At 61.6% G+C, this 57671-nt stretch carries 50 protein-coding genes (1 of these 50 running past the window's edge); 19 read left to right on the top strand and 31 right to left on the bottom strand.

The annotated features are described in order from the left end of the window. Positions 1 to 271, top strand: partial view of an arginine deiminase family protein gene (locus tag BMW76_RS34460; protein WP_407669064.1) — the 3' portion only. 119 nt of this gene lie to the left of the window's left edge; 271 of the gene's 390 nt are visible here — the last part of the coding sequence; its start codon lies beyond the left edge, outside the window; its stop codon occupies positions 269 to 271. Between the two features lie 170 nt (positions 272 to 441). Here the strand turns inward: BMW76_RS34460 and BMW76_RS34455 are convergent, their stop codons facing one another. Then, positions 442 to 1119, bottom strand: a complete 678-nt coding sequence (locus BMW76_RS34455; RefSeq protein ID WP_177200573.1) for a hypothetical protein — start codon at positions 1117 to 1119, stop codon at positions 442 to 444. A 655-nt stretch (positions 1120 to 1774) separates the two neighbouring features. Here BMW76_RS34455 and BMW76_RS34450 point away from each other — a divergent pair. The 8 genes from BMW76_RS34450 to BMW76_RS34415 all read left to right on the top strand — a co-directional run bounded on the left by BMW76_RS34450 (position 1775) and on the right by BMW76_RS34415 (position 7584). After that, positions 1775 to 2110 (top strand): DUF4148 domain-containing protein, encoded by a 336-nt coding sequence (locus BMW76_RS34450; protein WP_407669063.1) that lies wholly within the window; start codon positions 1775 to 1777, stop codon positions 2108 to 2110. A gap of 106 nt (positions 2111 to 2216) precedes the next feature. Continuing rightward, positions 2217 to 3071, top strand: a complete 855-nt coding sequence (locus tag BMW76_RS34445; RefSeq protein ID WP_090873300.1) for a YkgJ family cysteine cluster protein — start codon at positions 2217 to 2219, stop codon at positions 3069 to 3071. Positions 3072 to 3125: 54 nt separating this feature from the next. Then, positions 3126 to 3845: a DUF1223 domain-containing protein gene (locus BMW76_RS34440; RefSeq protein ID WP_090873299.1), complete on the top strand. Its 720-nt coding sequence runs from the start codon at positions 3126 to 3128 to the stop codon at positions 3843 to 3845. 309 nt (positions 3846 to 4154) lie between these two features. After that, entirely contained in the window at positions 4155 to 4766 is a 612-nt protein-coding gene (locus tag BMW76_RS34435) for a sigma-70 family RNA polymerase sigma factor (protein WP_090873306.1), read from the top strand. After that, complete coding sequence (locus BMW76_RS34430) at positions 4756 to 5406, top strand: DUF1109 domain-containing protein (RefSeq protein ID WP_090873298.1); 651 nt, start codon at positions 4756 to 4758, stop codon at positions 5404 to 5406. Before BMW76_RS34435 ends, BMW76_RS34430 begins: the two co-directional genes overlap by 11 nt. Before the next feature lie 332 nt (positions 5407 to 5738). Then, positions 5739 to 6251, top strand: coding sequence for a DoxX family protein (locus tag BMW76_RS34425; protein WP_090873305.1), 513 nt, complete (start codon positions 5739 to 5741; stop codon positions 6249 to 6251). Positions 6252 to 6398: 147 nt separating this feature from the next. After that, on the top strand, positions 6399 to 6980 hold the full coding sequence (locus BMW76_RS34420; RefSeq protein WP_090873304.1) for a TMEM175 family protein: 582 nt from the start codon (positions 6399 to 6401) through the stop codon (positions 6978 to 6980). 187 nt (positions 6981 to 7167) lie between these two features. Continuing rightward, positions 7168 to 7584, top strand: coding sequence for a VOC family protein (locus tag BMW76_RS34415; RefSeq protein WP_090873297.1), 417 nt, complete (start codon positions 7168 to 7170; stop codon positions 7582 to 7584). A gap of 155 nt (positions 7585 to 7739) precedes the next feature. Here BMW76_RS34415 and BMW76_RS34410 read toward each other — a convergent pair whose 3' ends face one another. The 5 genes from BMW76_RS34410 to BMW76_RS40680 form a co-directional block, all read right to left on the bottom strand. Continuing rightward, complete coding sequence (locus tag BMW76_RS34410; protein ID WP_090873296.1) at positions 7740 to 9503, bottom strand: MOSC and FAD-binding oxidoreductase domain-containing protein; 1764 nt, start codon at positions 9501 to 9503, stop codon at positions 7740 to 7742. 46 nt (positions 9504 to 9549) lie between these two features. After that, positions 9550 to 10419: a DUF427 domain-containing protein gene (locus BMW76_RS34405; protein WP_090873295.1), complete on the bottom strand. Its 870-nt coding sequence runs from the start codon at positions 10417 to 10419 to the stop codon at positions 9550 to 9552. 480 nt (positions 10420 to 10899) lie between these two features. After that, positions 10900 to 11295, bottom strand: coding sequence for a c-type cytochrome (locus tag BMW76_RS34400; protein WP_245763501.1), 396 nt, complete (start codon positions 11293 to 11295; stop codon positions 10900 to 10902). 57 nt (positions 11296 to 11352) lie between these two features. Beyond that, positions 11353 to 11784 carry a hypothetical protein gene (locus BMW76_RS34395; RefSeq protein ID WP_090873293.1) on the bottom strand — a complete coding sequence of 144 codons (432 nt, stop codon included), beginning with the start codon at positions 11782 to 11784 and terminating at the stop codon, positions 11353 to 11355. Positions 11785 to 11844: 60 nt separating this feature from the next. Next, positions 11845 to 12024 (bottom strand): hypothetical protein, encoded by a 180-nt coding sequence (locus tag BMW76_RS40680; RefSeq protein ID WP_143062394.1) that lies wholly within the window; start codon positions 12022 to 12024, stop codon positions 11845 to 11847. 519 nt (positions 12025 to 12543) lie between these two features. Here BMW76_RS40680 and BMW76_RS34390 point away from each other — a divergent pair. Further along, positions 12544 to 13014, top strand: coding sequence for a MaoC family dehydratase (locus tag BMW76_RS34390; RefSeq protein ID WP_090873292.1), 471 nt, complete (start codon positions 12544 to 12546; stop codon positions 13012 to 13014). Positions 13015 to 13027: 13 nt separating this feature from the next. Then, entirely contained in the window at positions 13028 to 14764 is a 1737-nt protein-coding gene (locus tag BMW76_RS34385; RefSeq protein WP_090873291.1) for a PHA/PHB synthase family protein, read from the top strand. Between the two features lie 130 nt (positions 14765 to 14894). Here BMW76_RS34385 and BMW76_RS34380 read toward each other — a convergent pair whose 3' ends face one another. Continuing rightward, positions 14895 to 16073: a porin gene (locus BMW76_RS34380; RefSeq protein ID WP_090873290.1), complete on the bottom strand. Its 1179-nt coding sequence runs from the start codon at positions 16071 to 16073 to the stop codon at positions 14895 to 14897. A gap of 362 nt (positions 16074 to 16435) precedes the next feature. Here BMW76_RS34380 and BMW76_RS34375 point away from each other — a divergent pair, with 362 nt between their 5' ends. Together BMW76_RS34375 and BMW76_RS34370 are read left to right on the top strand one after the other, a co-directional pair. Beyond that, a complete protein-coding gene (locus BMW76_RS34375) occupies positions 16436 to 17956 on the top strand; it encodes an MltF family protein (RefSeq protein WP_090873289.1) in 1521 nt (506 codons plus the stop codon). A 191-nt stretch (positions 17957 to 18147) separates the two neighbouring features. Continuing rightward, positions 18148 to 18615: a nuclear transport factor 2 family protein gene (locus BMW76_RS34370; protein WP_090873288.1), complete on the top strand. Its 468-nt coding sequence runs from the start codon at positions 18148 to 18150 to the stop codon at positions 18613 to 18615. Between the two features lie 81 nt (positions 18616 to 18696). On the opposite strand, the gene BMW76_RS34365 is transcribed toward BMW76_RS34370, so the two are convergent. The 12 genes from BMW76_RS34365 to BMW76_RS34310 all read right to left on the bottom strand — a co-directional run bounded on the left by BMW76_RS34365 (position 18697) and on the right by BMW76_RS34310 (position 30946). Further along, positions 18697 to 20052 carry an epoxide hydrolase family protein gene (locus tag BMW76_RS34365; protein ID WP_090873287.1) on the bottom strand — a complete coding sequence of 452 codons (1356 nt, stop codon included), beginning with the start codon at positions 20050 to 20052 and terminating at the stop codon, positions 18697 to 18699. Positions 20053 to 20251: 199 nt separating this feature from the next. Further along, positions 20252 to 21265, bottom strand: a complete 1014-nt coding sequence (locus tag BMW76_RS34360; RefSeq protein WP_090873286.1) for a carbon-nitrogen hydrolase family protein — start codon at positions 21263 to 21265, stop codon at positions 20252 to 20254. A 74-nt stretch (positions 21266 to 21339) separates the two neighbouring features. Next, entirely contained in the window at positions 21340 to 21804 is a 465-nt protein-coding gene (locus BMW76_RS34355) for a MarR family winged helix-turn-helix transcriptional regulator (RefSeq protein WP_090873285.1), read from the bottom strand. 404 nt (positions 21805 to 22208) lie between these two features. Continuing rightward, entirely contained in the window at positions 22209 to 22598 is a 390-nt protein-coding gene (locus tag BMW76_RS34350; RefSeq protein ID WP_090873284.1) for a BON domain-containing protein, read from the bottom strand. 32 nt (positions 22599 to 22630) lie between these two features. After that, positions 22631 to 23776 carry a porin gene (locus BMW76_RS34345; protein ID WP_090873283.1) on the bottom strand — a complete coding sequence of 382 codons (1146 nt, stop codon included), beginning with the start codon at positions 23774 to 23776 and terminating at the stop codon, positions 22631 to 22633. Between the two features lie 83 nt (positions 23777 to 23859). Further along, the gene (locus tag BMW76_RS34340; protein ID WP_090873282.1) at positions 23860 to 25488 is read right to left on the bottom strand and encodes a 3-(methylthio)propionyl-CoA ligase; all 1629 of its coding nucleotides are present in this window, start codon (positions 25486 to 25488) and stop codon (positions 23860 to 23862) included. Continuing rightward, entirely contained in the window at positions 25476 to 25829 is a 354-nt protein-coding gene (locus BMW76_RS34335; RefSeq protein WP_090873281.1) for a Rieske (2Fe-2S) protein, read from the bottom strand. Before BMW76_RS34335 ends, BMW76_RS34340 begins: the two co-directional genes overlap by 13 nt. A gap of 36 nt (positions 25830 to 25865) precedes the next feature. Then, complete coding sequence (locus tag BMW76_RS34330) at positions 25866 to 26426, bottom strand: RBBP9/YdeN family alpha/beta hydrolase (protein WP_090873280.1); 561 nt, start codon at positions 26424 to 26426, stop codon at positions 25866 to 25868. 19 nt (positions 26427 to 26445) lie between these two features. Then, a complete protein-coding gene (locus BMW76_RS34325; protein ID WP_090873279.1) occupies positions 26446 to 27294 on the bottom strand; it encodes a TauD/TfdA dioxygenase family protein in 849 nt (282 codons plus the stop codon). Positions 27295 to 27304: 10 nt separating this feature from the next. Continuing rightward, positions 27305 to 28285, bottom strand: coding sequence for a quinone oxidoreductase family protein (locus BMW76_RS34320; RefSeq protein ID WP_090873278.1), 981 nt, complete (start codon positions 28283 to 28285; stop codon positions 27305 to 27307). Between the two features lie 118 nt (positions 28286 to 28403). Beyond that, positions 28404 to 29726, bottom strand: a complete 1323-nt coding sequence (locus tag BMW76_RS34315; protein ID WP_090873277.1) for an MFS transporter — start codon at positions 29724 to 29726, stop codon at positions 28404 to 28406. A 164-nt stretch (positions 29727 to 29890) separates the two neighbouring features. Continuing rightward, the gene (locus BMW76_RS34310) at positions 29891 to 30946 is read right to left on the bottom strand and encodes a BKACE family enzyme (RefSeq protein WP_090873276.1); all 1056 of its coding nucleotides are present in this window, start codon (positions 30944 to 30946) and stop codon (positions 29891 to 29893) included. 226 nt (positions 30947 to 31172) lie between these two features. Here BMW76_RS34310 and BMW76_RS34305 point away from each other — a divergent pair, with 226 nt between their 5' ends. Beyond that, positions 31173 to 32174 carry an AraC family transcriptional regulator gene (locus tag BMW76_RS34305; protein WP_090873275.1) on the top strand — a complete coding sequence of 334 codons (1002 nt, stop codon included), beginning with the start codon at positions 31173 to 31175 and terminating at the stop codon, positions 32172 to 32174. A 48-nt stretch (positions 32175 to 32222) separates the two neighbouring features. Here the strand turns inward: BMW76_RS34305 and arcC are convergent, their stop codons facing one another. From arcC to arcA, 3 genes are all read right to left on the bottom strand, one after another. Beyond that, positions 32223 to 33161: a carbamate kinase gene (gene arcC, locus BMW76_RS34300; protein WP_090873303.1), complete on the bottom strand. Its 939-nt coding sequence runs from the start codon at positions 33159 to 33161 to the stop codon at positions 32223 to 32225. 81 nt (positions 33162 to 33242) lie between these two features. After that, complete coding sequence (locus BMW76_RS34295; RefSeq protein ID WP_090873274.1) at positions 33243 to 34253, bottom strand: ornithine carbamoyltransferase; 1011 nt, start codon at positions 34251 to 34253, stop codon at positions 33243 to 33245. Between the two features lie 54 nt (positions 34254 to 34307). Next, positions 34308 to 35561: an arginine deiminase gene (gene arcA / locus BMW76_RS34290; RefSeq protein WP_090873273.1), complete on the bottom strand. Its 1254-nt coding sequence runs from the start codon at positions 35559 to 35561 to the stop codon at positions 34308 to 34310. Positions 35562 to 36439: 878 nt separating this feature from the next. Between arcA and speC the strand changes: the two genes are divergently transcribed. The 3 genes from speC to BMW76_RS34275 all read left to right on the top strand — a co-directional run bounded on the left by speC (position 36440) and on the right by BMW76_RS34275 (position 43483). Continuing rightward, on the top strand, positions 36440 to 38803 hold the full coding sequence (gene speC, locus BMW76_RS34285) for an ornithine decarboxylase (protein ID WP_090873272.1): 2364 nt from the start codon (positions 36440 to 36442) through the stop codon (positions 38801 to 38803). A gap of 32 nt (positions 38804 to 38835) precedes the next feature. Continuing rightward, positions 38836 to 41085, top strand: coding sequence for a putrescine-ornithine antiporter (gene potE, locus BMW76_RS34280; protein ID WP_090873271.1), 2250 nt, complete (start codon positions 38836 to 38838; stop codon positions 41083 to 41085). Positions 41086 to 41167: 82 nt separating this feature from the next. Beyond that, positions 41168 to 43483 (top strand): Orn/Lys/Arg family decarboxylase, encoded by a 2316-nt coding sequence (locus BMW76_RS34275; RefSeq protein ID WP_090873302.1) that lies wholly within the window; start codon positions 41168 to 41170, stop codon positions 43481 to 43483. 75 nt (positions 43484 to 43558) lie between these two features. On the opposite strand, the gene BMW76_RS34270 is transcribed toward BMW76_RS34275, so the two are convergent. The 3 genes from BMW76_RS34270 to BMW76_RS34260 form a co-directional block, all read right to left on the bottom strand. After that, on the bottom strand, positions 43559 to 44437 hold the full coding sequence (locus BMW76_RS34270) for a hypothetical protein (RefSeq protein ID WP_090873270.1): 879 nt from the start codon (positions 44435 to 44437) through the stop codon (positions 43559 to 43561). A gap of 69 nt (positions 44438 to 44506) precedes the next feature. Next, entirely contained in the window at positions 44507 to 45424 is a 918-nt protein-coding gene (locus tag BMW76_RS34265) for a DUF2950 domain-containing protein (RefSeq protein ID WP_090873269.1), read from the bottom strand. 12 nt (positions 45425 to 45436) lie between these two features. Next, positions 45437 to 46909 (bottom strand): DUF3300 domain-containing protein, encoded by a 1473-nt coding sequence (locus BMW76_RS34260; RefSeq protein ID WP_090873268.1) that lies wholly within the window; start codon positions 46907 to 46909, stop codon positions 45437 to 45439. Between the two features lie 821 nt (positions 46910 to 47730). On the opposite strand from BMW76_RS34260, the gene BMW76_RS34250 reads away from it, so the two are divergent. Then, positions 47731 to 50175 carry a mechanosensitive ion channel family protein gene (locus BMW76_RS34250; RefSeq protein WP_177200574.1) on the top strand — a complete coding sequence of 815 codons (2445 nt, stop codon included), beginning with the start codon at positions 47731 to 47733 and terminating at the stop codon, positions 50173 to 50175. Between the two features lie 65 nt (positions 50176 to 50240). On the opposite strand, the gene BMW76_RS34245 is transcribed toward BMW76_RS34250, so the two are convergent. From BMW76_RS34245 to BMW76_RS34220, 6 genes are all read right to left on the bottom strand, one after another. Continuing rightward, positions 50241 to 51611, bottom strand: a complete 1371-nt coding sequence (locus tag BMW76_RS34245) for an MFS transporter (protein WP_090873266.1) — start codon at positions 51609 to 51611, stop codon at positions 50241 to 50243. Between the two features lie 211 nt (positions 51612 to 51822). Further along, the gene (locus BMW76_RS34240) at positions 51823 to 53061 is read right to left on the bottom strand and encodes a Zn-dependent hydrolase (protein ID WP_090873265.1); all 1239 of its coding nucleotides are present in this window, start codon (positions 53059 to 53061) and stop codon (positions 51823 to 51825) included. A 73-nt stretch (positions 53062 to 53134) separates the two neighbouring features. After that, positions 53135 to 53884 carry an amino acid ABC transporter ATP-binding protein gene (locus BMW76_RS34235; protein WP_090873301.1) on the bottom strand — a complete coding sequence of 250 codons (750 nt, stop codon included), beginning with the start codon at positions 53882 to 53884 and terminating at the stop codon, positions 53135 to 53137. Between the two features lie 2 nt (positions 53885 to 53886). After that, on the bottom strand, positions 53887 to 54579 hold the full coding sequence (locus BMW76_RS34230) for an amino acid ABC transporter permease (protein ID WP_087736169.1): 693 nt from the start codon (positions 54577 to 54579) through the stop codon (positions 53887 to 53889). Positions 54580 to 54581: 2 nt separating this feature from the next. Further along, on the bottom strand, positions 54582 to 55277 hold the full coding sequence (locus tag BMW76_RS34225; protein ID WP_090873264.1) for an amino acid ABC transporter permease: 696 nt from the start codon (positions 55275 to 55277) through the stop codon (positions 54582 to 54584). 49 nt (positions 55278 to 55326) lie between these two features. After that, a complete protein-coding gene (locus tag BMW76_RS34220) occupies positions 55327 to 56172 on the bottom strand; it encodes an ABC transporter substrate-binding protein (protein ID WP_090873263.1) in 846 nt (281 codons plus the stop codon). A gap of 786 nt (positions 56173 to 56958) precedes the next feature. Here BMW76_RS34220 and BMW76_RS34215 point away from each other — a divergent pair. Beyond that, on the top strand, positions 56959 to 57671 hold a 713-nt coding region (locus tag BMW76_RS34215; protein WP_143062393.1), incomplete at its 3' end, for an MFS transporter.

Raw genomic sequence — 57671 nt, 5'->3', positions numbered from 1 at the left:
GGGCGAGGCGCTCGGACTCCCGAAGCTGCGCGTCGTGGAGACGGGCGGCAACAGCTTCGAGGCCGGGCGCGAACAGTGGGACGACGGCAACAACCTCGTCTGCATCGAGCCCGGCGTGGTAGTCGGCTACGACCGCAACACCTGCACCAACACGCTGCTGCGCAAGGCGGGCATGGAGGTGATCACGATCACCGCGAGCGAACTGGGCCGAGGCCGGGGAGGCGGGCATTGCATGACGTGCCCTATTGCTCGTGATCCCATCGACTATTGATTCATGCGTCCACGGTCGGCAATGCATCGACGTTGAGTAACTCACACGCCTGCATTCTTCGATCCGCTAATCAGAACTTCAAACGTCTCGTTTAATCATTCAAAGAGTCCCAAAGCGCTGCGTCAACGACCCAATTGCCAACTCGCTCACAGTGCCAGCAGCGTGTCCGATCACACCCCATCCGGGGACGTTTGACTGGTCGGCAGTGGGCTGGCGCTCACGGGCGTGCTCCGCGGCGCGGCGCGCTCCTGCATCAGCTTTAGCCGGTTTTCGCGCGCGGCGATGAGTTCGTCCAGCTCGCGCTCAAGATCCGCGTCGGCGGCGCCAGGATTCCACTGTGCGGCGCCATGCTTTCTTCGAGTCAGGCGCGCTAACCCGAGCGCCCGTTTTGCCAGCTTCGCGCACTCGAATGCCACGTCATCACAAACGTCAGGGACAGGCGCGTATTCCCCCATCGAGCCGACATACTCACACGCGTAGTGAACTGTCGCCGGGAAGTCGCGCAGCACGGACGTGATCCTGTGCTTCAACCATTTCCATTCGACCGTGGGATATGTGAATCCGGGCACATGCACGCCATTCACCGACAGAACGCTGTTCGTGCTGACCGCGTCTTTCAATGCCCAGTCCGCCCTGTGCATCATCGCGCGACACGTGCGCGCGTATTTCTCCAGCGAGAGCGCGACCTCCAGTGCAGCGTCCCGCCGTTCGCGACGATGATCGCGCCCGTCCCTGCATGCGTTCCAGCCGATCGCCACGATCGAGCTGATAACACTTGAGGGAAGGGCGATCCTGAGCGCACCCTGCCAGTCGAACTGCCTCACCACGTCAAACCATACCGGTGTCATGTCCTTTACTCTCCGACGCGTGCGCCATCTGCCTGGTTCGCATCCGTTTTGCCGAAGGATTGTAAGAGAAGCGCGGCCGGCAAAGGTTGTGAAAAAGCCGCACATGCGCGCACAGGGCGCTTGCCGAAAAGGCTCACCGCGCCTTGTTCCCTTCCTATGACCGCAACAGACGGCAATTCGGTTATGCACCGCCGCAGCACCTCTCTCCGCGCTGATACAAACGTCGATCGCGTGCCGTCAATTCCCGGCGCGCCCCAGAGCAGCGATGGGTGTTGTGCCGCGTCACGATCACGCCTGTGCTGGCCCCAGATCGGATTCCACTTGTCACTACGGGCGGCGAACCTTGTGCGCGGCGATCAGGCTTCAAATGTAGGTCACCATCGCCCGGTCCTTCGGCATGATGTAACCATCGCTTCGATCACCCCGATCTACTCTTTGCAACCGCAACGAAGCACGACGCAAACGGATGCGTCTGACGTTCGCCGGTACGCCGCGCTGCGCGTGCAGCGCATTGGGACATGCGCGCCTGATCGAACCAAAGGTCAACGCAACGCACCACAGGCGGGCGTTGATTCGTGACGCCGCGCATGTCGCTCCAACAATCATTTGCAAGGAGGACAGGACCATGCGAGTTCGCAAGTTCGTCGGTATCGTGATGCTTTCGTTTGCTTCAGCCGCTTACGTGGGCGCTGCGCATGCTCAGGGATTGACGCGCGAACAGGTGCGGCAACAGTTGATCGAGGCGCAGCAGAACGGCTTGTCGTTCGTGACTGACGCGTCGTATCCGGACGTGAGCCCCGTCTATCAGCAGCAGGTCGACCAGATGCGCGCGAAACATGCACACGACAGCGGCATTGGCGCGCAGGCGAGCGGCAGCGCGGAATCCGGCGCTTCGAAACGTGCCCCGGAGACGCCGATGCAGACTCCTCCCGCGTCGCATGACGACTGTGTGGGACCCGTCAGCTTCTGCGACATCTACTTCGGCAGCTGACCACGATGGCCTCCCATCACGGCCTATCGACTATTGAGTTGTAACCGTTGTCGTGCGGCCAGCGAATTAACTTGAACCATCACTCTGCCGCGCGCTAATCCGCGAAATGTCCGTTCACTTTTCATGCACGATGTGCGGCCGATGCTGCCATGACCTGCGCCTGCCACTCGCCGTCGATGAGGCGCTCGCCTGGATTGCGCGCGGCGGCGACCTGCAGCTGTTTTGCGATGCGATCGCCTGGCCGCAAGAACCGCCCAAAAGCGACGCGCTCGCGCAGCACCGGCGCCACCGCTCCTTCGCGGCGCATAGCGGCGTGCTGCCCGTGCGCGTGGCGGTGACGCTGGTCGCGGCATTCGCGGGACCGTGTCCCCATCTGCGCGCGGACATGGCCTGCGGCGCGTACGATCAGCGTCCGCGGGTCTGCCGGATCTACCCTGCGGAAATCAATCCTTTCGTGCCGCTCGATCCCGCTGTGAAGGCCTGCCCTTCCGATGCGTGGTCCAGCACGCATCCGTTGTTGATGCGCGCGGGCCAGCTCGTCGATCCCGACACCGCTGCACTGATCGCGCAATCGCGTGAAGTGGATCGGCGCGACCGCGTCGCCAAGGCGTACCTGTGCATGCTGCTCGGCTACGACACGGCTGCCCTCGCCAACGAAGGCTTCGCTGTCTATGCACCGCGGCGCATGCGCCTGCAGGCTGCGTTGCGGGCGGCGCAACAGGCAAGCGCGCACGTCGACGATCCCGAGCCGCGTTCACCGCATCCGTGGCGCGTCGTCACGAATCGTTCGACGACGCTTGCCACGCTGCGCTCGATCGGCGCGACGGCCAGTACGGCCAACACGGCCGCCGAAGCGCCACACGCCGCGCACGCACCGACGTACCTCGGCTTCTTCGCCGACGACACCGCCAACGGCGACGGGCGCGAACCACCTGACGCGCCGGGAACGGATCATCTGTAACCCGAACGCGCCGGCAATCGAACTAACGATACTGTCGTCATCAGGAGTCAGCACATGTCCGCCCGTTTTCTCGCCGTCATCTGCACCGGGGCCGCAGCGCTGCTCGCATCGCATGCCTTCGCCGCCGAGCCGCGTCCCGTCGTCGTCGAACTGTTCACGTCGCAGGGCTGTTCATCGTGCCCGCCCGCCGACCGCTTTCTGTCTGAACTGAGCGACACGCGCACCGACGTGTTGCCGCTGGCATTTCACGTCACCTACTGGAACCAGCTCGGCTGGAAAGATCCGTTTTCGTTCGAAGCCGTCGATGCGCGCCAGGCGCAGTACGTCAAGCGGTTCCGCGACTTTGCGTACACGCCGGAAATGGTGATCGACGGCAAGGCCGAAGTGGTCGGCTCGAATCGCAGCGCAGCCAGCTCTGCCATCGACGATGCGAAGTCGACGGGCGTCACAGTCGCGACAGTCAGCGCTGCTCGCGAAGGCGGCGGCGTATCGGTGACGATCGGCCCTGGGCGAGGACGCGCACGCGTACTGCTGGTCGGCTACGACGCGCGCCACGTCACGCCGATCGGACTCGGCGAGAACGCGGGCCGGACGCTCACTGAGTCGAACATCGTGCGCAGCTTCGCGCCGATCGGCCAGTGGTCCGGCGCGCCGCTCACGCTGCATGCGAACGCCGTTACGGGTGAACACATGGCGGTACTGCTCGAAGCGTCCGATGGCGCGATCGTCGGCGCGGCGCGCGTCGTCGATGGACAGCGAGCGCCTGCGCGTTGAGCGATCGGGTTCGGTCAGATCGACCGATTCCATAACGATCGCTGGCGACTTTTCCTGATCGCGCATTTATCAGGCGATGCGTGTAACCACGGCGCGCGTTAGGCCGATCTATTTATTAATCGTCCTCGCGCGAGGCGCAGTCCGAATCATCTCGGGGCCGCGCGTCATCCGATTTCACCACGTCACTACCATGCGCCGTCCAGCTTCGCTTTTCATTACCGTCCATGCGCCATCCGCGACATCGCGCTTTCATGCACTGACGCTGTTTTCCGCCCGTGCACGGCTCGCGCGATGACGACGCTCGCGACAATGGCATCCCTCCCGGACGACAGCAGCCGAACCGCGCGCGGCCGCGAAAGCGCCGCCGTGTCGGACGCCGAGCGCCAATTCACCGTACTCCTCGAAGCGTCGATTGCCGGCGACAAGCGCGCGTACTGCCGCTTTCTCCGCGAATTGGCAAGGCACCTGCGCATCCGTCTGCGCAAACATCTTTGGCAGCAGGATGCCGACGTCGAGGATCTGGTGCAGGAAGTACTCATCGCCGTGCACAAGGGGCTCGACACCTTCCGACCCGATGTGCCGCTCACCGCATGGATCAGCGCAATCGTGCGCTACAAGCTGGCAGATCACTTTCGCGCGACCGCGCGCCGTGGCGAGCTGTTCGAGCCGCTCGACGACGATGTCGACGCAATCGGTGCATCGCCGATCGACTCGTTCGAAGCACGCCGCGACCTCACACGCATGCTGGCGACGTTGCCCGCAGGTCAGAGAGAACCGATCGAGCAGACGAAGATATGGGGACATTCCGTCGCCGAAACAGCGGCCACGACAGGACTCACCGAATCAGCCGTGAAGGTGGGCGTGCATCGCGGGCTGAAAGCGCTCGCTGCGAAAATCAGGGGAAAAACCGATGAAGACTGAGGAGCTCATCGTCATGCTTGCGGATGGGCCGCGCGCGCCGTCGAGATCGGCGGTGGCGTGCAGGCTCGGCGGCGGCGTCGCGTTCAGCGTCGTTGCGGCGCTGCTGATGCTCGCGTTCGTGGTGCCTGGCGGCATACCCGTTCAAGCGCTGATCGCACGTCTCGCGTTGACCACGTTCTGGCTGAAGGTCGCACTTCCGCTGTCGATCACCATCGCCGCCGTATGCGTGGCGTCACGGCTTTCGCAGCCCGGCGTGCGCGTGGGGCGCGCATGGCACGCGCTGCTCGCGCCGTTCGTCGTCGTATGGCTCGTCGCGCTGGCGACGCTGCTCGCCGCGTCCGCCGATTCGCGCAGCGCGCTGATCCTCGGGCATACATGGCGCACGTGCTCGCTGAACATCGCGCTGCTGTCCATTCCTGCGCTTTTCACGCTGCTGCGAGCGATGCGCAGACTGGCGCCGACACGCCCCGCGCTCGCCGGCGCAGCGACGGGATTGCTGGCCGGCGCGATCGGCGCTCTCACGTACTGCCTGCGTTGTCCGGAAATGGAGGCGCCGTTCTGGGCGACGTGGTATCTGCTCGGTATGGCGGCACCGACACTGGCTGGCGCGTTGCTCGGCCGTCGGCTGATGCGGTGGTGAGCGATTGCGAGCACGCGTGAATCCTTGATCGAGAATCCGGAACAGTCGATTACGCCGACGCCACTACATCCGTGATCACCTGGCAGGCGTGTGATCGGCCAGGCACTCGCATTCCGTCAGCGGCGCGATGTGCGTGCGTCAGCTCATCGAGTCTGCAGCTGCGCTTTCCGGCTTGGTGCGCCGTTCGTCGTCGTTCATGGAAACGTCTGTCCCGCTGTAACCGCATTCGATATCGCGTCGATCTATTGAGTGGGCGTCGGAGATCGACGCCCACCCTACGCACAACCCACAGCGAAGTGCGCCGCTTTCCCCACAGCTATCCACGTCTGCTCATGAACAGCCTCCGCTCCCTTCTCATCGTTTTCGATCCGTCATGGCTTGCCGCACGCTTGACCCGCTATTCGCCGCTACCGATCCGCTTCATCGTCGGTTATGGCTTCATGGCGCATGGATACGCGAAAATCATCAAGCATCCTGAGAACTTCGCCGCCATCCTGCATGCGCTCGGCGTGCCCGCGCCGCATTTGATGGCATGGGTGACTATCGTCGTCGAACTGCTCGGCGGCTTTGCGATCCTGATCGGCGCATTTGTGCCGCTCGTCGTGGTGCCGATGATCGTGGTGCTGCTCGTCGCCACCTTCACGGTGCATCTGCAATACGGATTCACGTCGATCAAACTGATGTCCGTCCTGAATGGAGTTCCGCAGTTCGGGCCACCCGGATACGAGACCGACGCGCTGTATGTCGCCGGGCTAATCGCCCTGCTCTTTAGCGGCGCGGGACCGCTTGCGGTCGATGCAATACTCGAGTCGCTGTACGCCCGGGTCGCGACGCGTTCGCTCTAACAACATAATGGAAGTGGTGCTCAAAGGATCGTGTGGCCAAGCCGGAGAAAGTCGCCACAGACAATGTGGCGCTACTTCCGCAACGAGCCGGGCGAGCGCGATGATCCAGTGACGAAGGATGGAAGGCCACGAAAGAAGGAGCTCGCCATGGAAGAAAAAAAGCTGACCGCGGATCGACTGATTGCATTTTCAGACGCAGTCTTCGCGGTGATCGTGACGATCATGGTCCTGGAACTCAAGGCACCGGAGCAGCCGGAATTCTCCGCACTCTTGCCGCTGTGGCCCTGGGCTATCAGCTATGTGTTGAGCTATCTGTTTATCGCCATTATCTGGATCAACCACCATCACCTTATGCGGTTCGTCGGTCGTGCGACGCTGCGACTGATATGGATCAACTTCATTCATCTGTTCATGGTTTCGCTGCTGCCCTTTGCAACCGAATGGATTGCGCGCACCAGGCTCGCGTCGATTCCCGTCGTGTTTTACGCGGGGCTGTTCGTGTGCATCGATATTGCCTATAACCTCTTTGAGCGCGAAGTATTGGCCCGCACGGATGCCGCACTGGTATCCGCCCGCATGCGACGCATGGCGAGGCGCCGGTCAGTCGCTGTCCTTGCGGGCTTCACGATTGCCATGCTGGTTGCGCTCGTCGCGCCGCGCGTCAGTTTCGCGCTGATATGCGCGGCCCTGATCCTTCATCTGCGGCCAGATATCTCCAACAGTCGATGACGTCCGCCATGGATGCAGCGAAGTTGTGCAGTGAAACCCGGATATCTTCGAGATGTCCATGCTTGAGAAGGACGCCCGACGAACGTTCACGAGCGATACGCGGCTGTCGCTGAACGTCGCGCCAACTGTCGCGAGTGTTGCCGCAACCGATCATCGATGACGCTCGCAATACCCGGCTGGAGGTGTGATGCTTGCTCTCGAAGTAGTTCAGCTGCCCGTCGCCGACGTCGACCGCGCGCTCGCCTTTTACACCGGGCAGGTCGGCTTCGCGCTGGACGTCGACTACCATCCCGCTGCGGGGTTCAGGATCGTTCAGCTTACCCCGCCCGGGTCGGCATGTTCGGTGCAACTGGTCATCGCTGGCACGCCTGACCGGGTGCGCAACCTGTATCTCGTTACGACCGATCTCGAGGCCGAGCGTGAGAGATTGATCGGCCGCGGGGTCGCCGTCGGAGATGTCCGGCACAAGGACCCCGTCGAAAGCTGGACTGGGGGATGGAGCGCGGGGCTCGATCCGCAACGTCGCGACTATGCGAGCTTTGCCGACTTCGCCGACCCGGACGGCAACTCCTGGACTCTGCAAGAACGCGGTCACCGCGCGTGATGATTGGACGCATCAAAACGACGGGAATTCGCCAGCCTTAGCCGGTGACGTGGAACGAACGGATACAGAAGCGGCTCTTTCCGTGCCACATGCCAGGCGGCGGGGCTCAGAAGCGGGCTCAGAAGCGGGCTCAGAAGCGGGGCTCAGAAGCGGGCTCAGATATCGATCACCACGTCATCCCGTGGCCGCGCGCAGCAGATCAGGAGATTTCCCTTTGCAGCCGGGTCGAGCGGATCAGGCTCGTAAGAAACGGACCCTGAGATCAATCCGCTCTCGCAGTTGTGACAGACGCCAGTGCGACACGACCAGCGCACGGGCACATCGCACGCTTCGGCCAGTTCGAGAATGCTCTGGTAGGCCGATGCGTTCCAGTGTGCGGCAATGCCACTGCGCGCGAACGACACGAGCGGGCCCGTGTCGGCCTCGTCTTTCGGCAAATGCGGAGCGCGCGTCGGTGCACCGACAATACCTGGATTCAACGACTCACCGCCGTTGAAGATTTCGACGTGAACCCGTTCTGGCGCTATGCCCAAGGTCGCAAGCGCCTGTTTCATCTCTGCCATGAAGCCGGTCGGCCCGCAAAGATAGACATCCGCCCCCGAAGGGATGGCCGCTTGCTCCATGACGGGATATGACAGATGACCGACGGCATCGAAATCCGCGCCCATCCGGTCGCGCGAACCCGGCCTGCTGTAGCAGACATAGCTGCGGCCGTGTGCAAGCGCGAGCACGAGTCGGCGGGCTTCGGCGGCGAATGGATGGTGCTGTCCGTCGCGCGCCGCGTGGAGCCACAACACCTGACGCATCGAGCGCGCCGCCGACAACTCATGCAGCATCGCCAGAACGGGCGTCACGCCGATGCCCGCGCTGAGCAGCACCACCGGCCCGTCCCCCTGTTGCAGAACGAAGCTTCCACGCGGCGAGCTGACATCGAGAACGTCGCCCACATGGACATGCTCACGCAGGTAATGTCCCGCCGCCCCGTTCGGCTCGATCTTCACACTGATCCGATAGCTTTCCGTCGAGACGGCACCCGAAAGCGAGTAGCTACGGAAAAGTGCAGAACCGCCGACCGTCGGCTGAAGCCGCAGCACCACGTACTGACCGGGCAGCGCCCGTTGCAGCGGCTGACCATCCGCGCTTCGCAGCGTCAGCGAGAGGACGTCAGCGGACTCGGGCTCGATCGCCGTCACCGTAAGCGGTTGAAATCCCGCAGCAGCGGGATATGCAGCCGCTGCGGGCGCGAGCCCCGCATTTCCGCTTGCCTCGCCAGCCCCATGGCTCTGCAATAGCGCTTCGAATGACCAGCGCCAACCGGGCGAAAGCGCCTCGATCCGCAACGCGCGCTCCAGCTGATCGCGCGGATGAGCGGACGAATACAGGAGCGAATTGATCTCCGCAACGGTCATTCGCTCGCTTGCCTCACCCACTTTGACGATCTCGTCTCCGGCGCCAACCTCGCCTTCCTGCAGGACGCGAAGATAGAAACCCGGTCGTCCGCTCGATGTCAGCAGAGCCGGCATACGAGGCTCGTTCGTGCGGATGCCGACGCGATAGCAGGTGACGCGAGGCTGCGTGACCTCGAACAGCGCGTCGCCGATCCGATAGCGGTCGCCAATGCACACGACAGCGTCGGGCAGTCCTTCGATCGTGAAGTTCTCGCCGAACTGTCCGTAGACAAAGTCGGTCCTTTTCAGCTGCTCCTGCCAGTAGCGATGTGATTCGATCTGATAGACGAAGACGGCGCGCTGTTCCCCGCCGTGCCCGGCCAGATCGCCTTGGCCGTCGCCGTCAAGATTCAATCGCCTGGCCCAACAGCGGCCGCGCACCGGGTTCTTCCAGATTCCCGTGTGCACGGTGCGTCCTTTCCACTCGACGTCGCGTGGAAGCCCTACGTTCACCGAAAGCAGTCTAGGCATGTTTGTTCTCCGCAACGGCGCGAACTCGCCGCCGGATGTCGGCTTATCACCGCTTGCGGTCCGGGAGTACTTCTTCGACGGTGAGTTCGCGGTCGGGGCCGTGAGGGATCACGGACTGGCCCGGTTCGAGACGGAGTTGGGTGCCGTCGAGATAGACAGAGACGATGTCCGGCTCGAACGACACCATGTTGGAGATTCGCTCGACCTCAGGATAGGTCTCGGGATAGAACCAGGCCGCCATACGTGCGTCACCAATGTCGTAATAGCTGCAAATCCCCTTGTAGGGACAGAAGGTCTGGTTCTTCGCAAGCGTGAGCGCGGATTCGTTGATGTCGTCGCGAGGAACGTACCAGCGCGGCGCAAAGCCTGATTCATAGAGAACGAGTGGCCGCGTGGTATCGGCGACGACGCGATCGCCGTGGCTCACGACAAGCTTGCGGGACGTTTGACGAATGTCGATGCGATGGTAGGGATCGGCGGCATGACCGATGATCCGCTCGTCTTCCTCGTAGAACGCGTCCATCGCGCGCCACGCGAACGCAACGCGCGCGTGCAACTCGCTCGCGTATGCGGGCAGGTCTGTATGCTGCCAGGCCCCTCGTTGCGCAGCCTGCTCGCCCGAGTGAACGACATACCACGATGTAGTCCCGAGATCGGCGTGCCGGGTGGTGTGTTCGATGCGTTCGAGCGTACCTGGCACGATATCGCTCTCGGGAAAGTAGGCGACGGGATAGCGGCCCGGTTCGAAGAGGAGGATGACGTGCTCGCTATCCGCGATCCAGGCGCCACCGAAACGCACGCGCATTCGCCGGCGCAGCGGCTCCGCATATAGCAGTCTGCCGGGTAGCGATTCGGGTACGAGAAAGCGGCCGATTGCTCCCGAGGAAAGCGGACCCTGTTGCCACGACAATCCCATTTCAGTTCTCCTTGCTTCAGCGTCGACAAGCGTGCCGCGCGTCATGAACCTGACGGTTCCTACAGGGTTCAGGCCGATACCTCTATCCGCGCGATGACAGGAACTGGTCTGAGTATTCGCGGAAGCTGTTTCCTCCGCGAATAGCTGGTTATGACGCTCGCACGCTTTACTAAGCTAATGCTAGTTCAAACCCCGGCCGCCAAAAAATGGACTGACTCGTGCTATGAGCTTCGATAGCTAATTCGCCGAAACCTTCTGGAATCGCGTACTTCGCGCTCGTGAACACGTATCGCGTGAACCAAATATTTCACGCATCGCTTCGTGGCCACACGGATCGACGCTAACGCATTGAACGCGTACCCGATCTACCGCGAAGCTATTTGCCGCATAACGGGCGTCCCCCGACGAGATAACCGCGAATCGGGTTCTTGAACCGCACGTAACGTACTCCTGCATCGTCAGCAGCCGGCCCCGTTCTGACTAACGCTGCGCAGGCCGCGGGTCGGCGGAAATGGTGCCGTCGGCACGGCCGAGAAAGTATCGGTAAATGTCGTCGATGTGCCCAGCGATCGACGGGTTGTCGCGATATGCGGGCATTCCGCGAGATGGCTCACCGTCAAGGACCATCCGGACAAACATCTCACGGCTCTGCGTTCGCGCGTACTCGACAATCGAGGGTGCCGCCAGCCCCTGATAGTCCTTGCCATGACAGCGAGCGCAGTCGACGGCGCGCAGGGTACGCCAGGTGCTGACGATGGCATCATCGGTCAGCCGGGAACCGGTACGCCCGGTGTCCGCATCAGCCCGGATCGGCATTGCAACGGCAATCACGCCTACGACGGCAACCGCGCAGCACCTTCGCACGATCGCCGACAATGCCGACGCTCTTCGACAGTGCCGCGCGGCGAGCGTACGTTCGGAATGCGTACGCATTCAATGGAAAGTCGTCGTAGACGACTGCAGCTTCGTCAACACGCCGCCTTTGAACCGGAACCAGCCCTGCGAGCCTTGCATCACGACTTCATCGCCTTGCCAGAACACGCGCTTGACCGTCATGCGCTTACCCGAGCGCTGCACAAGTGGCGGATGGCGGCGAAAGTCGTATAGCACGGGGCCGGAATCAGTCTGCACAAGCATGCGCGTGACGGTGTGATTTCCGTTACCGACTTCATCGAAATGCGTGAGCGCGTTTGCGCCGAAGCGATCGAAAATTGCCTTGTCGAGCATCCCGACGAAATCGCGGTCGATGCGCACGAATTGCAGTTCGCCCGAGGGCGTGACGAGCGGGCCGGGCGCGTTGCTTTGCGCGCGAACGCAAGTCACGAAACACGTAGCTGCGAGCGCAGCGAGGAACAGTCGTCTCATGTTTTCCTTTAAATTGAGCCGCGTCCCCGATAACGCCCGTTGTTCAATCGACGCTGCGGTTCAGTCGAGGCCGGCGAATGGCCCGTGCGAATCCATCCAGTCATAGTGTTCCGTTGTACCCGTCCACGCCCAGTTTGCACGCGAATGTGTCGGCGCACCATTGTTGCCCGCTTCATCGACACGCTGTTGCTCGCTGCGCTCCAGTTCAGTGTTGTCCATCTTTCCAGGTTCGTGGTTCATCGATATCTCCCATTAGTGATCTGATGTCCGTTGCTGCCAATGCATGCGAATGCCATGTCAGCAATTACCGGGCCACTTCAATGAGAGCCCTGCTAGATAACTGATCTAAAAGGCTTTTCTCTGAAGCCGCGCATTTCCAGTCGTTTCAGAATTGCATCCATGAATTTCAGTTTTGACCGATCGTTCGATTGCACTGACTTCCTTTTTTGAATCTTCATATCCATGTGCCAAATCATCCGGATTCCGATGCATTGCGGCGACTCGCGACGCGCTGATCGTGCGATGCATACTCGCCATAACGCATGTGAAATGGCCCCTAACGCAAAGAGAGACCGTCTCTTGCCGCCAAGACCAGGATGGCATGTTTTGTCACTACATCGGCAGCTTTGGACATTGGAAGAAAGCCTTCCGGCAGTACGATTTAGCCCTGAGATACAGGCCGAATCAGCGGTCGCTGCATGACCACGGCGTAACACGACTTTGAAGCGGCTGTACGCCAACCCAGCAAACGGAAGAACCATGAACGAGCTTAACGGATACGACTTCGAAGACCTGCAACCGGGCATGAGCGCGACCTTCGCCAAGACCATCACGGAAGCGGACATTCTGATGTTCGCTGGCGCATCGGGCGACATCAACGCAATGCACATCAACGAGCAGTTCGCACAAACGACGCCCTTCAAAGGGCGCATTGCGCACGGCATGCTGACGGCGAGCATCATCTCCGCGACGATTGCGGGCCGCCTGCCCGGACCAGGCACGATCTACCTGGGACAAAACCTGCGCTTCAAGGCGCCCGTTCGCCCCGGCGATACGGTTCAGGCCGAGGTGACCATCAAGGAACTGCTGCACGAAAAGCGCCGCGTCGTATTGTCCACGGTTTGCACGGTTGGCAGTAAAGTCGTGATCGAAGGCGACGCGATCGTCATGCCGACTTCGCGCGGCGATCGGGTCAAAGATAGCGCGGTTTCCGCTGCAATCAACGCATGACAGCAGGTCTGATATGAGAATGCCATTCAGCATGCCGGACGAGTTCGCGATGGGCTGGCTCAAGGCGGGATTCAATTTCTGGCAGTCATTGCCCGTCACCAACGTACATGACATGACGGTGCTCGACGCCAACGGCAAGGACATCTACCCCGTTTCATCCGGTGCGCGCAACATCGTGATGCAGGCGAGCGCCAACTACTGGCAACGGCAGACGGAGTTATGGGGCAGCGCGTTTGCGGGCGTGATCGGCGCGCGGCCGAAGTCAGTGGCCGAGCCCGAGCGCGGCGACCGGCGTTTTCACGCGGAAGACTGGTCGAGCAATGCCTGGTACAACCTTCTGAAACAGAGCTACCTGCTCAACGCCAGAATGCTCGAAGAGCTGGTCGAGGCAAGCACACTCGATGAAAAAGAAAAGCACAAGCTGCGTTTCTTCGCGCGTCAGTTCATCGACCTCACCAGCCCCGCGAACTTCGCGGCAACGAACCCCGAGGTCATCCGGCAAGCGGTCGAATCGAAGGGATCGAGTCTGCTTTCGGGCTTCACACATCTGCTCGAAGATCTGAAGCAAGGCACGATTTCGATCACCGATCAGAGCGCGTTCGAAGTGGGCCGCAGCGTTGCCGTATCGGAAGGATCGGTGGTCTATGAAAACGATCTGTTCCAGTTGATCCAGTACGCGCCGCTCACGCCGACAGTCGCGCAACGTCCGCTGCTGATCGTGCCGCCGTGCATCAACAAGTTCTACATCCTCGACCTTCAGCCGGAAAACTCGTTCGTGCGCTTTGCGTGCGAACAGGGCCTCACGGTTTTTCTCGTGTCCTGGCGCAATCCGCAACAGGACATGGCGCAGACGGAGTGGGACACGTATCTCGAACAGGGTGTGATGAAGGCGATCGACGTCGCGCGCACGATCAGCCGCGCCGACAAGGTCAATGCATTGGGATGGTGTGTCGGCGGCACGATGCTGTCGTCGGCGCTTGCCGTGATGCGCGCGAACGGCGACGAGTCGGTGGCGAGCGTCACGCTGTTGACGGCGTTGCTCGACTTCAGCGAGCCGGGCGATCTGGGCGTGTTCATCGACGAGATGGGCGTGTCGATGCGCGAGCAGACGATCGGACGCGGCGGCCTCTACCCCGGCCGCGAGCTCGGCTTTGTCTTCCAGACGCTGCGCGCCAACGATCTGATCTGGCCGTACGTCGTGAACAACTACCTGAAGGGCAAAACGCCGGCTGCATTCGATCTGCTGTACTGGAACGCGGACACGACCAATCTGCCCGGGCCGATGTATAGCTGGTATCTGCGCAACATGTATCTGGAGAACAATCTGCGCGTGCCGAAGAAGCTCACGATGTGCGGCACGCCTGTCGACCTTGGGCGCATCGACATGCCGAGCTATCTGCTCGCGACGGAAGAAGATCACATCGTTCCATGGCAATCCGCGTATCGCTCGACGCAACTGCTGGGCGGCGAAACGGAGTTCGTGCTTGGCGCAAGCGGTCATATTGCGGGCGTGATCAATCCGGCGTCGAAGAACAAGCGCAGCTATTGGACGAACGATGAGTCCGGCAGCAATGCCGACGAGTGGCTCGCATCGGCGAAAAAGCAGCCGGGCAGCTGGTGGAATCACTGGATCGAGTGGGTCAAGCGGCATGCCGGCGAGCAGGTGAAAGCGCGTACGACACCCGGCAACGCAAAGTACAAGCCGATCGAGGCCGCACCTGGCCGGTATGTGAAAGTACGTGCCGACTAATCGCTGATTGACGACTGCTTAACGGCATCAACGAAGAAGAACGACAAAGCGGCTAGTGCCGCTTTGTCGTTTTTTATTCTGCGATCATCACACGCCTTAAAAGCGGCGAATCCGATCAGACCGCGTGCAATCAAAAGCGATGTCTCAAGCCGACGGTCGCCTCAACCTGATTGGTCGTGGAAGACGGCGCGCTCACGCCGTTAATCCATGCCACGCCCAATGGCGAAGTGCCGCTTGGGCTCACCCGTTGCCACGCGCCCTGAAAATAGACATCGGTGCGCCGCGAGAAGCGGTAGTCGGCCATCGCACTCAGCTGATTCCAATGGGGAATACCGCCGCCTCCGTTTCCGCCGGCACGCGAATAGGTGTACGCGCCCGACAGTTCGACGGCCGGCGTCAGCGCATAGCGAAAGTTGCCCTCGAAGTTCTGAAAAGTTCCACTCAGCCCGGTCTGAAAGAATTGGGCGAGCTTGCTGTGCGAGTACACGAAGCCCGCCACAGCCGGGCCGAACGTGTAGTTCACGCCAAGGCCGAAGGTCTTCTGACTGCTGGCCAGCACGCCTAAAGGCACGCCTGTCGGCGCGAGCGCGCCCTGCAGGGAAGCGCCCGTCGTATCGGTGACTGCGCCATTCGTATTCAGTTGTCCCGGCGTCCGGGCGGAGCTGTTGAGCTGGAGATAACCAACACCGAAGTTCAGCGCCTCCCACACATACGACATACCGAAACTGTAGGCGCGATTGTTCGTGAATGCGCCTGCCTGATTGGAAAAGCCATATAACGCACCGAATTTAAACCCGGCGAAATTCGGGCTCGTATACTTCACGGAGTTATTGATCTGAAACGAATCGTTCAGGTTGTCGTTGTCTAACGGGTGCGCGAAATGCGTGCCGCCGAATTCAGTGCCCGTCAACGAAAGCGGCGCAACAAAGTCGACCATGCTGTCGCTTTGGCGGCCCAGCGTGAGCGCGCCGTAATCGCGGCTCGACAAGCCGACATAGGCCCGGCGATTGAAGATCCGGTTGCTCGACGAAAGTTGTCCGTTGTTCAGGTTGAAGCCGTTTTCCAGCGTGAAGATGGCGCTCAATCCTGCGCCCAGATCTTCAGCCCCGCGAAGACCCCAGCGGCTGTACTGGACGGCACCGCTCGTCATCTGCCAGTTGCTGTGTCCACTGCCCGTCCCGGTGATCTGATTGTTCGTGTAGGTCAGACCGGCGTCGATCAGCCCGTAAAGCGTGACGCTGCTTTGCGCATGCGCTGCGCCGGCCAGTGCGATCATCGTTGTCGCACCCGTCATAACCAGCTTGTTCATTTGTCTGCTCCAGCCAGTTCAGAGAGCGCGAGAGATTGCTGTGCCCGTCAGCATTAAGGATAGTAGGCTTGCCGGGACGCCGGTATTGGTCCAAAGACCAATAGATCGCGCGGCACATACATCGGGCGAAATAATGGACACAACGGCGGACATAGCGCGGCTGACGCGGCCTGTCATACCGCGACAGGTCTTGAACCGTTTTCATGCGCAACTATGCTTTAAGAGTCGAGGCCCGGTACTCAAGAAGAAACCGAAAAGAACAAACGGAAAAGAAACGCCTCCAAAGCTCAGACCATTACGCGCGGCGGCTGTCCGGAACAGCCCGGCGCGTCAGGATGAAACCGAAAAAGTACGGTGTCGGTATGTTGCGTTCCACCCGCGCATGGCTGGTGCCATGTCTGTTCGGCGTTTCGCTCTGGTTATCGAGTGCCCTTTGCGCGGCGGCTCAGCAGGCGTCCGCACCATCATCGGCGTCATTGCCGCCGGCGGCTTCTGCGCCCGTCCCTGCGAGTGCGCCGCGCCGGATCGATCTGACCAACAAGCCCTGGCGCGGCGATTTCGACGCGATGGTCGAGCGTCGCCTGATTCGGGTTCTCGCGCCCTATAGCCGCACGCTGTACTTCAATGACCGTGGACACGAGCGCGGGGTGACTGCGGACACCGTGCGCGACTTTGAACGATTCGTCAACAAGACCTACGCCGACCGTCTCGGCAGGCGTCCGATCACCGTCGTCATGATCCCGGTGACGCGCGACCGGTTACTGCCGGGCCTCGCGGAAGGCATTGGCGATATCGCAGCGGGCAACCTGACCGTGACCGAGGATCGCCTGAAGCAGGCTGACTTCGTTAGCGCGCACGCGCTCAAGCCGACTCGCGAACTCGTTGTGACGGGCCCGAAGTCACCCGCGTTGTCCACAGTCGATGATCTGAGTGGCAAGACAGTCGACGTCCGCCGCCATAGCAGCTATTACGAGAGCCTGAACGCATTGAACGGCCGCTTCAAGCAAGCCGGCAAGCCGACGATGCGGATCGTGCTGCTGCCGGACGCGCTCGAGGATGAAGATGCGATGGAGATGTTGAACGTCGGCCTGCTCCAGATCCTGATCGTCGATGACTGGAAGGCGCGCATGTGGGCGCAGATGCTGCCGCAGATCAAGGTGCACGACAACATCGCGGTGCGCGAGGGCGGTGTGATCGGTTGGGCTATTCGCAAGAACAGCCCCCAGTTGCAGGCGGTGATCAGCAACTTCTATGAGAAGTTCATCAGGAAACAGAGCGTAGCGGAGGTTCGCCTCAAGCAGTATGTGCAGGGCGTCAAGCAGCTTCACAACAACACGGAGAGCGCGGAACTCAAGCGATTCAGGCAGACCGTCGCGTTCTTCGAGAAGTATGGCCAGCAATATGATTTCGATCCGCTGATGCTCGCGGCCCAGGGGTTTCAGGAATCGCAGCTCAATCAGGATGCGAAGAGCCGGGTGGGCGCGGTCGGCATCATGCAGCTGATGCCGACCACAGGAAAGGAGCTCAACGTCGGGGACATCAAGGTCGCGCAGTCGAACATTCATGCCGGCGCAAAGTACCTCGATCAGCTGATGACCCGTTACTTTCAGGATGCCCATTTTTCCGAGGTAGATCGACCGCTATTCGCTTTCGCCAGCTATAACGCCGGCCCGGGGAACATCGCAAAGATGCGCAAGGAGGCCGCGGCCCGCGGACTCAACCCCGACGTCTGGTTCAACAACGTCGAGATCGTGGTGGCCGAGAAGATCGGCATCGAAACGACCACCTATGTACGAAACATCTACAAGTACTACGCCTCCTATCAGCTCCTCAAGGAAGCGCAAGCGCAGCGCAGCCGCACGGTTCAGCAGCTGAGCCGCTGAACCGGTTTTTCCGTACCGCGCGTAACAGTTGTTCGGGATTTGCCAGCCGCCCCGGATGTGCCGAGGGCCATTAAACATTGGTAAAGGTGGCGCCGGGTCCATGCCCTCCCTTGCGCCAACCTGCCCGACCGCAATAGCCGATGACAGCTTCGCGTGCGGCGCGAACCTGTTCGATTCCAGCGAGGTGAATCATGAAAATCTGCGTATCGAAGCCGTGCGTACTGGCTGCGGTGCTTGTGGTGGTCGCCCATGGCAACGCATTTGCGAAGACCGAAACCTGCCATTCCACATCGAAGAAACAGATCGCCGCACTTTTCGATCGCTGGAACGATTCACTGAAGACGGGTAATCCCGATAAGGTCGTCGCGAACTACGCGCCGCACTCCATTCTGCTGCCGACCGTCTCCAACAAGCCACGTTTGACCGTCGAGGAAAAGGTCGACTATTTCAGGCATTTTCTTGAGAACAAACCCGTCGGCACGATTAACTTCCGCGAAATCATGATCGAATGCAACACGGCGATCGACGCGGGTCTCTACTCGTTCAAGTTCGGGGACGGCACAGTTGTCAAAGCTCGCTATACGTTCACCTACGAGTGGAATGGGACCAAATGGCTGATTACGAGCCATCATTCGTCGAAGATGCCAGAAGGCGAATAAGCGACACCGTGCGCAGCCAGCACTCACGCTCGCAGCGCGCGGCGAATGAAAACGCGCACGGGTCGTTGCGACAAGATCTGCTTATTTGCGCAACGGCCTCAAACCCGCGCGCACTTCTTCGGCGAACAGTTGCGGCTCTTCCCACGCCGCGAAGTGTCCGCCCTTGTCGAGCCGGTTGTACCAGATCAGGTTGTGATACGCGCGCTCCGTCCAGCTTCGCGGCGCCTGATAGTTCTCGCGCGGAAACACGCTCACGGCGGCAGGAACGGACACATCGGCGGCAGCGAGGAAGTTGAAGTGCGACTCCCAATAGAAGCGCGCCGAGGAAACGCCCGTATTCGTCAGCCAGTAGAGCGTGATGTCGTCGAGGACGTCGTCGCGGGTCATCGCGCCTGACGATTCCCCATTCACCGTGCGTCCGAACACGGCCGAAGTCAGTGCCGCCGCCGGCTGCGTGTAGCCGTCGCCGTGATCGAGAAGCCAGCCTGCGAGGCCGATCGGCGAGTCCGACAGCCCGTAGAGCGTTTGCGGGCGCGTGCCCATCTCCAGCGCATAGGCGCGGCGCTTTTTGGCCGCGCTGCTGAGCTGCTCGTATGCGTGCTTTTCTTCATCGTTGAGTCCCGCGGGCGGCGGATCGCCAGCCTGTAGCGCCTTGGCGATATCGGCGGGAATGGTTGCCGGGAAGTTGACGTGAATGCCGAGCAACTCGGGAGGCGCCTGCTTGCCCATCACGTTTGCGACCACACCGCCCAGATCGCCGCCTTGCGCCGCGAACTTGTCGTATCCGAGGCGCTTCATCAGCGTGACCCACGCGCGCGCAGTGCGCTCCGGGCCCCAGCCGGTACCCGTCGGCTTGCCGGAAAGCCCATAACCCGGCAAGGACGGAATGACGAGATGGAATGCGTCCGATGCGCTCGCGCCATACGCGGTGGGATTCGTCAGCGGATCGATGATCTTGAACTGCTCGATGACAGAACCGGGCCATCCGTGCGTGACGACAAGCGGCATCGCGTTTTCATGTTTCGAGCGAACGTGGATGAAGTGGATATCCAGCCCGTCGATCTCCGTCATGAAGTTCGGCAGTGCGTTCAGTTTCGCCTCGCACTTGCGCCAGTCGTAGTCCGTGGACCAATGACGGGCGAGTTCCTGCATCATCGCGAGCGGCACCCCTTGCGAGTCGTCGGTGACCGTCTCCTTGTCAGGCCATCGCGTCGTCTTGATGCGTCGGCGCAGATCGGTAAGCTGCGCTTCGGGTACATGTACGCGAAGCGGACGAATTGCCGTCTTGTCGCCGCCCGCCGGTTTCGAAACTGAAAAAATCAACTGATTCGTTTCGGCGAACGCAAGCTGGCTCAGCGAGCCGGCCGCGATAGTCGCTGCGGCTACGCCGACAAAACGGCGGCGAGACGGCGATGGGGGGAAGATGTCGTCTGACATGAGAACTCCTGATTGCGGTGAAGCCCAGTTTGCGTTCGTTCGGAGCATGAGTTCACGAATAGTCGAAAGCGATACGCGCGGCAACGTCCGGTGTGTGATGCGATTGGAACGCATCGATGTATCTCGCGTGTTTCCGGAAGCGCCGCTTTTGTACGCATACGTAGCGACGCGCCGAACAGCTATAAACGCACGAACTCCGTTAGCTACGTGCTGCGGATGCCGGGGCAAGCGCGGAGTCCGGAACTTCCACGTCATGTTCGCCGTTTGGCGCGGCATTCGCAGCACGTTCATGAACGTGCGAAGCAGGGGTGCGGTCGATCAGCAGGCTCAACAGTTCGGGCCGGTTGTAGTGGCCAGCCGAATCCACCAGCATCTTGCGCCGATCGATGAGCGTGAAGTCGAGATCGGCGATGACTTCGCCCTCACCCGACCGGAGGGGTTCGCCGAGCAGCATGCCATCCGGCGCCACGATCGCGGTGAAGCAGCCGCCCGAGATTGGACCGATCTCGCAGCCTGTGTCCCTCATGATCTGCGCCTGCTGGTCGGCGTCCAGCCAGGCCGTTGCATTCACGACGAACGCGCCGGACTCCAGCGCGTGCTGACGAATGTTGATTTCCGTCCTTTGGGCAAACCCGTCTCCGAAAGCGGAGCCCGGATACATCGCCGAATGGATCTGCTCGCCGTCGGCCATCATCGCGTAGCGCGCGAGCGGGTTGTTGTGCTCGAAGCACGCAAGCTGACCGATGCGGCCGATCTTGCTGTCGACGGCGCGCAGGCCCGAGCCGTCGCCCTGTCCCCAGATCATGCGCTCGAAATGCGTGGGCGTGATCTTGCGGCGGCGCTGGATCAGCGTGCCGTCGGCATCGAAGAGCAGTTGCGCGTTGTACAGGGTCCCGCCGTCACGCTCGTTGACGCCGATGGACACGACCATGCCCGTCGCTCTCGCCGCTTCGCCGATTGCGTCGGTGGCCGGTGACGGCACCGTCACCGCCTGGTCGAGCAGCCGTAGATGCTCGGTGCCGGAGATCAGCTTCAGGGGCGTCTGGACAAAAGCAAAGTAAGGGTAATAGGGCACGACGGTTTCCGGGAAGGTCGCGAACTGCACGCCCTTCTCGCCCAGTTCGTGAATCTTTCGCACGATCTTTTCGACGGTTGCCTCACGGCTGTACAGCACCGGGCTGATCTGGACTGCGGCGGCTTTGACGACTTTCATTGCAAACTCCTCTGCGGATAAGAACAGGCACAACGCCCTTGCCGTATTGCATATGCAACATCGGCGACAACGAATCAGCTCACGCGGTCTGGCAACTCGCTCGCGATGCCCATCAGCGCGTTGGCGCCGGCCTCGCCGAGCCGCGCGCGGACTCTCGACTGCGCCCCCGCCCACGCGGACGCGGCGCCATGCAGCAGCTCCTTGCCGCGCTGTGTCAGCGTGAGCGGCCGGCTACGGCCGTCGTCGCCGGGCGGGCCTTCTGAGACCCAGCCTTGTGCGATCAGCGGTTGCAGGTTTCTCGTCAGTGTCGAGCGGTCTTGATGGTTCCTGCGCCCGAGAGCCGAGCGGCTGAGCGGCCCGAGCTCCATGATGAGCACAAGCAGCGAGAATTGAGGTGCGTTGACGCCGAACGGCCGCAACGCGTCGTCGTAGATCGTGGTCAATACCCGCGCAATCTGCCGCGTACGTGTCAGCAGGCAGCTGCGTGCGATCTCGCCGCTCATTGCTTTGACCGCCTCGTGTTGAATGTCCACATCCATTGCCGACCTCATGTTGCAGATGCAATATCGACGTCCCGCAAGCCGTCCGGCTTGCTATGGGCCTTTCGCCGATGGACGTATTGGAGCGTGCGGATGTATCCCGGACGTGTCGTAAAAGACGGGGTGTGTATGCGCGTGTATCGAGGCGTGTACCGAGGCGTGTCGCGGATACATTGCCGTACATGCAGCAGGAGACGTGTCGTCAGCCCGGCTGCGAAGCGTATTTGCGCGAGCGATGTCGATGTTCCGCGCCAGGCAGTCGAAGGCGCGGGTTATCGGCGAGGCAGATTCAGAAATGGGACGACGATCCGAAAACAGAAGATCGCGAGTATGGCAATGAGGCGCGCGCGGATTGGTACATCGAGCGATCCGCGCGCAAGAAGGCGCTAGCCGACGACAGCCGCTTACATGCCGCCGAACGGTTTCTTCACCGTCAGCTTGTTGGTCACGGAAGTCACGCCCGGCACGCCCCTCGCGATCTCCGCAACCTTGTCGATCTGCGAAGCGTCCTCGACCGTGCCGTTCAGCGTCACCGCGCCGCCTTTTGCGATCACACTGATGTTGCCAGCGTCGATCTCCTTGTGCGTCCCCATCGCGGCATAAATCTTCCGACGCAGCGCGCGATCCGCTTTCCTTCCGGTTGCGGGCGCCGCGGCACCGGACGCCGCCATCGCAGATGCGCCCGGCGCAGCGGCCGGTGCGCTGGCCGACTGGCCGGGCTGGGACCATGCACCGATCGACATTGCGACCAGCAATACGGCGACGGCCATTTCGAGTACCTGAATGCTTTTCATTGACTACTCCGTTTTATATGTGTGTGACGCAATCAGAAGATATGGCGAATGCCGACCATTGCCGCAGTCGTGGACTGGCCCGGCGCAACAGGAGCCCCATAGATGATCGTCTGGTTCATGGTTCCCTTGTTGCTGACATAGCCCACTTGCGCGTAGGTCTTGGTCCTCTGCGACAGGTTGTATTCCGCGCCTACTGCGACCTCGCTCGAATGGTTCGATGAATTGTTCTTGTCCTTCAGGTAGTAGTAGCCGGACGTGATCTTGAAGCGCGGATTGAACTGGTAGCCGAGGCCACCCGACGCCATTTCGAAGTCCGCGGTATTGGTGTGGGCCGGGTTCTTGCCGACACCGTACGAAGCCGAAATCGAAAATCCGCTGATCGTGTACATCGCTCCGAAATAGTAGAAGCGATTGTTGGCGAGGCCTGTCGCGGGAACAGCGGGAGCCGCCGGGTAGGTCAGCGGGAACGGATTGGTATCGTGCCCGTTGTAGTACACAGCAGAGAGATTCAAACCGTAGTTCGAATACTTGAGCACGGCCGACTCACGCGTGCCGCCCTGGAAGTGTCCCGCCACGCCGCCCGGTGCGTACTCCAGTGCAAGCGATGCACCATAGAACTTCGGCGAGTTATAGACCAGCGCATTGCTGTCATAGAGCGCGCCGATCGGCGCGTTCGTGCTCGTGCCGGGCCAGCCTGCCGCCTGATTCACGCCCAGCCACGCGGTCAGAATACTGCCGAAATACTGCGCGCCGCGCACATCCGTTTCAGCCATCGCGTAGATCATCGGAATGATCTGCCGGCCGGCGTCGAAGGTGCCGAACGGACCGGACAAGCCGATCGTCGCGAACTGGTTGAAGATCGCGGTCGTGCCCGGCGTATCGGACAGGCCGAACTTGCCGTTCGTGGAATTGAATACGCCCTGCAGCTTGAAGTTGACCTTGTAGCCGCCACCGATGTCTTCGCTTCCCTTGATGCCCCAGAAGCTCGCATAGATGCCGCCGTCCTTGAGCTGATAGACGTGGCCCAGGTTGGGCGCATGCGGCTGGAACGTCGCCGCCGAGGTGCGCTGGTACAGGAACCCGGTGTCGATCACGCCATAGAGCGTAACGGACGATTGCGCGTGAGCGGCCGTGGCGAAAATCGCCAATGCAGCAGCGCTGCTTAACTTCGTTTTCATTCAGTCTCCTCCAATCCTGGGAGGCCGGGCGAACCCGGCTGTTTTTTCATCGAATAGAACTGCGTTATCAAAAGCTCAATGCATCAGGCCGTCAGGTAGTAGTCTCCGAACTGGTCACGCAACACGTTCTTGAGCACCTTGCCGGTTGCACCGAGGGGCACGGTGTCGACGAACACCACCGCATCGGGCTTCCACCATTTCGCGACCCGGCCATCAAAGAAGCCCAGCAGCTCTTCCGCGGCGAGCGCGCTGCCCGGCTTCTTCACGATCAGCAGCAGTGGCCGCTCGTCCCACTTCGGATGCCGCGCGGCGATGCACACGGCCATCGTGACTTCGGGATGCAGGCACGCGACGTTCTCGATGTCGGTCGAACTGATCCATTCGCCGCCCGACTTGATGACGTCCTTGCTGCGATCCGTGATCTGCATGAAGCCGTCGGCGTCGATCTTCGCGATGTCGCCCGTCGGAAACCAGCCGTCGCGCAAATGCGACGCGTCGCTACTGCCGAAGTACTGCTGCACCACCCACGATCCGCGCACGAGCAGATCGCCGGCCGCCTGGCCGTCCCACGGCAGTTCCTCGCCGTCCGCGCCGACGATCTTCATGTCGATGCCGAACACCGAGCGGCCCTGCTTCGCCTGAACGGCATAGCGCTCGTCAGTGGGCAGGGAAAGGTGGTGAGCCTTGAAGGCGCACACCGTGCCGACGGGGCTCAGTTCCGTCATGCCCCATGCGTGCAGCACGTCGACCTGATAGCGCTCCTGGAACGCCGCCGTCATCGCGGTAGGACATGGCGCGCCGCCGATGATCGTGCGCCTCATCGACGAGAACGCACCCTCGATTGCGTCGACATGCGCAAGCAGTCCTTGCCACACGGTCGGCACACCCGCCGACAGCGTGACCTGTTCCGTTTCGATCAGCTCGTAGAGCGACTTGCCGTCGAGCGCCGGCCCCGGAAACACCAGCTTCGCGCCGACCATGCAGGCGATGTACGGCAGTCCCCATGCGTTCACATGGAACATCGGCACGACGGGCAGGATCGCGTCGCGCGCCGAGCAGTTCAGCGAATCCGGCAGCGCCGCCGCGTAGGTGTGCAGCACCGTCGAGCGGTGGCTGTACAGCACGCCCTTCGGATTGCCCGTGGTGCCCGACGTGTAGCACAGCGACGACGCGCTGTTCTCGTCGAAGATCGGCCAGTCGAACTCGTCGTCGTGAAGATCGATGAGATCCTCGTAGCACAGCAGCATCGTGGACAGGCCATGTTCTTGCGGCATGTGCGCACGGTCGGTCATCGCGACGAACACCTTTGGGCTCTTCACGCGCGGCGCCACGCTTTCGATCAGCGGCAAGAACGTGAGGTCGAAGAACACGACGCGATCTTCCGCGTGCTCGATGATGTAGGCGAGCTGATCGACGTGCAGACGCGGATTAAGCGTATGCAGCACGGACCCGGACCCCGACACGGCGAAATACAGCTCCATGTGCCGATAGCCGTTCCATGCCAGCGTCCCTACCCGATCGCCCGGCCTGACGCCGAGGCTCGTCAGCGCATTTGCCATGCGGCGCGCGCGCTGCGCGAGATCGCGATACGTATAGCGGTGAATGTCGCCTTCCACCCGGCGCGACACGATTTCCTGTTTGCCGTGATGGCGCTCGGCGTGCATGAGCAGCGAAGCGACCAGCAGCGGCTGCTGCATCATCAAACCTTGCATCCTTCCTTCTCCTGATTGGTGGTGGCGTCCGGCTCATCGAGACTGACGACCAGTTGCCCATCGACTGTCCGCACCGGGAAAGTCGTCAGGCTCAAACCGCCGGTGCCCGGCGTGCAGCCCGTGCGCAGATCGAAGCGCAGTCCGTGCGCGGGGCAACGCAGCACGCGCCCTTCCAGCTGTCCGCTCGCGAGCGAGGCGCCGTTGTGCGGACACGAGTTGTCGATTGCGTGAATCGCGCCGCCGACGTTGAAGAGGACGATGCTGCGTCCATCGACGAAGGCGAGCTTCCGCTGGCCAGGCGTGAGTTCATCGGCAAGGCCGACCACAATCTGACGTGACATCTCCACTTCCTTTCCTGATCCGCCGCGCAGCGCGGATCAAAGCAATTCGCGAATCAGCGTCTGCGCCATCGGCCATTCGCCAAAGCCCGCAGCCGGATTCAGATGGCCGACTTCGCCGAGATCGACGAGGCGGCTGCCCCAGTCTTGCGCCATTGCACGCACACGCTCGAACTGCGCGAGCGGATCGTTGCGGCTCGCGCCGACGATGCTCGGGAACGGCAACGGCTTGCGCGGAACCGGATGCCAGCCGTTCTGCGCGATCGCATCGATGGACGGATAGCCTGCGGGCAGCGGCATTTCGAGGTCCGCGGGCGCCGCGAGCAGCGCGCCGTGAATCTTGCGGTTGTGCTGCTGCGCCCAGTGCACGGTGATCATCACGCCCGCGCTGTGCGCGACCAGGATCACCGGGCCGTCGATTTTCGCGAGCGCTGCATCGAGCGCCGCGACGCGTGCCGCGCAACTCAGCTTGTCCTGTTCGAGCGGCGGTACAGAGGCGGCCTTCGGCAGCTTTTGCTGCAGCAGGGTCTGCCAATGTTCCGCGACGTGGTCGCGCAAGCCGGGCACGATCAGGATGGTCGGCGTCGTATCGAGAGTCATGAAGCGTTGTCCTGCGCGATCAGTACGGCTTGTCGCCGATAATGCCGGCGCGTTCCATCTTGCGATGGCACGGCGCGTAATCCATCACCGCGTAGTGCTGCGTGCTGCGGTTGTCCCAGATCGCGATGCTGTTCTTCTGCCAGCGCCAGCGCACCTGGTATTCGGGGATGTAGGCCTGGCTGATCAGATAGCGCAACAGATCGCCTGCGCCCGGATTCGCGTCCTGCCCGAAGCGCACGCGCGCCGGCGTGTGATAGTTGGTGATATGGGTGGTGAAGGCGCTCACGAACAGCACTTTCTCGCCCGTCTCGGGATGCGTGCGCACGACGGGATGCTCCGCGTCCGGAAACTGCTCTTTCAGCGCGAGGCGCTTTTCGATCGGCATCGCAGCACCGAAGCTCGCCTCGATGCTGTGGCGGGCGCGAAGCTCCGCGATCTGGCTCTTGATGTAATCCGGCAGCTTCTCGTAGGCGAGGACCATGTTCGCCCACATCGTGTCGCCGCCGACGGGTGGACATTCCACGCAGCGCAGAACCGCGCCGAACTGCGGCGCTTCGCGCCACGTCGCGTCCGCGTGCCATGCGTTTTCGTAACGGTCGTTCGGCTGATCCGGGTTCTTGTAGATGCGCACGAGGCCCGGATTCTCGGGATCGCTGCCCGCGACGGGATGATCTTCCAGCTCGCCGAAGCGGCGCGCAAACGCCACGTGCTCGGCGCGCGTGATGTCCTGATCGCGCAGGAACAGCACCCGATGCTTCAGCAGTGCTGCGCGGATCTCGGCGAACAGCGCATCGTCGTGAATGGCATCGGCGAGATTCACGCCGACCAGTTCCGCGCCGATCGCGCACGTCAGTTGTTCGATTCGCATGACCGTTTCCTCAGATGACGAAGACCGACGAGCCCGTCGTCTTGCGCGTTTCCAGGTCGCGATGGGCTTGCGCCGCATCTTCGAGCGCATAGCGCTGGTTCAACTCGATCCTGATGCGGCCCGCCGCGATGTGACCGAAGATTTCGCCGGCAAGATCGTTCTTCTCGGCGGGGTCGGCGATATAGTCGGCGAGCGCCGGGCGCGTCAGATAGAGCGAGCCCTTCATCGCCAGCATCTGCGGATTGAACGGCGGGATCGGACCGGACGCCGTGCCGACGCAGACCATCAGGCCGCGACGCTTGAGCGAATCGAGCGAGGCCTCGAAGGTGTCCTTGCCGACGCTGTCGAACACCACGTTCACGCCGACGCCACCCGTCAGTTCGCGCACGCGCTTCGCGACGTCTTCGCGGCTGTAGTAGACGATGTGGTCGCAGCCATGCGCGCGGGCCACTTCGCCCTTGGCTTCCGTCGAAACCGTGCCGATCACCGTGAGGCCGAGCAGCTTCGCCCATTGCGACACGATCAGGCCGACACCGCCGGCAGCCGCGTGCAACAGGATGGTGTCGCCCGCCTTGAAGTCGTAAATGCGGCGCATCAGATACGCCGAGGTCAGCCCGCGCATCGTCATGCCGGCGGCCGTTTCGCACGAAATAGCGTCGGGCAGCTTGATGAGGGGAGCGGCCGGAATCAGGCGTTCGGTGCTGTACGCGCCGAGCGTGTTGATAAAGCCGGTGTAGGTCACGCGATCGCCGACTGCGACGTTCGTCACATCGGGGCCGATGGCCTCGACCACGCCCGCAGCCTCGACGCCCATCCCCGCGGGCAGCGGAACCGGGTAAAGACCGCTGCGGAAGTAGGTATCGGCGAAATTGAGGCCCACTGCCTCATGGCGCAGGCGGACCTGTCCGGGGCCGGGATCGCCCACTTCGACGTCCTCGTAGCGCAAGACTTCGGGACCACCCGTTTCGTGGAAACGCACTGCTTTTGCCATGTTGAATCTCCTATCCATTACTCGAACCTCGAACTGTGAGGTCCATTTCGTTTCGTCTGTCGCGCAACTCAGGCTGCGTCGAAAGCGCGGCGCCGTTGCGCGTGTCGAGCGCTTTGGTTCAGCGCATCGCCTGCTCGCGCAGGGCGTTCAGGCGGTCCAGGTCGCCTGCGTAATTCCGTTTGCCGATAAAGAATGCGATGGCCGCGACAAGAGGCGCGAACGGAACGAGTTGCAATGCGCCGAGCAGCCCGATCCGGTCCGCGACCATTCCCGTCAGCACGGCAGCGGGTGCGAGACCCAGCAGGTTGTTCGCGAGCGTCAGCGTGGCAAACGCCGATGCGTGAATAGACGGCGGAGTGAGGTTCGCCACCATTGCGCCCGAAGGACCGCTCGCTCCTGCGCAGAAGAACATGCCGATGCCGATCACGACGAGTTGCAACGGGCCCGCAGGCATGTGGAAGCCGATCGCGAGCAGCGTGAAGCACGCGAGGCAGAACGCGATCGCGGCGACCCATTTTCTTTCGCGCACGTTCTTGCTGAGCCGGTCGGCGAGGTTGCCGCACACCACCATGCCCAGACCCGTCACCAGCACGAACAGCGCCGCGCTCATCGCCGCCTTGCCCGTCGGCATGCCGTAGTAGCGGTTCAGGAAGCTCGGCATCCACGCCCAGATAGCGGCGGGAACGAGCAGATGAATGCCGCTGCCGACATACGCGCACACGACGGACTTCGTCGAGAACAGCCCCTTCATCAGCGCGCGGAAGCTCATACGCACGCCGGGCCCTTCCGTCTGCCGGTTCGCGCTTGCAGGCTGCAGCGGCGCAAGACGCTTTTCGGTGACGACGAACCGGTAGCAGACGACCAGCACGATGCCCATGACCGCCATCGCGCCGAACGCCGCGCGCCAGCCGAGATGAGCCGCGACCGCGCCGCCGGCGGCCATGCCCAGCACCGAACCAAACGCGCCGCCCGCCATGAACGTGCCCGTGAGCGTGGAGCGCAGCCGCGCCGGAAAGATGCTCAGCACGACGGCGATTCCGACACTGCCGTACGCGGCTTCGCCGATGCCGACGAAGGCGCGCGCAATCAGCATCTCGCCGTAGTTCGTCGAGATCGCACAGCCCAGCGTCGCGAGACTCCACATCGCCGCCATCAGGACGATGCTTTTCACGCGGCCCCAGCGGTCGGCGAGCACCGACAGCGGAAACGTGAGCACGCCGACCATCAGCGCGACCACGCTGCTCAACGAGCCCAGCTGTGCGTCGGACAGGCTCCATGTTGTCTTGAGCAGCGGAAACACAGCATTCAACACCTGCCGCGACATGTAGTCGGAAAGCAGCAGTCCCACCGTCAACGCAAATACCACCCACGCATACGCGCGTACATCAGCTTTTGTTGTCGTAACGTCGCCCGTCGTGGGCTCGGCATGCTGCATCAGCATGATTTGTCTCCTTCCCGTCCGCCTCTTTGTCGGCCGTCCTTGCGTTCCTGTTAGCAGGGCAAAGCGGCCGACTATGGATATTTCCTCATGCTCCCCGGCGCGTGCCGGGGAGTCCTGCATTCGAAGCCCGGCATCGATCGATGTGCCGGCCGGGCTTCCATCTGTCACGCTGCGCGCAGCGGCAGGTTCCTCACGCCCGTCTGGCGATTCGGCGCCATGCCGTTGGCGGCGAGCGTCTCGTCGACGGTCTCGTACTGCACGCCGATGCGGTAAATCTCGCGCGCTTCCTTGCCGCTGGCAATCTCGCGCCCGAGTTCACGCGCGACGCGCACGCACTGCTCGATCTGCTGCACCGACGTAAAGCGCTTGCCGTGCTGATCGATGATCGTATCTTCGATGCCGCAGCGCGGATGCAGGCCCATCGACATCGCCATCATGTTGAACGGCAGCACGTTCTTGAGCAGCGACTCGGCCGTGAGCGTGCAGCCATCGGGCGCGCGATGCACGAAGTTGAAGAAGTTGAACGGGTTCGGGCCGTCGAAGCCGCCGCCGATGCCGATCCACGTCAGATTCAGCGGTCCCTTGTAGACGCCCTTGCGCACGAGGCGCTCGAGCGTTTCGAGCGCGTGAATGCCCGTGAGCTGGAAGTGCGGCTGGATGCCCGAGGCTTGCAGGCGGCGCAGATGCTCCTCGACCCATGCCGGGCCCGCCGGCACCGTCATTTCGCTATACGCGGACATGAACGCAGGATTGGACAGCGAGGTGCCTTCCAGATACTCCGGATAGAGCAGCTCCATGATGTTCATCTGCGTGGTGTTGATCGCGACCGTCACCTGATCCGGCGCCGGGTCGAGATCGGCGAGCATGTGACGGGTGTCGTCGGACAGCCACTTCGCGGCCTGGCCTTCGTCTTCCGGTGCGAACGAAATCGAGCCGCCGACCTGGATGATCATGTCAGGCACGGCTGCACGTACGCCGGCGATCAGCTCGTTGAACTTCGACAGGCGCTTCGAACCCTTGCCGTCCAGTTCGCGCACGTGCAGATGGAGTACCGTGGCGCCCGCGTTATAGCAGTCGACGGCCTTCTGGATCTGCTCGTCCATCGTCACGGGGATGTCTTCCGGAAAGTCTTCGGGCATCCATTCCGGGCCGTACGGAGCGGTGGTGATGACTACCTTGTCCTGATTCTCAGGGTGCAGCGAATCGTCGAGAAATTGCATGGTTTCCTCCAGAGATGAATGACGTGCCGATGCCGCGGGATCGCGTGAAAACGGAACATCTCGAATCGTCGTGCTCGCACAATACGGCATCCACGCGCTAGACTTTTATGATCAGGCGCCATCCTTTTAGCGAACGGTGCCACTGCGTGTTAACACTAGTATTGGCCGCAGTGAGCATCGCTGAAAGGCAAGGCGCAGCCCGTCTGGAGATTGCGGAGAAATAACGATGGAAACGATGCTCGGGTCGATCGCCATGAACGGCTATTTCGATGTGACGCGGCGGCTCGGACTGAACCCTGTAGAGCTTGCGCAGCAGTCCGGAATCGATCCCGCGGCCCTTGCGAATGCGAACGACCGCGTGCCCGCCGCCGCCTGCTGCCGGCTGCTGGAGCTCACGGCAAAAAAGGCGTCGTGCCCGACGTTCGCATTGCAGATGGCCGAAACCCGGCAGAAGTTCGGCACGGGTGTGATCAACATCCTGCTCGCGCACAAGCGCACGTTGCGCGAGGTGTTGCTGGCGGCAGCCGAATACCGGCATCTGCTCAACGAAGCGCTGGCCATCTACGTCGAAACAACGGGAGAAACGGTCACGATCCGCGAGGAGCTCGTCGTCGCGCCGGGCACGCCGACGACGCAGGCGATCGAACTCGCCCTCGGCGTCCTCGCGCGCCACGCGAGCGCGCTGCTCGGCCAGTTCTGGAAACCGCGCTCTGTCCATTTCACTCACCCTGCACCCTCGGACCTGACGTTTCATCGGCGATTCTTCGGCTGTCCGCTGGAGTTCGGCAGCGACTTCAACGGGTTCGTGTGCGCCACCGCCGATCTCGACTACCCCAATCCGTCGGCGGACCCCGAACTCGTGCGGTACGCCGAGAGCCTGGCCGCTCCCCTCAACGCGACAGGACCGGATTCGGCCGCGCTGGAAGCGCGCAAGGCGATCTATCTGCTGCTGCCCCTCGAACAGGCCACCGTCGATCTGGTCGCCCGCCATTTGGGCGTGAGCGTGCGCACGCTGCAACGTCAGCTGAAATCATCCGGTACGAGCTTCTCGGATCAGGTCGAGGAAGTGCGGCGCGAGCTTGCCGTGCGCTACATGAGCAACCCACGCTATCCGATCGGACGCGTCGCGTCACTTCTCGGTTACGCGCAGCAGGGATCGTTCACGAACTGGTTCGTCGCGAACTTCCGGATGACACCGCGCGACTGGCGTGCCAGCCAGGCCAAATGACGGTCGGCGCGCGGGTCGCACGAGTGCCAACGAACGCCGCCCGCCGCATTACGCAAGCGGATAGAACTCGATACCAGGCTTGCGCACGCTGATCCGCGTACCCGCTGTGCCTTGCGTGATCGCGACGATATCGCGAAGCGCGCCGATCACGGCATCTTTCCCCGTCTTGCGCGCGAACTCGATGGCGGCCTGCACTTTGGGCCCCATCGACCCCGACGCAAAGCCCAGCTTCTCGAGTTCGTCCGGATGCGCCTGGGCAATGCCTTTTTGCGTCGGCTTGCCCCAATCGACGTAGGCTGCATCGACATCCGTCGCGATGACGAGCACGTCCGCCTCGAGTTCCTGTGCGAGCAACGCGGAGCACAGATCCTTGTCGATCACGGCTTCCACGCCGCGCAGCTTGCGGTTTTCGTCGTAGCAGGTCGGGATGCCGCCGCCGCCCGCGCAGATGACGATGGTGCCCTTCTCCAGCAGCCATTTCACCGGACGGATTTCGAAGATGCGCTGCGGCCGCGGACTCGCGACCACACGGCGATACTTGTCGCCATCCTCCGCAATGCTCCAGCCTTTTTCCTCCGCCAGCGTCTGTGCCTCTTCCTTCGAGTACACGGGACCGATCGGCTTGCTCGGATGCTGGAACGCGGGGTCCGCGAGATCCACTTCGACCTGCGTCAGGATCGTCGCAAACGGAACTTCGAACGGCAGCAGATTGCCCAGTTCCTGTTCGATCAGATAGCCGATCATCCCCTCCGTCTGCGCACCGAGCACATCGAGCGGATACGGCGATACGTCCTTGTAGGCTGCGCTTTGCAGTGCAAGCAAGCCGACCTGCGGACCATTGCCATGCGCGATGACGAGTTCATTGCCCGTTGCCACGCTGGCGATCTGCGTGGCGGCAATCTTGACGTTCTCGCGCTGCTGGCTCTCCGTCATGGGCTGGCCGCGCTGCAACAGCGCATTGCCGCCCAGTGCGATGACGAGGCGCATGATGCGATCCTCCTGCGGAATGCCTGGCCGTGCGGCACGCTTGCGCCGCACGGCGACGAACATCGGGCGAAACGGATACGCTCAGATATCGGCCAGCGTCGAAACGAGGATGGCCTTGATCGTATGCATCCGGTTCTCTGCCTGCTCGAATGCGATGTTGTAATCCGACTCGAACACGTCGTCCGTCACTTCGATCCCGTTCGCCAGATCCGGATAGCGCTCCGCGATCTGCTGGCCGACCTTGGTCTCGCAGTTATGAAAGGCGGGCAGACAGTGCATGAAGCGGGTTCTCGGATTGCCTGTCGATTCGATCAGCGCGCGGTTCACCTGATACGGCAGCAGTGCCTTGATTCGCTCGTCCCAGGCTTCGACCGGCTCGCCCATCGACACCCACACATCGGTGTGAATGAAATCGACCATTTTCACCGCTTCTTTCGGATCTTCGGTGAGCGTCACGCGTGCGCCGCTTTCCTTTGCGAATTGCTGGCATGCAGCAACGTGCTCTTCATGCGGCCATAGAGACTTAGGCGCTGCCACGCGCACGTCCATGCCGAGCTTTGCGCCGACCAGCAACAGCGAATTGCCCATGTTGTTGCGCGCGTCGCCGAGATACGCATAGCTGATGTCATGCAGCGGCTTGTCGGAGTACTCGCGCATCGTCAGCACGTCGGCGAGCATTTGCGTCGGATGGTATTCGTCCGTCAGTCCGTTGAAGACGGGCACGGAAGCATAGCGCGCCAGTTCCTCGACGATTTCCTGGCTGAATCCCCGGTACTCGATCGCGTCGAACATGCGGCCGAGCACGCGCGCCGTATCCTTCATGCTTTCCTTGTGTCCAATTTGTGACGATGTCGGATCGATATACGTGACGTGCGCGCCCTGATCGTGCGCGGCCACTTCGAATGCACAGCGCGTTCGCGTGGATGTCTTTTCGAAGATCAATGCAATGTTCTTGCGCTGCAAATGCTGTTGTTCCGTGCCCGCGTATTTGGCGCGCTTGAGATCGCGCGACAGATCGAGCAGATAGCGCAGCTCGCGGCCGCTGTGGTGCATGAGGCTGAGAAGACTGCGGTTTCGCAGATTGAAAGCCATGAGTACTCTCCATCGATCGGGTGGCTGAGCGTCGGCTCGACGCGGGCAAACGCTTCAGTAATCAACGGGATCGCGCGCGATCGGGCACGTCATGCAATGCCCGCCGCCGCGGCCGCGCCCAAGCTCGCTGGCTGCGATCGTGATCACTTCGATGCCCGCCTTGCGCAGCAGCGTGTTCGTGAACGTATTGCGGTCGTAGCCGACGACGACGCCGGGCTCGATGCACACCATGTTGTTGCCGTCGTCCCATTGCTCGCGTTCCGCCGCGAACTGGTTGCCTCCCGTTTCGACGACGCGCAGTTCTTTAAGCCCCAACGCATCGCCCACCGCCTTGACGAAAGGCTTGTCTTCGCGCTGGATGCTCATGCCATAGGAGCTCTTGTCGTCGGGCCTGATCGTGAACGTGACGATCTTCTCGACCACTTCCGGGAATATCGTCACGAGATCGCGGTCGCAGAAACTGAACACCGTGTCGAGATGCATGGCTGCGCGTGACTTCGGCATGCCCGCGACCAGCACCTGTTCGGCCGCGCCCTTGTCGAATAACGCTCGCGCGACCTGGCCGATCGCCTGCCGCGATGTGCGTTCGCCCATGCCGATCAACACGGTGCCCTTGCCGACGGGCATGACATCGCCGCCTTCCAGCGTCGATGCGCCGTGGTCCTTGTCGGGATCGCCGTACCAGACCTCGAAGCCGGCGTTGGCGAACGTCGGATGAAACCGGTAGATCGCGGCTTCGAGCAGCGTCTCTTGCCGTCTCGCGGGCCAATACATCGGATTGAGCGTCACGCCGCCATAGATCCAGCAAGTCGTGTCGCGCGTAAAGACCATGTTCGGCAACGGCGCCAGCAGGAAGCTTGAGTAGTCCAGATACTCGCGAAACAGCTTGACGACGGGCGCATCGCTGCCGGGAATGTCGTCGAGCGACACGCCGCCGATCAGAAATTCGGCAAGCTTGCGCGACTCGAGTTCGTTCATCCACGCGCGCACTTCGCCGCTCAACCCTACGCCGACGCTGTCGTCGGAGACTCTTCGGTCGAGTATCCATTTACGCGCTTCGGGATTGTCCAGCGTCTGCGTCAGGAGGTTGTGCACGTCGAGAACTTCTACCCCGCGCTCGCGCATCTTCGTTACAAAGTCGAAGTGATCCCGCTTGGCCTGGCTCACCCAGATGACATCGTCGAACAACAGCTCGTCGCAATTGCTTGGCGTCAAGCGTTGATGAGCCAGTCCGGGCGCAGAAACCATGACCATGCGCAGCTTGCCAACCTCGGAGAAGGCTCCGAGCCTGGTGACCTCTGTATTCATCGCTGTCTCCTATATGCGCATCAGAGCGTCGCGGCTTGCCGATTGCAAACGGAAGCACGCCTATTGATTTGCTGTCTTCAGGCGAAAGACGGTCTGCGCGTGTTCATCGACAGAACGTCATCGCACTTCCAAGGGCACGACGCGGCTTCGATCTGCCGCTCTGCAACACGCGTGAAATGACGTGCCGCCAGGATTTTATTTACGCGGCTGCATCTCGATACACACGGACTCTTGTCAGGCAATGAACGGAAGCGAAGCGCGTCTGGGAAATGCTCTGTCTAATTGTTCTTGCCGCAAAACCGGCACGTCATCTGCAGATCATTCTGGTTGATAAAACCGCATTGTTCAAGATTCCACGTGAACCGCATACCGGCTATTGCAATCGTCGAATAGCGCGACAGTAATTGAAAATATGCGCGAGATATTTTCTAAAAAATGAATGACCAGGCATCCCTTGATGAAGCAGCGATATTCGACAAAACGCGAATACGAATTGGGTCCGCTTGATTCGCTATGCCAGGTTCTCGTTCGGACAAAAAAATTTGCAATAAGCGATAAGCTCGCCAACTATATACGTAGCACTTACGACGACTATATCGACGCGCCTCTGGCAGCCCGCTTTCGAGCTCCAGTAACAGCCGAGAGAGACCCGCAGCCACGTATCGCCATGCCGCGTTCTGCCCGATGACCACTGACATCCGGAAACCTCAGTAGTCCCCGGCTGTGCGTTCTGCCTTTCTGTTACTTGTCGACCTGAACGAAAAATTGCATTGCCGAGAGTTGACGGTACAGATTGCTGCGCCCGACTTCCGCTGACGTCCGGCGCGTAGGCGACAAATCAAGCTGATTCGCGAAGCCGGTTTGACGAAGGAGTGACCATGGTCCCTCGCCCCTTGAAGGCGCCCACCATCCCGATTCCCTTCCACAAGTTTCTGAAGGTAGTCGCGATCGTGGACCGAAATGACGCGCAAACCAGCGAGCTACTGGAGCAGATCACGGCGGAGCACTTCCGCGTCGAAGTGACGGATAGCTTCACACGCGACGTCAACGAAGACGCCGATGTCGGCGCTTACATCGCCCTGATCGACGGCGCCCGTCTGGAAGCGGCGCGAACACTCGTCGCTTCTGTGCGCTCGCTAGGCTTCCGGACGCCGCTGTGGGCACTCGCAAACTCGCACCATCTGTCGGATCTCGCGGTGACAGCGGGACTCGGCGAGGTCGACGGCTATATCTATCTCGGACAGCAAACGCCCGCCTTCTACGCGAAGCAGGTCATGGCGAGCCTCGTCAAATATGGCTTGAGCCTGCTGCCGCCATTCTTCGGCGGACTCGTTGCGTACGACGCAGAGGCCAATATCGCGTTCGATTGTCCGGGGCATCAGGGCGGACAGTTCTACCGAAAGTCGCCCGCCGGGCAGTTGTTCTTTAAGCATTTCGGCGAAAGCATCTTTCGCAATGATCTGTGCAATGCCGATGTCGATCTCGGCGATCTGCTGATACACGAAGGCGCGGCCGCAGAAGCGCAGCGTCACGCCGCCGAAGTGTTCGGCGCGGACCAGACGTACTTCGTTCTCAATGGAACCAGCACATCCAACAAGATCGTGACGGGCGCAGTGCTCAAGCGCGGCGATCTCGTTCTGTTCGACCGCAATAATCACAAGTCGCTGCATCAGGGCGCGCTCGTTCAGGCCGGCGCGATTCCCATCTTCCTGCCGACTTCGCGCAACGCATTCGGGATGATCGGCGCTGTCGACTGGCAGGCCTGGAACGAAGACTATCTGCGCGAGCAGATCCGTAACAGCCCACTGGTCAAGGACCCAGAACGCAGCCAGGCGGAACGCCCGTTCCGGCTCGCATGCATTCAGCTCGCGACTTACGACGGGACGATCTACAACGTGCGCAAAGTGCTGGAGAAGATCGGCCATCTGTGCGACTACGTGCTGTGGGACGAGGCGTGGATCGGCTACAACGCATTCCATCCGCTGTTCGACGATCACAGCCCAATGCGCGTGAAAGTTCTGACACCGGAAATGCCCGGCCTCTTTTCGACCCAGTCCGTTCATAAGCAGGGAGCCGGCTTTTCGCAGGCGTCGCAGGTTCACAAGCGAGACGAACACATTCGCGGGCAACAGCGCTACATCGAGCACAAGCGCTTCAACGAGTCGTTCCTCATTCACGCGAGCACGTCGCCTTTCTATCCGCTGTTCGCGTCGCTCGACGTCAACGCAAAAGTGCACGAAGGAAAAGCGGGCGAAGTGCTGTGGGACAGCTGTATCGAGCTTGGCATCGAAGTGCGCAAGAAATTCCGCCAGTTCGCCCGCCACTATCAGGAGACAGGCAAGAGCGCACAGGAGCAGTGGTTCTTCGATCCTTTCGTTCCCGACGTCGTCGATATCCGCAATTCGAATTTCATGGCGGACGCGTCGAATGTCGCGTGGGAAGACATCCCCACCGACGTCATCAAGCGCGAGCAGCAGTGCTGGGAATTCCGTCCGGAAGCGGCCTGGCACGGCTATACCGGCTACGCCGACGGCTACGTGATGGCCGATCCGAACAAGCTGAATCTGCTGACGCCCGGGATTGACCGGAGCACAGGCGAGTATCTGAGTTTCGGCGTGCCTGCGACGGTCGTGGCGAACTACCTGCGTGAAGAAGGGATCGTCCCCGAAAAGTGCGACCTGAACAGCATCCTCTTTCTGATGACGCCAGCAGAAGACGAAAGCAAGCTCAATACGCTGATAGCTCGTCTCGTCAAGTTCAAGAACCTGTGGGATCGCGATGCCTCGCTGGCTGAAGTACTGCCCACGCTATGCGCCGCGCACAGCGAACGCTACGAGGGCTACACGCTGCGGCACGTGTGCAACGAGATGCACAACTTCTATCGCGAGGCGAACGTCAAGAATCTGCAGCGGCTGTGCTTCCGCGCGTCGAGCTTTCCGGAACTCGCGATGTCGCCGGAAGAAGCGTATGAGGCGCTCGTCGCGAACCGGGTCGAGTACGTGCCGCTCGATCGTGTCAAAAACCGCGTCTCCGCGACTCTGGCGCTCATCTATCCGCCAGGAATCGGTGTCGTGCTCCCCGGCGAGCGTTGGGATGACCGTGCCCAACCGATGCTGGATTACTTCATGGCGTTCCAGGAATCCTTCAATCGGTTTCCCGGCTTCAATTACGAAGTTCAGGGCGTGTTCCAGGAACGCGAAGACGGTCGCATCCGTTTCTATACCTACGTGGTCAATGAATAACCGACAAGGAAAGCCACTAAGGAGTGTGCGCCATGGCTGCTGAACAGAAAAAGATGAGCGTCGTGCAACTGACGTTCATCGTTACCGTAAACATGATGGGCTCGGGCATCATCATGCTGCCCACCAATATGGCGAAGGTCGGCGCCATTTCGCTGCTGTCGTGGGTGGTGACGGCATTGGGCTCGATGGCGATCGCTTATGGCTTCGCGCAGGCGGGCATTCTCAACCAGCGCGCGGGCGGCATGGCGGCATACGCTGAAGACGCTTACGGAAAGCCCGGCTACTTTCAGGTGTTCTTCCTTTACTTCCTGTCGCTTGCGATTGCGAATGTCGCCGTCGCAAGTTCGGCGCTCGGCTATCTGGCCGCCTTCTTCCCGGCGCTGACATCGTCGCCCGCCGCGACGTGCGTCGGCGTGATCGCGCTGTTGTGGATCACCACGGTCGCGAACTTCGGCGGTCCGAAGCTGACGGGGCGTATCGGCGCCGTCACGGTCTGGGGCGTGATTCTGCCCGTCGGGTTCATGTCGATTGCCGGATGGTTCTGGTTTCACTCCAGCACCTTTGCAGCCGCCTGGAACCCGCAAGGAATGCGGCTCATTGAAGGCATGGGCTCCAGCATCTCGCTGACGCTGTGGGCATTTCTGGGCATGGAATCGGCGGTGCAAAACTCGTCGGCCGTCGAGAACCCGAAGCGCGATGTGCCGCTCGCCTGCATGTTCGGCACACTGGGCGCCGCCGTCATCTACGTCCTTTCGACGACGGCGATCCAGGGCATCGTCCCCAATGCGGACCTCGCGAAATCGACGGGCCCGTTCGGTCTCGCCTTCGCGCATATGTTCAGCCCGGCGATCGGTTCGATCGTGATGGCGCTCGCGGCCATGGCGTGCGTCGGGTCGCTGCTCGGCTGGCAGTTCACGCTGGCCCAGACGGCAAAGGACGCCGCCGACAGCAACATGTTCCCGTCGATCTTCAGCAAGGCCAGCCACAATGGCGCGCCGATCGCTGGCATGATCATCATGGGAATCGTGCAGTCGCTGATGGCGCTTTCGACCATTTCGCCCAACCTGTCCGAACAGTTCGCGGCGCTCGTCAATCTGGCCGTCGTGACGAACGTGGTGCCGTATATCGTGTCGCTGTCCGCGCTGTTCGTCATGATGCGCGACGCGGGGACCGAACCCGCCGTCTATAAACGCAATGCAGTGGTCGCGGTCGTCGCGATGGTGTACTCCGTCTACGCGCTCTATGCGTCCGGTAAGGACGCCGTGCTGGGCGGCATGCTGGTCATGGCGATCGGCTACATCATCTATGGCTTCATTGCGCCGCGGCTTTCGCTGCTGGGTGCCAAAGCGCGCAAGCCGGCGATCGCCGCCGCTAGCATCATCGCGTTCGCCGTGCTGTGCGCGCCGGCGCCGCGCCCCGCGCACGCAGCGGGAGCGAGCGCCGTCCTGTCGGGCGCACTCGCGCGGATCAAGCAGTCGGGGAAGGTCAACATCGGCTATGTCGACGTGGCGAGCCCGTTCGTGTACCGCGATAGCGAAGGCCGCGCCGTCGGCTTTCTCGCGGGGATGTGCCAGGGCGTCGCGGATCAGCTCAAAAGCGGACTGGGCCTTCCTGCGCTCACGGTGAACTGGACGCAGGTCTCTTCCGACGACCGCTACCGCGCACTGCAGGAACACCGGATCGACCTGCTGTGCGGCGACGCTGAAACACTGACGGGCCGCAAGTTCATCAGCTATTCGCTGCCCGTCTATCCAGGCGGTATTGCCGCGCTGATGCGCGCCGACGCATCGCCCGGACTCAAGGCCATTCTCAGCGGCGATACGCAGACAAACCGGCCGGTATGGCGCGCATCGCCGGCGGAGATTCTCAATGCGCAGACATTTTCGAGCATCAAGGACTCGCCCACGCAGCGCTGGCTGAACGACCGCATCAACGAATTCAAGCTGACAGCGCGCGTCGTCAACGTGTCGAGTTATGAAGAGGGCGTGCGGCTCGTGCTCGACCGCAAGATCAATGTTTTCTTCGCGGAGCGGCAAATCCTGCAGGATGCCGTCAAGCGGAGCACCGCGTCGGATAGCCTGTTCGTCCTTCAGCGCCGTTTCACCGTTGTGCCCGTATCGTTGGGCGTCGCGCGCGATGACGAGGACATGCGCCTTTCCGTCGACAGCGCGCTCAGCAAGATGTACGCATCGGGCAACTATCGCGGGCTTTTCGTGAAATGGTTCGGCGAGCCGGACGAGTACACGAAGAACTTCTATCGTCTTGCTATCTTGCCCGAGTAAGTACCCGAAGCCTCCGGCCTGGCGTGCGCCTGCATCGCGCGCCAGGCCGCTTGCCGTCAGTATGCGAACCAGGGGAATGCACATGTCCGCCTCGTCCGATTCCATCTATCGCCGCCTTGGCATGAAAGCGTTGCTGGTGCATCACGAAGTCGATGCCCGTACTGCGAGTGGCCGCGCCGCCCAGTCGCTTGCAGCCGAACTGGAAGAACGGCACGTGCGCGTCGTGATAGCGACCTCGGCCGACGACGCCGTGTCGGTCATCCGTTCCGATCCGCTGATTCAGTGTCTGCTGCTGGATTGGGAGCTCGAAAACGACGAAAGCCATCGACAGGCCCAGCGCGTGCTGGATGCGCAGCGAGTGCGCAGCGCGACCGTGCCGATCTTCCTGCTCGCGAGCCGCACGAGCGCATCGACTGTCCCCGTGGACGCGATGCAAAAGGCCGACGACTTCATCTGGATGCTGGAAGACACCACGGCGTTCATCGCCGGAAGAATCGTCGCGTCGATCGACCGCTATCGCGAAACCGTGCTGCCGCCGATGTTCGCCGCACTGGCGCGCTTCTCGAAGGTATTCGAATACTCGTGGCACACGCCCGGCCATACGGGCGGCACGGCCTTCATGAAATCGACGGTTGGACAGGCATTCTTCGAGTTCTTCGGCGAACAGCTGTTTCGCTCGGACCTGTCGATTTCGGTCGGGGAACTCGGCTCGCTGCTCGACCACAGCGGCCCCATTGGTGAAAGCGAACGTTATGCGGCGAGAGTCTTCGGTTCGCATCGCACGTATCACGTCACGAATGGCTCGTCGATGTCGAACCGCGTGATCCTGATGGCAAGCGTGACACGCAATCAGATCGCGCTATGCGATCGCAACTGTCACAAGTCATCCGAGCACGCGATGACGATGTCGGGCGCAATACCGACTTATCTCGTACCCTCGCGCAATCACTACGGCATCATCGGTCCGATCATGCCCGAGCGGCTCACGGCCGCCGCTATTCGCCTTCTGATCGAACAGAACCCGCTCGTCAGGAATCGCGATGGCGTCGACCCCACGCCCGTTCATGCGCTCGTGACGAATTCGACCTACGACGGACTTTGCTACAACGTGACGCGGCTGGAAGAACTGCTGGGCGAAAGCGTCGACCGGCTGCATTTCGACGAAGCCTGGTACGGGTATGCGCGCTTCAATCCGCTCTACAAGGACCGCTTTGCGATGCACGGCGACCCCGCCGATCATGACGCTTCGAAGCCGACCGTGTTCGCGACGCACTCGACGCACAAACTGCTCGCGGCGTTGTCGCAGGCGTCGTTCATACACATTCGCGACGGGCGCAATCCGATCGAGCACGCGCGCTTCAACGAAGCGTACATGATGCACGCATCGACCTCGCCGCAATACGCAATCATTGCATCGAACGATGTCAGCGCCGCGATGATGGACGGCCCCGGCGGCGAAGCGCTGACGGGCGATGCGATCCGCGAGGCAATCGCGTTTCGTCAGATGCTCCGCAGGCTTCACGCGCAATTCGACGAGCAAAGCGACTGGTTCTTCAACGGCTGGCAACCCGAAATCGTCGTCAATCGACAGACCGGCCGGCGCACGCCTTTCCATGAAGCCGACGAAGAACTGCTCGCGACCGATCCGTCGTGCTGGGTCATGCATCCCAACGATGCGTGGCACGGCTTCGGGACCATCGAAGACGGCTACTGCATGCTCGATCCGATCAAGGTGTCGATCCTGACGCCCGGCGTCACGCCGCAAGGCGGGCTGTTGCCCGTCGGCATTCCGGCCGGTGTCGTGACGGCTTACCTGGATCGCCATGGCATCGTTGTCGAGAAAACGACTGACTTCACGATTCTGCTGCTGTTCTCGATCGGCATCACGAAGGGCAAGTGGGGAACGCTCGTCAACACGCTGCTCGACTTCAAGAAAGACTATGACGCCAATCTCGCGCTCGATCAGGCATTGCCGAATCTGGTCGCACGTTATCCGGAGCGCTATAGCCGCCTCGGATTACGCGATCTCTGCGATCTCATGTTCCGTGCGATGGGCGATCTGAAGACGACGGAGATGATGTCGCGCGGCTTCTCGACGCTTCCCGATCCGGAATACAGTCCGCAGGAGGCATTCGAGCTGCTCGTGCACAACCAGGTGGAAACGCTCGATCTGTCGCAAATGGCAGGCCGCACGGTAGCGAACGCGGTCGTGCCCTATCCGCCGGGTATTCCGCTGCTGATGCCCGGCGAAAATGCAGGCCCCGACGATGGCCCGTTGCTCGGCTACCTGAAGGCGCTCGAACAGTTCGATCTGCGTTTTGCGGGCTTCACTCACGATACGCACGGCGTCGAAGTCGAGGATGGCGTCTATCGAATCGCGTGCATACGGAAATCGTAGGGGCTCGCCGCGCGCGCGTCAGTGACCCGTCGAAGTTCATGCTCCCGCTCCGCGACGGGCTACGGTTGGCACGTGCTACGGCGCATCGGCGCCGCCTGGCTGCGATGCTGCGCGCAAAGGCGCGGCGGTGCCCGGCGCGTCCGGTTGCCCGCGAGATGAAGCATCATATGCGCCGTTCGGCATGATGGTCCGAAGCAGAACGAAATCCCGTTCGGGGTCGGGCATCGCGATGATCGCGTGCAAGGTCACTCTCGTCGCCCAGCACGCGTCCGACGGCGTCGCCATCGACGGATTCGATGTGTACGACGCAAACCGCGCCAGGTTCGTCTGATCGCCGTGCAGTTCCGCGACGAGCATGCGCGTCAGTTGCCGCTCGGCAGCGGCGTACTGTTGCGGCGTCGGGTTGGGGACGGGCGCATTCGACGCATCGCTGAGCAGAACCTTGAAGAGAAGATTGAAGTACTGGTCGACATCGGCGTCCGTCATCTCGCGCAGCGAGACCCGGTTCATCACCGCGCGCATGTTGGAAAGACCAAAGCAGTTGACTGGGACAAGCTCGTCGAGGAACTTCGTCACAAGCTGCACGTACTTCAGGCGATCCGATGGCGCGAGACGGACGAGTCCTTGCGACATCAGGTTCTCGCGTGCTGAAGGATCGAGAAAGATCTGTCCGACGCTCTGCGCTCCACCCGCGATGCCCGTCGCGATGACGGGGTCGTCGCGGATCTTCTCCACCCACGCGACGATGATGCGAGCCTTGTTCGAATCCGGGTCGATGCCGTGCCTGAAAAACAGGGCCTCCAGATCCGCCTGTCCCGGGTCGGCGCTTGTCGCCGCCGCGGGATCGACGGGCGGCGGACGGACGTCCGGATAGCTGCGTATCGCGGCACTGGCCAATGCCGTTGCCGCCAGCGCGATGATCAGCGTAGCGGCGTGAGAGGCGAAACGTCTCATGTTGCCTCGCGGTACTGAAGCGCTATACGCGTCTGTTTGCCCGTGAAGGTCGACACCGGGGCTGGGACGTCAGGGCTGCACCTTCGTCCAGCCGGGTCCGGGATCGAACGACGACATGGCCTTCGCTCTCGCCGCGCCATCCGGGCCGAGGTCGCTTTCATAGACCTGCCCGGCGTGACTGATCATGAAGCTCTTGATTCCCGTCTCTCCGTACCGGACGGGCCATGCAATGACGGCAAAGCCGCCGAACAGCTTGCCATGCGCGACATAGTCATACGCACCGCCCGGCGCATGCGGGCCTTGCGACGTCAGCAGCCTGTAGTGGTAGCCGTGATAGCCGGCGTCCTCGGCGTTACGCGCGCTCGCCTGAACGAAGGCCGGCCCGAGCGGGCTGGGTGGCGCGTCCGGTGGCGTCGGCCAGTACAGACCGTCGTGCTTGCCCGGTGAGCTCGACATCTTCGACGCGTACGTCAGCAGGCCCACGCCGTCGTGATCGGTGAGCGCGTACTCGCGCTGCGCGTCGTAGACCGCGAGCATCGTCTGGATAACGGCCAGCTCGTCTCGGCCGATGCGGCGCAAGCGCATTTCCTCCGCACCCGCGCGCATATCGAAGTGCCATCCGCTCTCGCCTTTCACGAGCGGAATCGGGAAAGTCCAGCCGTCGCCGCCCACTGCAATATGCGCATGGCCGTTATCGGTCTGCTCGATCTGATGCGACTTGTTCCATTCGTCGAGGAAGCGGCTGCGTATTTCAGCGCCGACAGGCGGAATCAGATCGCGAAAGTTGCGTCCGAAAATCGACTGCAACGTGGCCTCCTCGTTATTGCCGATGGCTTCGCCGAGCGCGCTCATCGCGGCATCGGGAGTACTAAAGTCCTTCTCGGCATGCGCGAATGGCACGACGCCCAAACACAGCGCGCCCATCACGGCGACCGCCCGCAGCCCTTCCGCCAGCAAGCCCAGCCGAAATCGTGACGATGCTTTCATGCTCGCGTCTCCCTAGCGTCTTCCGCCACGTGCGCCGCCGCCCGCCCGCATGCCGCCACCGCCGCCGCTCGGTCGATTGAAGCCCGAGCCCTGCATGCTGGAGCGTCCCCGGTCATAACTGCGCTGCGTCGCGCCGCCCGCGCCTACGCCCTGAAAGGCGTTGTCGCGACCGCCGCTGAAACCGCCGCCACCACCGCTGCCCACGCGATCGCTCGCACGCGAGACGTCGCCGGCGCCCCCGCGGTTCGAGCCGCCGCCGAAATCGCCGCCCGCCGATCTGTCCGCAACGCCCGCACCGCCGCCTGCGCCACCCGGGCCGCCACCTGTACGATTGCCGGCATTCGACCTGTCCGCCGCCGATGCGCGATTCCCCGTGTTGGACCTGTCCGCGGTCGCGGCACGGTTGCCTGCGTTGGCCCTGTCCGCCGTCCCGGCGCGATTGCCTGCGCCCGCCCGGTCGGCTGTATTGACTCGCCCGCCTGCGCCCGAATCGCGGCCGCGGAAATCGTTGCGTCCTTCGGCGCCGCCGACGTTGCGCGCGTACTTGTCGCGGGTCGCATTGTCACGGTAGGCCACGCCCTGACGATGGCTCCCGTCGTGCTGCCAGCGTCCGCCCTCGACCTTGGTTCGGTCGAAATTGCGGTTGATGTTTGCGGCCTTGTTGACGTTGATGTTGACGTCGCCGCCGCCCCAGTTGCAGTTGCTGAAAATCGCGCCGGCGGCAGCGAGCCCGATTCCCCATGCGAACCCTGTCGCCAGCGCCGCGCCCGGATAGTACGCCGGGTACGGCGGCCAGTAGGTCGGCGGATAGGCGGGGTAACTCCACGATCCATACACGACGGTCGGGTTATAGGCCGGCACGTAGATCACTTGCGGATTCGCCGGCTCGATCTTCACGATCGTTTGCCCGCCGCCTGCGGGAGGCTGTTCGACGACCACGTTCTGCTGCTCGTTCGACTTGAGGTTGCCCGAGTCTTTCGCGCGGGCGCGCAAGCGCTGAACAGCGGCGAACAGGTCTTTTTGCTGCGCGAGAAATGCGTCGCCGAGCTTCTGGGTCCAGTCGAGCTTGTCGTTCATCGGCTCGAGAATTTGCGGGAACGCGACCAGTGATTTCACACTGGTATCCCACGTCTCGTTTTCGACGGCCTTGACGGCGGCGTCTCCCTTGAGCTTCGGATTGGCCTTCACCCAGCGCGCCGCATGTACGATTTCGAGCGGATACGTCGATGCCATCAGTACCTGCGCGAGCACGGAATCCGGATAGAGCGCAATCGGCGCGACGAGCGCTTCGAGTTCTTCAGGCTTGAATGACGCGGGCTGTGCCGATTCCGGTTGCGGTTGCTGTTGGGGCTGCGATTGCGGCTGGGGTTGCGGTTGCGGTTGCGGTTGCGTTTGGGCGCGCGCGGCGCCCGCTTCCGACGTCAGTGCGACAAAGAGAAGCCACAGGCACGAGAACTTGGCTCGTCGCTGGTTCCACAGGGACATAGCCGCTCCTTCAGACGTTATGACAGGGGCGCGAGTAATCGGTCCTGTCTGGACTGATGGCAATTGCAAAATGGGTTTGCAGCGGATTGCGGCGTCGACTCAATTTGATGTTAGAACATTCGTCGCGTTATGGATGCAAATACTCAGCGTACCGATACAACGAATAATGGTCGTGATTGTTGCGTTTGATAAAGCAGAACTTGCCGTCTAATGAACGGCGAATATCGGCCTAAAAGCTCACGGCAAAACCAAACGACACGCCATGTACATTGTGGCCGAAGACATAGCGGACCAGCGCGTGCGCGCGTGATCACGATCGGGTATTTGCTGCTGTCGAGTTCCAGCCCGACGCCGAGCGACGTGTCGGAGGCATGCACAACTCCGGGTTCGATTTAAGCGTAACTATGTGGAGACCTTGCGTCGAGTATCCGGGTTGCGTTTATGCTAAACCTGTTAAACGGAGCACTTGATTACTTGCGAACGTCGTGCGTCAATCGATCGAGAACCTTACGCCTCTGTCGTCGCCATTTGATGCAGTGTCGATGGCGATGGCATGGCGGCATCTATTGAGCTAATCTTTGCGCGGGACTTTGAAGAGCATTATTTCTGACGATTGAATCGCATCATCGTCAGTCTGACTACCCGGCTCTCTCAACTACCCGGCTCTCAACCAGGGGGACCTTTTGAAGGGATCTCCATGAACGCGTTCATGCGGCGCGAAGCCAGCCATGCTCTCGTCGCCGCCGACTAGTCTCGCGCTTCTCTCTGCCGGCTCGCGTACCCCGACGGTGCCGACCGTGCGCCTTGTCGCACGACGCGCGATGCGCTACGCTCACGCGTGGCTGGTCGCGACAGGCATCGTCTTGCTGTTTGCGACATCGATCGTCCCTGCGGCCGCCGGACCTTTGCCCGCCGGCTTGCAGACCATTGTCAACACTGCGACAGGCGCATCGGCACAGTCGGCGTCGGCGGCGCAAACGGCATCCGCGCCCACGCCCGCCAGCCAGGCGGAGATGACGCGCTCGCTCAACATCCTGATTGGCACGCTCGACAACGATACGCAGCGCAAAGCGCTCGTCGACCAGTTAAAGGGACTTCGGGACGCCACACAAGGAGTCGCGCCCGCGCCACGCGCGCAGACCAATAGCGATCTGCTCGGCGCGATTGCGTCGGGCATCGCGTCGGTCGAAACGAATCTGAATGGCGGCCAGACACCGCTTCATTTCTGGGCGGCCCGATTCAGCGGGGCAGCCAATGATCTGCGAATGATTTTCGCAGGGTCAAGGGGCGAATCGTTCGGCGAGGTTCTGGTTGGCATGGTCTCGACGCTTGCGGGATGGGGCGCGTGTGCCGGCTTGCTGATCTACCTGCAGCGGCGCGTCCTCGCGCGCTATGGTCAAGACCTCGCGCTGGAGTCGAATCCGACGTCGATCGACCTGCTGATCTTTGCGTTGCGGCAGTCAGGGCCGTGGATCGTCGCCTTCGTTGCGGTACTGGTGTTCGTGCGCGGAATGCCTGATGCGCTCGGCCGCACGCTAGGGCTCGTGATTGCCTATGCGATCGTCGCGGGTTCGATTTTTTCGGTGATATGCCTGATCGTTTTCTCGGTGTTCAACACGGCGCATCGGCGTGTCGCCGTGCATCGGCTGCTCGCGCGCAGCCTCTGGCCGCTCTTCGCAATAGGCGCGTGTGCCGCACTCGGCGACGCAGCAGCCAACACCGATGTCACGCATCTTCTCGGCGCGAACTTCGCGGGGCTCATATCCAGCCTCGCAAATCTGGCGGCGGCCGTTCTGTGCGGATTCTTCGCGATTGCCTACCGGCGGCCCGTCACGCATCTGATCCGCAACCGCCCTTATTCGCGAAGGCGCGACCACAAGCTCGCCACTGAATCGCTCGATATCCTCGCATCGCTGTGGCACATCCCGATTCTGCTGATCGCGATCGCGTCCGTCGTCGCGATCATCGACGGGCGCGGCGAAGAAGGGAACGTGTTGAGGCCGTCGCTGCTCAGTGCGCTGTTGCTGGTTCTCACGCTGTTCGTGTCGGCGCTGCTGCTGCATTTGACGCGTCGACGGGAGACCCGCGCACAGCGCCGGGCACCTCATCTGATGCGGCTCTTGCGCTTTGCGAGCACGCTGCTCGTCCTCCTGATGTGGCTCGCGTACATTCGATTCGAAATGGAGTTGTGGAGCGGACCGATTGCACGGCTGATCAAGCACAGCGCAATGACGCCCGGTTTCAGGCATGCGCTCATTGCAGTCGTTGCGACGGTTTTCGGCGCCTGGTTCATGTGGATTCTGATCGACACCGTGATTCTCGAAGCACTGGGTCCGAGCAGTTCACGCAACAAGGCGCTCGATCCTGGCGTGCGCGCGCGCACGATGTTGCCGCTCGTGCGCAACGCAATCTTCGTAACGGTTGCAAGCCTGGCTGCCATCATTGCCGCCGCGAGCCTCGGCATCAATCTGACGCCGCTGCTAGCGGGCGCAGGCGTGATCGGGCTTGCGGTCGGCTTCGGCGCGAAATCGCTCGTCACCGATCTGATCACGGGGCTCTTCATCATCATCGAGGAAACGATCTCGGTGGGCGACTGGATCGACGTCGACGGCGGTCACGCGGGTACTGTGATGGATCTGACGATCCGCACTGTACGGCTGCGCGACGGACAAGGCGCGGTTCATACTATCCCGTTTTCGCAGATCAAGATCGTGAAGAACCTGTCGCGCGATTTCGCCAACGCGATATTCGAAGTGCGGGTTCCCTTCTCCGCCGACATCGATGAAGTGACACGCATGATCGCGGAAGTCGGCGCCGATCTGATCGACGATTTCCGCTTTCGCAATGAAATACTCGGACCGGTGGAAGTGTGGGGACTCGACCGCTTCGACACCAACTGCATCGTCGTGAAAGGACAGATCAAGACGCGGCCTCTGCAGCAATGGAGCGTGGCGCGTGCTTTCAACGCGCGGCTCAAGCTCAAGATGGACGCAGCCGGCATCGAGATTCCTCTGCCGCAAATGCAGCTGCACACATCGCCGAACGAGCGCAACGTGTCGCCGCAGACCGACGATCTCGCCCATCGCGAGAACCGGCAAACAATGGATACGGGCAGTGTGGCCCGACGCAGTCCGGATATCGCCGTACCGCAAGAGCTTCGTGTGCTGCAGGAGCCGACGCTCGCGGAATCGCCCGTCGGCCAGACGGCTTCTACGTCGCAAGCCGGCTCTGCTGGCGACGATAGCGTCCGCAAGCGCGGTGAATGATGGTTTCTGTGCACGCGTGTCGGCGCGCGTCCCGACTACCAACGCGCGCCCAGTCAATGCACCGGTTAGTGTGCCGGCCTTGCGTGTCCGTGATCGTCCATCGCGCGCCCTTCGTCATATTCGCGCGAGATGTCCTTGTTCGTGTAATCGCCCATTCGCCACGAGGCGACAAGACTGAACAGCGCGCACACGAGGATATAGCCCGCGATCGCGTAGCCCGAGTGGTAGTACGCGAAAAGCGCGGTCGCGATCAATGGCGCCGGACCGCCCGCAATGACGGAAGCCAGCTGATAACCCAGCGACGCCCCGCTATACCGCAGACGTCCCGTGAAGGACTCCGCGATCAACGCCGCCTGCGGACCGTACATCATCGAATGCGGCACCAGCGAGAGCACGATGGCCACGAAGATCCACACCGGGTCCTTCGTATCGACCATGGCGAAGTAGACGAAGCCGAATATGCCGGCTGCTGCGGCGCCGATCATATACATCCGCCGCCGTCCGATGAGATCCGAGATGTGGCCGAAGAACGGAATAGTGAAGAACTCCAGAACGGAAGCCGCAAGCACAGCCGTAAGCAGCATGTCACGCGTCGCCCCGAGCGTCCTGACGCCATAGGTGAAAACGAAGGCCGTGAAGATGTAGAAAGGCGCCTGTTCGGCCATCCGTGCAAAAGCGGAAAGAAAAATATCTTTAGGCTGTCTGCGCAGCACTTCGAGCATCGGCGCTTTCTCGATCTTCTGCTCGGAGAGAAGCTTTGCGAAGATCGGTGTTTCGAGAATGTTCAAGCGGATGTACAGGCCGATCGCGACCAGCACGATGCTGAGGAAGAACGGCACTCGCCAGCCCCAGGTGAGGAACGCGTTGCCCGACATCTGGCTCAACGCCAGCACGGCGAGGTTGGCAATGAACAGTCCCGCCGGCACGCCGAATTGCGGCCACGATGCGACAAAGCCGCGATGCGAATTGGTACGCGCCCACTCCATCGACATCAGGACCGAGCCACCCCATTCGCCGCCGACGCCCACGCCCTGAATGAAGCGCAGCACCGTCAGAATGACGGCGCCCCAGATGCCGATCGTCGCGTAGGTGGGGACGAATGCAACGGCAAATGTGGCGAGTCCCATCAGCAAGAGCGTGACGATCAGCGTGGCCTTGCGTCCGATGCGATCGCCGTAGTGGCCGAAAATGGCCGCACCGACCGGCCTCGCGAGAAAGCCGACGGCGTAGATGAGAAACGCTTGTAGCGTACCGACGATCGGGTCTGATTCCGGAAAATACAGCTTTGCGAAAACCAGGCCAGTGACGATGCTATAGAGGAAGAAGTCGTACCATTCGATCGTCGTGCCGATCGTGCTGGCAATGACGGCACGGCGTAGCTGACGCCGATAGTCTTCGGCGGAAAGGGGCACGGCCCCTGGTTGCGTGGCAGCCATTTCGATCCCCTAAAAAGGGCAACATCCAATATGGACATTAAGCCTTTTGAGAGGTTCCTAAATGGATCACAACATGAGTGATTCCGATCTGCTCCGAATACCTTAATGGTTACTACCAGGCAACGTAATTCCGCCTCAAATCAGGCGTTTTTCGACGCATTGGATATGCGAGCCTGAAAGGCGAACGATCCGATGAATCGGCAAGCGTTCTTCAGCTTTGCCGTTCCCGCAGATCCTGAAGAATGGCGACGGCCGCGTTCGCTGCGACCTGGCACCCGAGCACGATATGTTCCTCGGCCGTATCTTCGACGAAGTCGTGACTGACTCCGCCGATGCTGGGCACGAATAGCATGCACGCCGGCAAATGATGTGCGAGCACCTTAGCATCGTGAGAAGCGCCGCTCGGCATGTGCTCCCATTGCCCCGGCGCGAGCACGTCGGCAGCACGCGCGAGATGCTGCTGAAGCGCGCTATCCATGACGACGGGCTCTTCCGGCTGTTCGCACGCGATGATTTCGATCGTCACCTTGTGCGCCGCGTTGAATTCGCTAACGAGCGTCGCAAGCGCAGACTCCATCGCATTGAGCCGCTGCGCGTTTGCATCGCGGAACTGCAGATACATGTCGGCCTGGCCCGGCACGACGCTAAACGAGCCGGGGTCGAGTTCGATTCGCCCGACCGTCCATACGGTGTCAGCGTCGGCGAGCCTGGTGAACGCTTCGTCCATCTGCGCGATGAACGAGACGAGCGCCGCACCGGCATCGCGGCGAATCGACATCGGCGTAGTACCCGCGTGATTGCGCTGTCCCTTGAAGCGCAGCCTCAACTCGCGTATGCCGACGATGGTGGTAACGACGCCAATCGACTTGCCTGCGGCTTCAAGGCGCCCGCCCTGTTCGATGTGCGGCTCCATATAGGCTTTGTGCCGGCTCCCGTCGAGGCGCACGCGCGGTGTCCCGTCGAGTCCGGCGTTCGCCAGTGCGTCGCGCAGCAATAGCCCTTCGCGATCCTTTGCGTTGAGAATCGACTCGTCGACCGGCTCTCCGACAAAGCTGCGGCTGCCGAGAAAGGACAAGAACGTGCCTTCTTCATCCATCCACGACGCGACATCGACGGCCAGATGACGGGTCGCATCGCTCTCAGCGAGCGCGCGAGCGATCTCGATGCCGTAGATCACGCCCAACGCCCCGTCGAGCCAGCCGCCCGTTGGCTGAGTGTCGGTGTGCGAGCCGACCAGCAGCGCCGGTCCGCTCTTCGAAGAACGGCCGAATACGGTCCCGACGCCATCGATGACGGCATTCAGGCCCGCGTCCGTCATCCGCCCGGCGAGCCAGCGGCGCGACTGCATATCGACGGGCGACAGCGCGAGACGCACGACTCCGGGCCCTGTTGCGCCGAAACTGCGAAGCTGCTTGAGGTCGTTCAACAAACGCTCTGCGTTGATCTTCAACTTTGCGATTCCTCTTCCCTGCACATTCGATGAAGCTACATCGTAACCCGCGCGTGCGCTGTCGCTCTACACGTTACGCAGTGACAGCGCTCGCCCAGGGCGAGCGGATATCCGACAGGAAACGCTGCGCGCGCGGATGCTCGGGCCGCTGGAAAAAGCGGTCGGGCTCCGCGCGCTCGAGTACTTTGCCCTGGTCCATGAAGAGCACGCGGTCGGCCACCTCGCGCGCAAAACCCATTTCGTGCGTAACGCAGACCATCGTCATGCCGTCGCGCGCGAGGTCTTTCATTACCAGCAGCACCTCGTTCACCATTTCGGGGTCGAGTGCCGACGTCGGTTCGTCGAACAGCATCACGGGCGGCTTCATCGCGAGCGCGCGAGCAATCGCGACGCGTTGCTGCTGTCCGCCTGAGAGCTGGCCCGGATACGTGTTCGCCTTATGCGGCAAACCCACGCGCTCCAGCAGGTTCATCGCGAACTCGCGCGCATCCTTCTGCGACATGCGCTTCAGACGCACAGGCGCGAGCACGCAATTCTGCAATACCGTCAGATGCGGGAAGAGGTTGAATTGCTGGAACACGAAGCCGATCCCTGAACGCAGCGTATTCACGTCGATTCCGCGCGCGTGCACATCCTGGCCGTTCACGACGATGCGGCCTTTCTGAATCGGTTCGAGCCGGTTCAGCGTGCGAATCAGCGTGGACTTGCCGGAGCCCGATGGCCCGCACACCACTACAACCTCGCCTTTAGCAACGGTCTCGCTAACGTCCACGAGCGCCTGATATTCGCCATACCACTTGTTGACGTTTTCGATCTCGATCATGTTCACACCTTTGCCGGCAAGCGCGACGCAAGCCGCCTTTCGAGCAGATACGCGCAACGGGTCAGCCCGAAGCACATCACGAAGTAGCTGAATGCGAGCAGCAGATAGATCTGTGCCGATTGCGTCAGCGCCTGAGTACTGATTTGCCCGGCGACGAAAGAGACTTCCGGCAGACTGATGATGTAGCCAAGCGATGTCTCCTTGATCGTCGACACCAGCTGGTTCACGAGCGACGGCAACATGTTGCGCAACGCCTGCGGCAGGATGACGAACGCCATCGCTTGCATATACGACAGGCCAAGCGAGCGTGAGCTTTCCATCTGCCCTTTGGGCAAAGCCTGAATGCCCGCCCGCACGATTTCGGCGAGATACGCGCCGTCGAAAACGACCAGTGCCGTGAGCATTGTGCTGAACTGATTCGTGCGATGACCGGTGAGCGTCGGCAGCAGAAAATACGCCCAGAAAATGACCATCAGCAGCGGCGTGCCGCGCACGCCATAGACGAGCGCGGTGGCGGGCCAGCGCAGCACGCGAAACGGGCTGATGCGGCACAGTCCGAAGACGATGCCCACAGGCAGCGCGAGAACGAGGCCCGCGGAAGCAAGCATCAGCGTGAGTACGAGTCCCCCGAGCGGCCCATTCGGATACTGGCCGACCAGGTAGTACATGCCGTAAGTCTGGAGTATGTCGATCATCGCTACATGCTCCGGACGGGATACCGTTGCTGATACCACGCAGAGAACAGCGTGATGGCGATCGACACCGTCAGATACGCGGCCGTCGCCACGCCAAACGATTCGAAGCCGCGAAAGGTCGCGCTTTCGACCTGCTGCGCCTGGTACATCAATTCAGCTACGCCGATCACCATCGCGATGCTCGAGTTCTTCCACAAATTGAGCGTCTGGTTGACGAGTGGTGGAACCGTCACTCGCAACGATTGCGGCAACACCACGAGCCGCATTGCCTGCAGGAAGCCGAAACCGAGCGCACGGCTTGCCTCGAGTTGCTCCTTCGGAATCGAGCGAATTCCGCTGCGAATGTCCTCGGCCATATAGGCGGACGTGTAGAGAACCAGTGCGATCAATGCGCTAGCCGCCTCGTAATTCTTGTTATAGAGCCATGTCTTGATGACGAGCGGCAGCAGCTCCGGCGCGCCGAAGTACCAGAACAGCATGTGCGCAAGCAACGGAACGTTTCTGATCGCTTCGACGTACGCCTGACCGAGCCCGCGAATGAACGCGATGGGAGCGAGGCGTGTCAACGCGACGACGATGCCGAGCGGAAGCGAGAATGCAAAGGCAAGCACGGACAGCTTGATCGACATCAGGAAGCCGCTGACGAGCCATTGGCCATATTGCCCCGAAAGCAGCGCCGACAGATTGAGTGTAGGCATGAAGTATCTGGCCGCCCGTCGTCGGAGCGGGCGGCGGCCATAGTTGGAGTTAGTCGATCTTGTCGGTTGCGATCTTGAACGTACGCGGCGGGAAATTCATCTTCGTGCCGGGACCGAACCACTTGTTGAACTCTTGCTGCGCCTGGCCATCTCCTTCCATCCCGAGCAGCACCTTGTTCACCTGCTCGCGGAATGCCGGCTCGTTCTTGCGGATACCCAACGCGATGTGTTCCGTCGAGATGTTCTGCGTCACCAGCACGTAGTCTTTCCCCGCGGGGCCAAGCTTCGCGAGGTTGCCAATCAGCGTCGTCTCGTCGTTTACATAGGCCACACCCTTGCCCTGCTGGAGCGCGAGCAAGGCTTGAGGGCTAGTGTCGAACGATACGACGTCAGCGTTCTTGATCGTCTTCGCGATGTTGGTTTCCATCGTCGAGCCTTTGACCGTCAACACCTTCTTGCCATCGAGTTGAGCGAGGGTCGTAATGCCGCTGTCCTTCCTGACCATCGCCTTTTGGCCCGTGATGAAGGTCGATACCGAGAAGTCGATTTGCGCTTCGCGCTCCTTGTTGTGCGTGAGCGAAGCGGCGAGCAGATCGACGCGGCCCTGTTGCAGTTCGGGAATACGCGCGGCAACAGCCAACTGCTTGAGAACGGGCTTGACGCCAATGCTCTTTGCCACGGCGTTGCACATGTCCACGTCATAGCCGACGATCTCGCGGCTCATCGGGTCTTTCATGAAGCTGAACGGCTCGTCCGTACCCAGTACGCCGCATACGAGTTCGCCGCGCTGTTTGATGTCCGCAAGCTGATCGGCCTTCGCAGCGAGCGTCGTGATCGACAGCACCGACAACGCGGCAACCTGTGCAACGACGCGAAGTGTGTTGATGCGTTTCATGGAATCTCCTCTTTTTGGTTGTACAACTAATCAGTTTTATTTGATGTCGCGATTCGAAGCATACGCATTCTCATCCCACAGCCCGAGCGGCTGCCGGTTCGAATTGCGTGAGGGGGTACTGCGGTGAACTGCTTACGTGTGAACCTTTGCGACAACGGAATCGCCGCCGCCGTCAGCCGGACGCATGAAAAAAGAAAAGTTCGGAAAGGGCACTGGCCTTTGAAAAGAACAGCCCCTCTGTTGGTGTGCTGAGTGCTTCGAAAACGCGGGCCAATGTATTCATATCGGGCAATCTTGACTCTGCTTGTAGTGTTGCTTACCGCGCCTGTGTTGTTCCGCTTGTGTCCGCTTGTGCGTCCCGCTTTCTTGTTCCCATCCACAACTATGTTACGGAGCCGATATGGGAATTTGTTTCTAAAGAACCTGGGGATTCTTTGGAAAAATAGACTGTGGTTTTTGATTTTAGCCGATCCGAAAATATTTATTTCAAGCTCAGGGTAATCCCTGACGGTCTCAGCATCACGTTCACAGGTGTCGTTTTCCGCCGTTTTCTGGACGCGTGAGCGAAGGCCTCGCCGCTGGCGCGACAGCACACTCTCCCTGACATATGAACTTGCCGGGTGTCGCTCAGGCTTGCATCGTTGTCCGCGGCTTTCGACACGGCTGCACGCCAACGGCCGCTTGCGCCATCGACATGCCACCAGGCCTCGCGCCCAATCAGAATCCGTCCGATCGGACACCTCTTCCGTCCGGCGGGTTTGCAGCGCCATTCCAGGAGTGCGTCAATTGAGACCTTCGCAAGAGAGCATCGCGGGAATCCATTCGGCAGCCTTGCCGCTCACCCTCGACGACATCACGGTCGTCGACAACACCCTTCTCAAGCGTGCCGTCGGCGCGATGGCGCTCGGCAACGCGATGGAATGGTTCGACTTCGGCGTGTACAGCTACATCGCCGTCACGTTGGGCAAAGTGTTCTTCCCGTCGAGCAGTCCGTCCGCGCAGCTGATCGCCACGTTCGGCACGTTTGCCGCCGCGTTTCTCGTGCGCCCGATCGGCGGCATGGTGTTCGGCCCGCTTGGCGACCGCATCGGCCGCCAGCGCGTGCTGGCAATGACGATGATCATGATGGCCCTCGGCACCTTCGCGATCGGCCTGATTCCGGGCTACGGCTCGATCGGCATTCTCGCGCCCGTGCTGCTGCTCGTCGCGCGCCTCGTGCAGGGCTTCTCGACGGGCGGCGAATATGGTGGCGCGGCCACCTTCATCGCCGAGTTCTCGACCGACCGCCGTCGCGGCTTCGCGGGCAGCTTTCTCGAATTCGGCACGCTGGTCGGCTATATCCTCGGCGCGGGCACGGTGGCCGTGCTGACGTCCTCGCTGTCGCAGGACGCGCTGCTGTCGTGGGGCTGGCGCGTGCCGTTCTTTATCGCCGGGCCGCTGGGTCTCGTGGGCCTGTACATCCGGATGAAGCTCGAAGAAACGCCCGCGTTCAAGAAGGA

Source organism: Paraburkholderia diazotrophica (assembly GCF_900108945.1).
GTDB classification, from domain to species: Bacteria; Pseudomonadota; Gammaproteobacteria; order Burkholderiales; family Burkholderiaceae; genus Paraburkholderia; species Paraburkholderia diazotrophica.
Note: the sequence above shows the minus strand (reverse complement) of the source record. Positions and strands in the feature narration are given on the sequence as shown.

Coding starts and splice junctions, on each gene's coding strand:
- BMW76_RS34410 (WP_090873296.1), bottom strand. CDS start 9,503: ATGCCTAGACTGCTTTCGGTGAACGTAGGGCTTCCACGCGACGTCGAG.
- BMW76_RS34345 (WP_090873283.1), bottom strand. CDS start 23,776: ATGAAAACGAAGTTAAGCAGCGCTGCTGCATTGGCGATTTTCGCCACG.
- BMW76_RS34430 (WP_090873298.1), top strand. CDS start 4,756: ATGAAGACTGAGGAGCTCATCGTCATGCTTGCGGATGGGCCGCGCGCG.
- BMW76_RS34325 (WP_090873279.1), bottom strand. CDS start 27,294: ATGCGAATCGAACAACTGACGTGCGCGATCGGCGCGGAACTGGTCGGC.
- BMW76_RS34220 (WP_090873263.1), bottom strand. CDS start 56,172: ATGAAACGCATCAACACACTTCGCGTCGTTGCACAGGTTGCCGCGTTG.
- BMW76_RS34330 (WP_090873280.1), bottom strand. CDS start 26,426: ATGACTCTCGATACGACGCCGACCATCCTGATCGTGCCCGGCTTGCGC.
- BMW76_RS34360 (WP_090873286.1), bottom strand. CDS start 21,265: ATGAAAGTCGTCAAAGCCGCCGCAGTCCAGATCAGCCCGGTGCTGTAC.
- BMW76_RS34230 (WP_087736169.1), bottom strand. CDS start 54,579: ATGATCGACATACTCCAGACTTACGGCATGTACTACCTGGTCGGCCAG.
- BMW76_RS34425 (WP_090873305.1), top strand. CDS start 5,739: ATGAACAGCCTCCGCTCCCTTCTCATCGTTTTCGATCCGTCATGGCTT.
- BMW76_RS34270 (WP_090873270.1), bottom strand. CDS start 44,437: ATGAGACGTTTCGCCTCTCACGCCGCTACGCTGATCATCGCGCTGGCG.
- BMW76_RS34370 (WP_090873288.1), top strand. CDS start 18,148: ATGAAAATCTGCGTATCGAAGCCGTGCGTACTGGCTGCGGTGCTTGTG.
- BMW76_RS34315 (WP_090873277.1), bottom strand. CDS start 29,726: ATGCTGATGCAGCATGCCGAGCCCACGACGGGCGACGTTACGACAACA.
- BMW76_RS34395 (WP_090873293.1), bottom strand. CDS start 11,784: ATGAGACGACTGTTCCTCGCTGCGCTCGCAGCTACGTGTTTCGTGACT.
- BMW76_RS34405 (WP_090873295.1), bottom strand. CDS start 10,419: ATGGGATTGTCGTGGCAACAGGGTCCGCTTTCCTCGGGAGCAATCGGC.
- BMW76_RS34310 (WP_090873276.1), bottom strand. CDS start 30,946: ATGCAATTTCTCGACGATTCGCTGCACCCTGAGAATCAGGACAAGGTA.
- arcC (WP_090873303.1), bottom strand. CDS start 33,161: ATGCGCCTCGTCATCGCACTGGGCGGCAATGCGCTGTTGCAGCGCGGC.
- BMW76_RS40680 (WP_143062394.1), bottom strand. CDS start 12,024: ATGAACCACGAACCTGGAAAGATGGACAACACTGAACTGGAGCGCAGC.
- BMW76_RS34455 (WP_177200573.1), bottom strand. CDS start 1,119: ATGACACCGGTATGGTTTGACGTGGTGAGGCAGTTCGACTGGCAGGGT.
- BMW76_RS34435 (WP_090873306.1), top strand. CDS start 4,155: ATGGCATCCCTCCCGGACGACAGCAGCCGAACCGCGCGCGGCCGCGAA.
- BMW76_RS34380 (WP_090873290.1), bottom strand. CDS start 16,073: ATGAACAAGCTGGTTATGACGGGTGCGACAACGATGATCGCACTGGCC.
- potE (WP_090873271.1), top strand. CDS start 38,836: ATGGCTGCTGAACAGAAAAAGATGAGCGTCGTGCAACTGACGTTCATC.
- BMW76_RS34245 (WP_090873266.1), bottom strand. CDS start 51,611: ATGGCTGCCACGCAACCAGGGGCCGTGCCCCTTTCCGCCGAAGACTAT.
- arcA (WP_090873273.1), bottom strand. CDS start 35,561: ATGAATACAGAGGTCACCAGGCTCGGAGCCTTCTCCGAGGTTGGCAAG.
- BMW76_RS34340 (WP_090873282.1), bottom strand. CDS start 25,488: ATGCAAGGTTTGATGATGCAGCAGCCGCTGCTGGTCGCTTCGCTGCTC.
- BMW76_RS34235 (WP_090873301.1), bottom strand. CDS start 53,884: ATGATCGAGATCGAAAACGTCAACAAGTGGTATGGCGAATATCAGGCG.
- BMW76_RS34440 (WP_090873299.1), top strand. CDS start 3,126: ATGTCCGCCCGTTTTCTCGCCGTCATCTGCACCGGGGCCGCAGCGCTG.
- BMW76_RS34365 (WP_090873287.1), bottom strand. CDS start 20,052: ATGTCAGACGACATCTTCCCCCCATCGCCGTCTCGCCGCCGTTTTGTC.
- BMW76_RS34225 (WP_090873264.1), bottom strand. CDS start 55,277: ATGCCTACACTCAATCTGTCGGCGCTGCTTTCGGGGCAATATGGCCAA.
- BMW76_RS34265 (WP_090873269.1), bottom strand. CDS start 45,424: ATGAAAGCATCGTCACGATTTCGGCTGGGCTTGCTGGCGGAAGGGCTG.
- BMW76_RS34250 (WP_177200574.1), top strand. CDS start 47,731: ATGCGCTACGCTCACGCGTGGCTGGTCGCGACAGGCATCGTCTTGCTG.
- BMW76_RS34390 (WP_090873292.1), top strand. CDS start 12,544: ATGAACGAGCTTAACGGATACGACTTCGAAGACCTGCAACCGGGCATG.
- BMW76_RS34375 (WP_090873289.1), top strand. CDS start 16,436: ATGTTGCGTTCCACCCGCGCATGGCTGGTGCCATGTCTGTTCGGCGTT.
- BMW76_RS34415 (WP_090873297.1), top strand. CDS start 7,168: ATGCTTGCTCTCGAAGTAGTTCAGCTGCCCGTCGCCGACGTCGACCGC.
- BMW76_RS34260 (WP_090873268.1), bottom strand. CDS start 46,909: ATGTCCCTGTGGAACCAGCGACGAGCCAAGTTCTCGTGCCTGTGGCTT.
- BMW76_RS34355 (WP_090873285.1), bottom strand. CDS start 21,804: ATGGATGTGGACATTCAACACGAGGCGGTCAAAGCAATGAGCGGCGAG.
- BMW76_RS34350 (WP_090873284.1), bottom strand. CDS start 22,598: ATGAAAAGCATTCAGGTACTCGAAATGGCCGTCGCCGTATTGCTGGTC.
- BMW76_RS34450 (WP_407669063.1), top strand. CDS start 1,775: ATGCTTTCGTTTGCTTCAGCCGCTTACGTGGGCGCTGCGCATGCTCAG.
- BMW76_RS34320 (WP_090873278.1), bottom strand. CDS start 28,285: ATGGCAAAAGCAGTGCGTTTCCACGAAACGGGTGGTCCCGAAGTCTTG.
- BMW76_RS34275 (WP_090873302.1), top strand. CDS start 41,168: ATGTCCGCCTCGTCCGATTCCATCTATCGCCGCCTTGGCATGAAAGCG.
- BMW76_RS34295 (WP_090873274.1), bottom strand. CDS start 34,253: ATGGCTTTCAATCTGCGAAACCGCAGTCTTCTCAGCCTCATGCACCAC.
- BMW76_RS34420 (WP_090873304.1), top strand. CDS start 6,399: ATGGAAGAAAAAAAGCTGACCGCGGATCGACTGATTGCATTTTCAGAC.
- BMW76_RS34445 (WP_090873300.1), top strand. CDS start 2,217: ATGTCCGTTCACTTTTCATGCACGATGTGCGGCCGATGCTGCCATGAC.
- BMW76_RS34305 (WP_090873275.1), top strand. CDS start 31,173: ATGGAAACGATGCTCGGGTCGATCGCCATGAACGGCTATTTCGATGTG.
- BMW76_RS34335 (WP_090873281.1), bottom strand. CDS start 25,829: ATGTCACGTCAGATTGTGGTCGGCCTTGCCGATGAACTCACGCCTGGC.
- speC (WP_090873272.1), top strand. CDS start 36,440: ATGGTCCCTCGCCCCTTGAAGGCGCCCACCATCCCGATTCCCTTCCAC.
- BMW76_RS34385 (WP_090873291.1), top strand. CDS start 13,028: ATGAGAATGCCATTCAGCATGCCGGACGAGTTCGCGATGGGCTGGCTC.